The 55901-nt window shown below is 62.7% G+C and carries 56 protein-coding genes, 1 other RNA gene and 2 pseudogenes (1 of these 59 running past the window's edge); 40 read left to right on the top strand and 19 right to left on the bottom strand.

What is annotated here, in order from left to right; all coding sequences use genetic code 11:
• Window positions 1–990, top strand: the 3' portion of a protein-coding gene (locus NKJ32_RS13205) for a glucose/quinate/shikimate family membrane-bound PQQ-dependent dehydrogenase (RefSeq protein WP_352456533.1). The gene continues 1323 nt to the left of window position 1, outside the view; the window shows 990 of its 2313 coding nt (coding positions 1324–2313); the start codon falls outside the window, past its left edge; its stop codon occupies window positions 988–990.
• Between the two features lie 10 nt (window positions 991–1000).
• Here the strand turns inward: NKJ32_RS13205 and NKJ32_RS13200 are convergent, their stop codons facing one another.
• Together NKJ32_RS13200 and NKJ32_RS13195 are read right to left on the bottom strand one after the other, a co-directional pair.
• Window positions 1001–1432, bottom strand: coding sequence for a hypothetical protein (locus NKJ32_RS13200; RefSeq protein WP_352575128.1), 432 nt, complete (start codon window positions 1430–1432; stop codon window positions 1001–1003).
• Window positions 1433–1441: 9 nt separating this feature from the next.
• Complete coding sequence (locus tag NKJ32_RS13195; protein WP_352755779.1) at window positions 1442–1591, bottom strand: hypothetical protein; 150 nt, start codon at window positions 1589–1591, stop codon at window positions 1442–1444.
• A 253-nt stretch (window positions 1592–1844) separates the two neighbouring features.
• Between NKJ32_RS13195 and NKJ32_RS13190 the strand changes: the two genes are divergently transcribed.
• Window positions 1845–2744: a dienelactone hydrolase family protein gene (locus NKJ32_RS13190; protein ID WP_352755782.1), complete on the top strand. Its 900-nt coding sequence runs from the start codon at window positions 1845–1847 to the stop codon at window positions 2742–2744.
• Here NKJ32_RS13190 and NKJ32_RS13185 read toward each other — a convergent pair whose 3' ends face one another.
• Window positions 2745–3653, bottom strand: a complete 909-nt coding sequence (locus NKJ32_RS13185; RefSeq protein WP_352589540.1) for an EamA family transporter — start codon at window positions 3651–3653, stop codon at window positions 2745–2747.
• Window positions 3654–3743: 90 nt separating this feature from the next.
• Between NKJ32_RS13185 and NKJ32_RS13180 the strand changes: the two genes are divergently transcribed.
• A complete protein-coding gene (locus NKJ32_RS13180; protein WP_352589729.1) occupies window positions 3744–4223 on the top strand; it encodes an Lrp/AsnC family transcriptional regulator in 480 nt (159 codons plus the stop codon).
• A 72-nt stretch (window positions 4224–4295) separates the two neighbouring features.
• Here NKJ32_RS13180 and NKJ32_RS13175 read toward each other — a convergent pair whose 3' ends face one another.
• Window positions 4296–4493 (bottom strand): hypothetical protein, encoded by a 198-nt coding sequence (locus NKJ32_RS13175; RefSeq protein WP_023676715.1) that lies wholly within the window; start codon window positions 4491–4493, stop codon window positions 4296–4298.
• 147 nt (window positions 4494–4640) lie between these two features.
• Entirely contained in the window at window positions 4641–5126 is a 486-nt protein-coding gene (locus NKJ32_RS13170; RefSeq protein WP_352589543.1) for a thioesterase family protein, read from the bottom strand.
• Between the two features lie 119 nt (window positions 5127–5245).
• On the opposite strand from NKJ32_RS13170, the gene NKJ32_RS13165 reads away from it, so the two are divergent.
• Entirely contained in the window at window positions 5246–6661 is a 1416-nt protein-coding gene (locus NKJ32_RS13165; RefSeq protein ID WP_352589546.1) for an FAD-binding oxidoreductase, read from the top strand.
• A gap of 94 nt (window positions 6662–6755) precedes the next feature.
• Window positions 6756–10865, top strand: a complete 4110-nt coding sequence (locus NKJ32_RS13160; RefSeq protein WP_352827766.1) for an AsmA family protein — start codon at window positions 6756–6758, stop codon at window positions 10863–10865.
• 11 nt (window positions 10866–10876) lie between these two features.
• On the opposite strand, the gene NKJ32_RS13155 is transcribed toward NKJ32_RS13160, so the two are convergent.
• Window positions 10877–11278: a MarR family winged helix-turn-helix transcriptional regulator gene (locus NKJ32_RS13155; protein ID WP_352755786.1), complete on the bottom strand. Its 402-nt coding sequence runs from the start codon at window positions 11276–11278 to the stop codon at window positions 10877–10879.
• A 25-nt stretch (window positions 11279–11303) separates the two neighbouring features.
• Here NKJ32_RS13155 and NKJ32_RS35500 point away from each other — a divergent pair, with 25 nt between their 5' ends.
• The gene (locus NKJ32_RS35500; RefSeq protein WP_502902688.1) at window positions 11304–11792 is read left to right on the top strand and encodes a hypothetical protein; all 489 of its coding nucleotides are present in this window, start codon (window positions 11304–11306) and stop codon (window positions 11790–11792) included.
• On the opposite strand, the gene NKJ32_RS13145 is transcribed toward NKJ32_RS35500, so the two are convergent.
• The 4 genes from NKJ32_RS13145 to NKJ32_RS13130 form a co-directional block, all read right to left on the bottom strand.
• Entirely contained in the window at window positions 11756–11977 is a 222-nt protein-coding gene (locus NKJ32_RS13145) for a ribbon-helix-helix domain-containing protein (protein WP_023676709.1), read from the bottom strand. The two genes, NKJ32_RS35500 and NKJ32_RS13145, sit on opposite strands and share 37 nt — an antisense overlap.
• Before the next feature lie 20 nt (window positions 11978–11997).
• On the bottom strand, window positions 11998–12201 hold the full coding sequence (locus NKJ32_RS13140) for a DUF4169 family protein (protein ID WP_352570449.1): 204 nt from the start codon (window positions 12199–12201) through the stop codon (window positions 11998–12000).
• A gap of 18 nt (window positions 12202–12219) precedes the next feature.
• Window positions 12220–12756, bottom strand: coding sequence for an SspB family protein (locus tag NKJ32_RS13135; RefSeq protein WP_023676707.1), 537 nt, complete (start codon window positions 12754–12756; stop codon window positions 12220–12222).
• Window positions 12757–12890: 134 nt separating this feature from the next.
• Entirely contained in the window at window positions 12891–13580 is a 690-nt protein-coding gene (locus NKJ32_RS13130) for a TetR/AcrR family transcriptional regulator (RefSeq protein WP_023676706.1), read from the bottom strand.
• Window positions 13581–13748: 168 nt separating this feature from the next.
• On the opposite strand from NKJ32_RS13130, the gene NKJ32_RS13125 reads away from it, so the two are divergent.
• Both NKJ32_RS13125 and NKJ32_RS13120 read left to right on the top strand, forming a co-directional pair.
• Entirely contained in the window at window positions 13749–14954 is a 1206-nt protein-coding gene (locus NKJ32_RS13125; RefSeq protein ID WP_352755787.1) for a multidrug effflux MFS transporter, read from the top strand.
• A gap of 101 nt (window positions 14955–15055) precedes the next feature.
• Window positions 15056–15925, top strand: a pseudogene (locus tag NKJ32_RS13120) (LysR family transcriptional regulator); the annotation flags it as partial.
• Between the two features lie 18 nt (window positions 15926–15943).
• On the opposite strand, the pseudogene NKJ32_RS13115 reads toward NKJ32_RS13120, so the two are convergent.
• The 3 genes and pseudogenes from NKJ32_RS13115 to ssrA all read right to left on the bottom strand — a co-directional run bounded on the left by NKJ32_RS13115 (window position 15944) and on the right by ssrA (window position 17860).
• Window positions 15944–16682 (bottom strand): annotated as a pseudogene (locus tag NKJ32_RS13115) (SDR family oxidoreductase).
• 172 nt (window positions 16683–16854) lie between these two features.
• Window positions 16855–17211 carry an AAA family ATPase gene (locus NKJ32_RS13110; RefSeq protein WP_502896707.1) on the bottom strand — a complete coding sequence of 119 codons (357 nt, stop codon included), beginning with the start codon at window positions 17209–17211 and terminating at the stop codon, window positions 16855–16857.
• Window positions 17212–17504: 293 nt separating this feature from the next.
• Window positions 17505–17860: a transfer-messenger RNA gene (gene ssrA, locus NKJ32_RS13105) on the bottom strand.
• A gap of 162 nt (window positions 17861–18022) precedes the next feature.
• On the opposite strand from ssrA, the gene NKJ32_RS13100 reads away from it, so the two are divergent.
• From NKJ32_RS13100 to NKJ32_RS13075, 6 genes are all read left to right on the top strand, one after another.
• The gene (locus NKJ32_RS13100) at window positions 18023–18334 is read left to right on the top strand and encodes a DUF2853 family protein (RefSeq protein WP_023676702.1); all 312 of its coding nucleotides are present in this window, start codon (window positions 18023–18025) and stop codon (window positions 18332–18334) included.
• Between the two features lie 113 nt (window positions 18335–18447).
• Window positions 18448–19242, top strand: coding sequence for a thymidylate synthase (locus NKJ32_RS13095; protein WP_023676701.1), 795 nt, complete (start codon window positions 18448–18450; stop codon window positions 19240–19242).
• 286 nt (window positions 19243–19528) lie between these two features.
• Window positions 19529–20320, top strand: a complete 792-nt coding sequence (gene modA / locus NKJ32_RS13090) for a molybdate ABC transporter substrate-binding protein (RefSeq protein ID WP_352699296.1) — start codon at window positions 19529–19531, stop codon at window positions 20318–20320.
• Window positions 20321–20335: 15 nt separating this feature from the next.
• On the top strand, window positions 20336–21040 hold the full coding sequence (gene modB / locus NKJ32_RS13085) for a molybdate ABC transporter permease subunit (protein ID WP_023676699.1): 705 nt from the start codon (window positions 20336–20338) through the stop codon (window positions 21038–21040).
• The gene (gene modC / locus NKJ32_RS13080; protein WP_352755790.1) at window positions 21037–22149 is read left to right on the top strand and encodes a molybdenum ABC transporter ATP-binding protein; all 1113 of its coding nucleotides are present in this window, start codon (window positions 21037–21039) and stop codon (window positions 22147–22149) included. Before modB ends, modC begins: the two co-directional genes overlap by 4 nt.
• Before the next feature lie 81 nt (window positions 22150–22230).
• Complete coding sequence (locus NKJ32_RS13075) at window positions 22231–22572, top strand: winged helix-turn-helix domain-containing protein (RefSeq protein ID WP_023676697.1); 342 nt, start codon at window positions 22231–22233, stop codon at window positions 22570–22572.
• 33 nt (window positions 22573–22605) lie between these two features.
• Here NKJ32_RS13075 and cobF read toward each other — a convergent pair whose 3' ends face one another.
• Window positions 22606–23379, bottom strand: a complete 774-nt coding sequence (gene cobF / locus NKJ32_RS13070; RefSeq protein ID WP_352680226.1) for a precorrin-6A synthase (deacetylating) — start codon at window positions 23377–23379, stop codon at window positions 22606–22608.
• 141 nt (window positions 23380–23520) lie between these two features.
• Here cobF and NKJ32_RS13065 point away from each other — a divergent pair, with 141 nt between their 5' ends.
• From NKJ32_RS13065 to NKJ32_RS13045, 5 genes are all read left to right on the top strand, one after another.
• Window positions 23521–24531, top strand: coding sequence for a DUF4424 domain-containing protein (locus tag NKJ32_RS13065; RefSeq protein WP_352699301.1), 1011 nt, complete (start codon window positions 23521–23523; stop codon window positions 24529–24531).
• Window positions 24531–25049, top strand: a complete 519-nt coding sequence (locus NKJ32_RS13060) for a dihydrofolate reductase (RefSeq protein WP_023676694.1) — start codon at window positions 24531–24533, stop codon at window positions 25047–25049. Before NKJ32_RS13065 ends, NKJ32_RS13060 begins: the two co-directional genes overlap by 1 nt.
• A gap of 162 nt (window positions 25050–25211) precedes the next feature.
• Window positions 25212–26306 (top strand): FtsH protease activity modulator HflK, encoded by a 1095-nt coding sequence (hflK, locus tag NKJ32_RS13055; RefSeq protein ID WP_023676693.1) that lies wholly within the window; start codon window positions 25212–25214, stop codon window positions 26304–26306.
• Window positions 26306–27268, top strand: a complete 963-nt coding sequence (gene hflC / locus NKJ32_RS13050) for a protease modulator HflC (RefSeq protein ID WP_352699303.1) — start codon at window positions 26306–26308, stop codon at window positions 27266–27268. Before hflK ends, hflC begins: the two co-directional genes overlap by 1 nt.
• 146 nt (window positions 27269–27414) lie before the next feature.
• The gene (locus tag NKJ32_RS13045) at window positions 27415–28932 is read left to right on the top strand and encodes a DegQ family serine endoprotease (RefSeq protein ID WP_352575150.1); all 1518 of its coding nucleotides are present in this window, start codon (window positions 27415–27417) and stop codon (window positions 28930–28932) included.
• Window positions 28933–28979: 47 nt separating this feature from the next.
• Here NKJ32_RS13045 and NKJ32_RS13040 read toward each other — a convergent pair whose 3' ends face one another.
• A complete protein-coding gene (locus tag NKJ32_RS13040) occupies window positions 28980–29552 on the bottom strand; it encodes a GNAT family N-acetyltransferase (RefSeq protein ID WP_023676690.1) in 573 nt (190 codons plus the stop codon).
• Window positions 29549–30436, bottom strand: a complete 888-nt coding sequence (gene serB, locus NKJ32_RS13035) for a phosphoserine phosphatase SerB (protein ID WP_023676799.1) — start codon at window positions 30434–30436, stop codon at window positions 29549–29551. The genes NKJ32_RS13040 and serB overlap by 4 nt, the downstream gene beginning before the upstream one ends.
• Between serB and miaA the strand changes: the two genes are divergently transcribed.
• The 3 genes from miaA to NKJ32_RS13020 all read left to right on the top strand — a co-directional run bounded on the left by miaA (window position 30426) and on the right by NKJ32_RS13020 (window position 32812).
• Window positions 30426–31394 carry a tRNA (adenosine(37)-N6)-dimethylallyltransferase MiaA gene (miaA, locus tag NKJ32_RS13030; protein ID WP_352456562.1) on the top strand — a complete coding sequence of 323 codons (969 nt, stop codon included), beginning with the start codon at window positions 30426–30428 and terminating at the stop codon, window positions 31392–31394. The two genes, serB and miaA, sit on opposite strands and share 11 nt — an antisense overlap.
• A gap of 104 nt (window positions 31395–31498) precedes the next feature.
• A complete protein-coding gene (locus NKJ32_RS13025; protein ID WP_023676688.1) occupies window positions 31499–32293 on the top strand; it encodes a GGDEF domain-containing protein in 795 nt (264 codons plus the stop codon).
• Window positions 32294–32425: 132 nt separating this feature from the next.
• A complete protein-coding gene (locus tag NKJ32_RS13020) occupies window positions 32426–32812 on the top strand; it encodes an ester cyclase (RefSeq protein WP_352570437.1) in 387 nt (128 codons plus the stop codon).
• Between the two features lie 36 nt (window positions 32813–32848).
• On the opposite strand, the gene NKJ32_RS13015 is transcribed toward NKJ32_RS13020, so the two are convergent.
• Window positions 32849–34675, bottom strand: a complete 1827-nt coding sequence (locus tag NKJ32_RS13015) for an ATP-binding protein (protein ID WP_352570436.1) — start codon at window positions 34673–34675, stop codon at window positions 32849–32851.
• A 150-nt stretch (window positions 34676–34825) separates the two neighbouring features.
• Here NKJ32_RS13015 and NKJ32_RS13010 point away from each other — a divergent pair, with 150 nt between their 5' ends.
• The 7 genes from NKJ32_RS13010 (at window position 34826) to NKJ32_RS12980 (ending at window position 41020) form a co-directional block, all read left to right on the top strand.
• Window positions 34826–35392, top strand: coding sequence for a helix-turn-helix domain-containing protein (locus NKJ32_RS13010; protein WP_352570435.1), 567 nt, complete (start codon window positions 34826–34828; stop codon window positions 35390–35392).
• A 1-nt stretch (window position 35393) separates the two neighbouring features.
• The gene (locus NKJ32_RS13005) at window positions 35394–35705 is read left to right on the top strand and encodes a hypothetical protein (protein ID WP_352570433.1); all 312 of its coding nucleotides are present in this window, start codon (window positions 35394–35396) and stop codon (window positions 35703–35705) included.
• Between the two features lie 21 nt (window positions 35706–35726).
• Window positions 35727–36254, top strand: a complete 528-nt coding sequence (locus NKJ32_RS13000) for a GNAT family N-acetyltransferase (protein ID WP_352570432.1) — start codon at window positions 35727–35729, stop codon at window positions 36252–36254.
• Window positions 36255–36469: 215 nt separating this feature from the next.
• On the top strand, window positions 36470–37630 hold the full coding sequence (locus NKJ32_RS12995) for a PcfJ domain-containing protein (RefSeq protein WP_352570431.1): 1161 nt from the start codon (window positions 36470–36472) through the stop codon (window positions 37628–37630).
• A 352-nt stretch (window positions 37631–37982) separates the two neighbouring features.
• Entirely contained in the window at window positions 37983–39734 is a 1752-nt protein-coding gene (locus tag NKJ32_RS12990) for an acetolactate synthase 3 large subunit (RefSeq protein WP_352570430.1), read from the top strand.
• 66 nt (window positions 39735–39800) lie between these two features.
• Window positions 39801–40373, top strand: coding sequence for an acetolactate synthase small subunit (gene ilvN, locus NKJ32_RS12985; RefSeq protein ID WP_023676680.1), 573 nt, complete (start codon window positions 39801–39803; stop codon window positions 40371–40373).
• A 5-nt stretch (window positions 40374–40378) separates the two neighbouring features.
• Entirely contained in the window at window positions 40379–41020 is a 642-nt protein-coding gene (locus NKJ32_RS12980; protein WP_352570429.1) for an SEL1-like repeat protein, read from the top strand.
• A gap of 38 nt (window positions 41021–41058) precedes the next feature.
• On the opposite strand, the gene NKJ32_RS12975 is transcribed toward NKJ32_RS12980, so the two are convergent.
• Complete coding sequence (locus NKJ32_RS12975; protein ID WP_352570428.1) at window positions 41059–41463, bottom strand: metalloregulator ArsR/SmtB family transcription factor; 405 nt, start codon at window positions 41461–41463, stop codon at window positions 41059–41061.
• A gap of 186 nt (window positions 41464–41649) precedes the next feature.
• Here NKJ32_RS12975 and NKJ32_RS12970 point away from each other — a divergent pair, with 186 nt between their 5' ends.
• The 8 genes from NKJ32_RS12970 (at window position 41650) to NKJ32_RS12935 (ending at window position 50850) form a co-directional block, all read left to right on the top strand.
• Window positions 41650–42630 (top strand): acyl-CoA desaturase, encoded by a 981-nt coding sequence (locus NKJ32_RS12970; protein ID WP_352570427.1) that lies wholly within the window; start codon window positions 41650–41652, stop codon window positions 42628–42630.
• 106 nt (window positions 42631–42736) lie between these two features.
• Window positions 42737–43333, top strand: a complete 597-nt coding sequence (locus NKJ32_RS12965) for a LysE family translocator (RefSeq protein ID WP_352570425.1) — start codon at window positions 42737–42739, stop codon at window positions 43331–43333.
• A gap of 169 nt (window positions 43334–43502) precedes the next feature.
• The gene (locus NKJ32_RS12960) at window positions 43503–44750 is read left to right on the top strand and encodes an efflux RND transporter periplasmic adaptor subunit (protein WP_352570424.1); all 1248 of its coding nucleotides are present in this window, start codon (window positions 43503–43505) and stop codon (window positions 44748–44750) included.
• A complete protein-coding gene (locus tag NKJ32_RS12955) occupies window positions 44747–47905 on the top strand; it encodes an efflux RND transporter permease subunit (protein ID WP_352570422.1) in 3159 nt (1052 codons plus the stop codon). The genes NKJ32_RS12960 and NKJ32_RS12955 overlap by 4 nt, the downstream gene beginning before the upstream one ends.
• Before the next feature lie 56 nt (window positions 47906–47961).
• Window positions 47962–48567, top strand: coding sequence for a nitrile hydratase subunit alpha (nthA, locus tag NKJ32_RS12950; protein ID WP_352827754.1), 606 nt, complete (start codon window positions 47962–47964; stop codon window positions 48565–48567).
• The gene (nthB, locus tag NKJ32_RS12945; protein WP_023676675.1) at window positions 48564–49223 is read left to right on the top strand and encodes a nitrile hydratase subunit beta; all 660 of its coding nucleotides are present in this window, start codon (window positions 48564–48566) and stop codon (window positions 49221–49223) included. Before nthA ends, nthB begins: the two co-directional genes overlap by 4 nt.
• A gap of 19 nt (window positions 49224–49242) precedes the next feature.
• The gene (locus NKJ32_RS12940; protein WP_156937343.1) at window positions 49243–49575 is read left to right on the top strand and encodes a nitrile hydratase accessory protein; all 333 of its coding nucleotides are present in this window, start codon (window positions 49243–49245) and stop codon (window positions 49573–49575) included.
• 147 nt (window positions 49576–49722) lie between these two features.
• A complete protein-coding gene (locus tag NKJ32_RS12935; protein ID WP_023676673.1) occupies window positions 49723–50850 on the top strand; it encodes an ATP-dependent DNA helicase in 1128 nt (375 codons plus the stop codon).
• Window positions 50851–50869: 19 nt separating this feature from the next.
• Here the strand turns inward: NKJ32_RS12935 and NKJ32_RS12930 are convergent, their stop codons facing one another.
• Complete coding sequence (locus NKJ32_RS12930; RefSeq protein ID WP_023676672.1) at window positions 50870–51274, bottom strand: SpoIIAA family protein; 405 nt, start codon at window positions 51272–51274, stop codon at window positions 50870–50872.
• A 115-nt stretch (window positions 51275–51389) separates the two neighbouring features.
• Here NKJ32_RS12930 and NKJ32_RS12925 point away from each other — a divergent pair, with 115 nt between their 5' ends.
• The 3 genes from NKJ32_RS12925 to NKJ32_RS12915 form a co-directional block, all read left to right on the top strand.
• Entirely contained in the window at window positions 51390–52130 is a 741-nt protein-coding gene (locus NKJ32_RS12925) for a pyridoxine 5'-phosphate synthase (protein ID WP_352620197.1), read from the top strand.
• Window positions 52131–52226: 96 nt separating this feature from the next.
• The gene (locus NKJ32_RS12920) at window positions 52227–54140 is read left to right on the top strand and encodes a potassium transporter Kup (RefSeq protein ID WP_352827751.1); all 1914 of its coding nucleotides are present in this window, start codon (window positions 52227–52229) and stop codon (window positions 54138–54140) included.
• A gap of 158 nt (window positions 54141–54298) precedes the next feature.
• Window positions 54299–55901, top strand: a 1603-nt coding sequence (locus tag NKJ32_RS12915) for a potassium transporter Kup (RefSeq protein WP_352827748.1), incomplete at its 3' end; no start/stop codon positions are given.

Raw genomic sequence — 55901 nt, 5'->3', positions numbered from 1 at the left:
GTGCGGCAGACCGTGCACCACGATCTCTGGGACATGGACGTGCCGGCGCAGCCGACGCTGGTCGACATCACCACGGAAAGTGGCGTGGTGCCGGCGCTGGTCGGGCCGACCAAGCAGGGCGACCTCTATGTGCTCGACCGGCGCAGCGGCGAGCCGATCGTTCCGGTCAAGGAAGTGCCGGCGCCGGGCGGCGCGATCGAAGGCGACCATACCTCGCCGACGCAGCCGGTCTCGGACCTGAGCTTCAGTCCGAAACCGCTGACCGGCGCGGACATGTGGGGCATTACCATGTTCGACCAGTTGGCCTGCCGGATCGAGCTTCGGAAGTTGCGCTATGAGGGCCGCTATACGCCGCCGTCGCTGCAGGGCTCGCTGATCTACCCCGGCAATTTCGGCACCTTCAACTGGGGCGGCGTGGCAGTCGATCCGGTCCGGCAGGTGATGTTCGGCATGCCGACATACCTGGCGTTCATCTCCAAGCTGGTGCCGCGCGCCGACGTGCCGCCGCCCGGCGACACCAAGGGCAGCGAACAGGGCCTGAACCGCAATGACGGTGCGCCTTACGCAGTCATATTGAAGCCGTTCCTGTCGCCGCTCGGCATTCCCTGCCAGGCGCCGCCCTGGGGCTATGTGGCGGGTGCCGACCTTCGGACCGGAAAGATCGTCTACAAGCATCGCAACGGCACCGTCTACGACATGACGCCATTGCCGCTGCCATTCAAGGTCGGCGTGCCCGGCATTGGCGGGCCGATGATCACTGCCGGCGGCGTCGCCTTCCTCGGTGCGGCGGTCGATGACTATGTGCGCGCTTATGACCTGACAACCGGCAAACAGCTCTGGCAGGCGCGGCTGCCGGCGGGCGGGCAGTCGACACCGATGACCTACACGGTAGCCGACGGGCGCCAGTTGGTCGTCATCGTTGCCGGCGGCCACGGCTCGGTCGGTACCAAGCCGGGCGACTATGTGATGGCCTATACGCTGCCGAAATAGAGAAGTTCCTTCAGAGCCCGAGATGCCCTTTCAGGTCGGGTACCGATGCAAGTACCTCACTGGTCAGCTGCGGGCCGGCGGCTGTCTCGGCCTGCTGGACCAGCATCGTGCCGGCCTGGCTGATCTGTGCGAGCGTGAGGCCTGATGCCTTGAGTATGGCGACGCCGTTGATCAGCGCGCCGGTCTTTTCGCCGAGAGCGCCACCGAGCGCGCCCTCCAGCGAGGACAGCAGGCCACCACCGGAAGCTGCGCCGGGAGCCATGACATCATATTGCTTGGCCAAGGCGTCGGCTCCCGGGATCTTGCCGAAGAAGCTGGACAGAGTCGTGCCTTCCGCTTCGTGTTCGAGCACCGAGAAAATCGTGCCGGCGATCTTTTCCGTCAAAGCCTGGTTGAGACCGGATTTCTGGGAGACGGTGTTGATGATGTCCTGAACGTCCATGACCTTTCCTCAGGCTTTGGTGTTTGCGGCCGGGTGCCGGTTGGCGCGGATCTTGATCAACGATCGTTTGAATGCGGTGAAGGCAGTGAACCACAGCGCCAGCAAAGCCATAGCGGCGAGGGCGAACCCACTTGCCAGAAGCGGGGAGGGAAAGGTCATGGGCGTAATTCCTTCGTCGTCAATCAGGCATTCTTTCCTCGCCAAATGGCGCGAGCGAGGCCTAGCCTGGTAAGTTTGTTTTATATGGTGGTGCGTGCATTTAGCATTGCCACAAAGGACCAAAATTTAACGACAGTGGGGCGCGCGGCATCACGGCCCTCGTGCAGGGACTTATGGCAGCCTCACTCAGCCGTGACTGGACCAGACAAGCTTCGGCTCTATGTTGCCGCGGGGGGCCGACGAGGAGCGCGCCATGACAACACCTGCCGGACCCACTGCCGCCGAGCCTGTCATTACCCAGGCGATGATCGATGCCTATGACGAATACACGCATCTGACGCTCGACCGGCGGCGCTTCATGGAGCAATTGACCAGGCTTGCCGGATCGGGTGCGGCAGCTGCCGCGATCGCGCCGCTGCTGGCGGCGAACTCGGCCCAGGCGGCAATCGTCGCGGAAGACGATCCGCGTGTGAAAGGCGAGGACATCAGCTATCCCGGCAGCGGCGGCGAGATGAAGGGCTATCTGGTCAGGCCGGCGGACCAGACCGGCAAGCTTGGCACCGTCATCGTGGTGCACGAGAACAGGGGTCTCAACCCGCATATTCGTGATGTGGCGCGGCGCGCGGCGCTGGAAGGGTTCGTGACGCTTGCGCCGGACTTCATGACACCGCTCGGCGGCACGCCGGACGATGAAAACAGGGCACGTGACCTGTTTTCCCAGCTCGATCCAGCACAGGTCGCCGCCAATGCCGTGGCAACCGTCGCCTATCTCAAAGGCTACAAGGACGGCAACGGCAAGGTCGGCGCCGTCGGCTTCTGCTGGGGCGGCGGCACGGTGAACATGCTGGCCGTCAACGCGCCGGACCTCGCCGCCGCCGTCGCCTATTACGGCATGCAGCCAAAGGCCGAGGACGTGCCGAAGATCAAGGCCGCGCTCATGCTGCATTATGCCGGGCTCGACACCCGCACCAATGCCGGCATCGATGCCTTCAAGAAGGCACTCGACGCGGCTCATGTCGAATACTCGGTCTATGTCTATGAAGGCGCCAACCATGCCTTCAACAACGACACGTCGGCGGCCCGCTACGACAAGAAGGCGGCTGACCTCGCCTGGGGCCGGACGATCGCTTTCCTCAAGGAGAAGCTGGCCTGATCAGGTGGGCGCCGGCGCCGGTTTGTGAAGGGCGACGCCGGCCACCACCAGCGCGATGCCGATGCAGTCGGTGAGGCTCGGCACCTGCCGCAGCACAATGACGCCGATCAACGTCGCGGTGACCGGCAGCAAAGACAGCATCAGCGCGAAGCTGGAGCGCGGCAGCCGCGACATGGCAAGCTGGTCGCAAATATAGGGAATGACCGACGAGCAGATGCCGACGCCGACCGCCGCAAGCAGCAGCGGCGGCGCCGAGAAAGCCGGCAGAGCATCGGCGAAACCGATCGGCAGAACGACGAGAAGGGCGACCGCCATGGCGGCACCCAGCCCGGCGATGCCATCGCCGGCGCCGCCGCGCGCAACGCGGTGGCCGAGCACGATGTAGCCAACGAACAGCGTGCCGTTGAGGAAGGCCCAGAACAGGCCGACGGGATCGCTCGACCATTTGACGTCGATCAGCAACAGGGTGCCGGCGACAGCGATTGCGAGGGCGGCGAGATTGCGCGGGCTTCTGAGGCCAACAAGCGCAACGCCGATGGTGCCGACGAATTCGATCGCCGCCACCAGCGAGATCGGCAGCCGGTCGAGCGCCAGGTAAAACGAGCAATTCATCACCCCAAGGCAGGCGCCGAAAGCCACAAGCAACAACCGCGTCGAGCGATCGGCGCGGGCGAAGACCGCCCATGGCCGGGTCAATGGGGCAAAGACGAGTGCCGCGGTGGCGATGCGCAGCCAAGCCATGCCCAGCACGCCGACATGCGGGAACAGCAGCACCGCCAAGGCCGGTCCGAGATAGTGGAACACGGCGCTGACGCCGAACCAGAGATGCGGCGGGACCGCGTTTGCCAAGGTAAAGGCGGGGCCGGCGAGTGCCGGACTTGCTGCGGGGGCTTGCGTCCGATCTTGCATGGGATCAGTATCGCAGGCGATTTTTGCCATTGATATGGATGATGGCCGGGCATTGCGGCCATTTCCTTTCCGAAAGCAAGAAGTATTCCGCTGAAACGCCTTCGAAATGAAAATAGCGATCTGGATCCGGCGGACCTGAAAATCCTGCGCCTGCTGGAAAAGGACGCGCGCACCAGCACCGCCGAACTGGCGCGGTCGGTCGGCCTGTCGGCGCCGAGCGTTGCCGAGCGCATCAAGCGGCTGCAGGAAAGCGGTGTGATCGAGGCCTATACGGTGCGTATCAATCCGGCCGCGCTCGGCATGAAGCTGTCGGCATGGCTGCGCATCAGGCCGGTGCCGGGGCAGCTCGCCGTCGTGGCCGAAATCATCCGCGACCTGCCGGAAATCGCCCAATGCGACCGGGTCACCGGTGAAGACTGTTTCATCGCGCTGGCGCATGTCGCCTCGGTGGCCGAGCTCGAGCGGGTGATCGACCGGATCATTCCGTTCGCGATGACCAATACGGCGATCATCCAGTCGTCGCCGGTGACAGCGCGCTCGCCGCTGGGGGCGGTGAAGCGCCAGCCTTGACGCTTGGGATCGTTCGTCAGCACATCATCAGAAATGCAAACCGGACGGCCGGTCTGTTTCTTCCCCCACCGTTCAGGCGTGGCCGCGTTTCATCCGCGCCTGCTTCAGGATGGCGCGCCAGCGGATCATGGCGAAGGGGATCGGCTCGTTGTTGTTGGCGATGTGGAAGATCTCGTTATTGAGGTTCTTCAGCGAGCGCCAGAAATCATAGTCGGTGATGCGTGGATCAGCCGCCAGCCTGTCCGCCTCGACCTTGATATCGGTTTTCATGCACGTTCCCCGAACCGCTGCTGCTCCGCCGCCCGTATCGCAATTCGATGCGGACGGTTTTCCAACGCCGCGCTGAGTCGTTCAACGTCTCAATTCGGCTTGTTCACGTTAAAACCTCGGTAAGGTTAACGGCGGTTTGACCGTGGTTCAAGCCGGCTTACGACGAATACCGATCGAGCGGCCGGCGCGCTCCGGCATCGGCAGGGCGGCATGGGCGGCGCGCATCGCTTCCACCCTGGCCAGGACGTCGGCGGGGAAGGGCGCTACCTTCGGGCCAGCCATGTCGACGTGCAGCGACAGCGTTTCGGACGTGGCGGCAAGCCAGCCGTCGAGATGCCGGATTTCCTGATAGGCCCTCAGCCGCTTCTCGTCATGGTCGAGGAGTTGGAACGAGACCGTGACCTTGTGGTCGAGATGCAACTCCTGGACGTAGCAGACATGGACTTCCGCCGTGTAGATGGTCAGCCGCCGTTCCCTTACATAGTCCGGCCCCATCCCCATCATCTCGAAGGCTTCGTCGGAGCACCGGTCGAACAGCACGTTGTAATAGGCCATGTTGAGATGGCCATTGTAGTCGATCCAGGCCTCCTCGATGTCCATGGCGCGAGAGACGAAAGGGGCGGGGATGGGCATCGGAAACTTCCTTCTCGTCATGCCGGGATGAGCATGGACTGGACAGAGCGTGGTTGGTGAGACTACGCATCCGTAGATGCAGAACAAGGGTGGACGCTGGTCCATCCGCGGAGGAATCGATGGCTCTAAGCGACCTCAATCCGGTCGAGCGCAACGAAGAAGGGATCGCCGCCGTACTCGGCATCCTCAAGCAGCGGCTCGGCGAGCGATTCCAGACCGGCCAGGCGATCCGCGCCCAGCACGCGCACACTACGACCTATATCCCGACGCAGGCGCCGGACGGCGTCGCCTTTGCCGAGACGACGGAGGAGGTGCAGGAGATCGTGCGCGCATGCGCGGCGCATCGCGTGCCGGTGATCGCCTTCGGCGTCGGCTCTTCGCTGGAAGGCCACACCAATGCGCCGGGCGGCGGCATCTCACTCGATACGTCACGCATGAACCGCATCATTGCGGTCAATCCGCAGGACCTCGACTGCACCGTCGAGCCCGGCGTGACGCGCGAGGATCTCAACCGGCACCTGCGCGACACCGGCCTGTTCTTTCCGATCGACCCGGGCGCCAATGCCTCGCTCGGCGGCATGGCGGCGACACGAGCGTCGGGCACCAACGCGGTGCGCTACGGCACGATGCGCGAAAACGTCCTGTCATTGATGGCGGTGATGGCCGACGGCGAGGCAGTGACGACCGGCAAGCGCGCCAAGAAAAGCTCGGCCGGCTATGATCTGACGCGGCTGCTGATCGGTTCGGAGGGCACGCTTGGCATCATCACCCAGCTGACTTTGAAGCTGCAGGGCATTCCGCAGGCGATTTCAGGCGGCGTTTGTCCGTTCCCCAGCCTCGAGGCGGCGTGCAACGCGGTGATCGCGACCATCCAGATGGGCATTCCGGTGGCGCGCATAGAATTGGTCAACGCGCTGCAGATGCGGGCGATGAAGACCTATTCGAAGCTCGACTATCCGGAGAGCCCCTGCCTGTTCGTCGAGTTCCACGGCAGCGATGCCAGCGTCGCCGAACAGGCCGAGACCTTCGGCATGATCGCCGAGGAAAATGGCGGCGGTCCGTTCCTGTGGACCAGCGTCGCCGAAGAGCGGACGAAATTGTGGAAGGCCCGGCACGATGCCTACTGGTCGTCGCTGACGCTGCGGCCGGGCGCCAAGGGCCTCTCGACCGATGTCTGCGTGCCGATCTCGCGCTTTGCCGAATGCGTCACCGAGACCGAAGCGGATATCGCCGAGATGGGCCTGATCGCGCCGATCGTCGGCCATGCCGGCGACGGCAATTTCCATGTGCTGGTGCTGATGGACGTGGACGACCCGAAGGAGATCGCATTGGCGGAAAAATTCGTGGCGCGGCTCAATATGCGCGCCATCGCCATGGACGGCACCTGCACTGGCGAGCACGGCATAGGGCAAGGCAAGATCGGCTTCCTGCGGCATGAGCTCGGCCATGGCGTCGACATCATGCGCACGATCAAGCAGGCGCTCGATCCGCTGAACATCATGAACCCGGGCAAGATATTGCCGGGAAAGGACTGACATCAGGCCGCTGCCGCGCCCCGATTTGCCTCTTTATCGACACGCTGATGCGGGTAGAGTGCCACTGACTTTACTATCAACTGTCTAGGAGTTCATGCTCGCACGCCTGTTCGTGATCTTCGGTGGGCTTCTTGTGCTGGTGCTGTGTGCGGCGCTGGTGGTGCCGTACTTTGTCGACTGGACAGGTTACCGTGCCGATTTCGAGCGCGAGGCGAGTGCCGTCCTGGGTCGCAAGGTGACCGTGCGAGGCGATGCAACGGCAAGGCTGTTGCCGTTCCCCTCGGTGACCTTTTCCAACGTCGCCGTTGCCGGTGGCCCCAACGGCCAGCCGGCGATGACCGTCGAAACCTTTTCGATGGATGCAGAACTCGCGCCATTCCTGCGCGGCGAGGTGCTGATCTTCGACATGCGGCTGGTGCGGCCGAAGGCGAGCATCGACATCGCCGCCGACGGCACGGTCGACTGGACGATACGGCCGTCTTCGCCCTTCGATCCCGGCCAGATCTCCATCGAGAAGCTGACGGTGACGGAAGGACAGATCGCGCTCAGCCACGCCGCCGGCGGGCGCAGCCATCTTATTTCCGAGATCAACTCGACGATCTCGGCCAAGTCGCTGGCCGGCCCCTGGCGGCTGGACGGCTCGCTGTTGCTGGACGGGTTGCGGACCACGATCGCCGCTTCCACCGGCAAGACCGAACCGGACGGGCAAATGCGGCTCAGGCTCAAGGCCGATCCGGATGACTATCCGCTGGTCATCGAGACCGACGGCAATGTGGGCCTCGTCGAGGGCGCCGCGGTCTATTCGGGCCAGTTCAAGATATCGGGCGCAGACCGAACTGCGGCGCAGCTGCGCGGCACCGGCGGCGAGGCACTGAAAGTCAGCGCCGGCAAACCGGACCCGGGCTTCAGGCTGAACGGCAAGTTTTCGCTCGACCATCAGAAGCTCGGCGTCGACGAATTTCGCTTCGAGACCGGACCGCTCGACAATCCCTACACCGCCGACGGCAAGGCTGCGGTCGACCTTGGGCTGAAGCCGCATTTCTCGATCGAGGCCAATGGCGCGCAGGTGCAGTTCGACGAGGCCGTGGGGGCGGCGGCCGGTGCCGGATTGACGCTGTCCGAGCGGGTGGCGGCGCTGGAGCAGGCGCTGCTCGATCTGCCGAAGCCGACCATACCGGGCACGGTCGAGGTGAAACTGCCGGCCGTGGTGGCAGGCGATACCACCGTTCGCGACGTGCACCTGTCCGCCGAACCGGCCGAGGGCGGCTGGGCGGTAAAATCGCTGGCCGCCACGCTGCCCGGCCGCGCTAAGCTGGAAGCCAATGGCTTGGTCAGCGTCGAGGACCATTTCGGTTTCACCGGATCGCTGCTTCTGGCGGTGGCGCAGCCCTCCGGCTTTGCCGCATGGCTGTCTAAGGACGTCGACGAGGCGATCCGCCGTTTGCCGGCTGCCGGCTTCAAGGCCAAGGTCGACTTGAGCGAAAAACACCAGGCCTTCAGCGATCTCGAACTCATCCTCGGCAAGGCGAAGTTCTCCGGCCGCATCGATTCCAGCCAGCCCGACGACACAAGGCCATCGGTGCTGATGCAACTGGAAGGTGGCGAACTCGACGTCGATGGGCTCGCCGCCTTCGCCTCGATCTTCGTCAGCGACAAGGGTGCCAACCGCTTTTCCGACCGCGACCTCGATTTCCAGATCAAGGCCGGGCCGGTCAGCGCCGGTGGGTTGACCGCCGATAGCGTCGACACCGCGCTGAGATTGCGCGACGGGTTGCTTGAGATCGACCGGCTGTCGGTTGGCGGGCTTGCCGGCGCCTCGATCAGCGCTACCGGCCGGATCAAGGATTTCCCGGCGAGCCCGACCGGTAAGCTCGACGCCTCGTTGGTCGCCGTCGACCTCAAGCCGCTGATCGACGTCGCCGTCCGGCATTATCCGGATAATGCGGTGCTGAAGGGGCTGGCGGAGCGTGCTGGTGCCTATCCCGAGCTGTTCCAGGATGCGCGTATCGACGCGGTCACGAGTGCCGCAGACAATGGCGACGGTACGACCGGACTGGCAATGAGCGCACAGGGCAAGGCCGGTGGCTCGGCCTTTTCGGCGTCGTTGTCCGGCAAAGGGGCGCTCGACCGGCCTCTCGAAGCGCCGGTGACGCTGACCTTCAACGCAAGGAACGCCGACGCCACCGCGCTGCTGGCGCTTTACGGTCTGCCGGCGCTGCCACTCGGCATGCTCGGCGAGGCGACCACCGACGTCTCGGCCAAAGGCACGCTTGGCGGCGGCCTGGCGACACGCTTCAGCCTGGCCGGCAACGACTTCAAAGCTGGTTTCGACGGGACAATTGCCGACACGCCTCAAGGCGCGGCCGCCAAGGGCAAGGTCAGCCTTGAAACGGCCGACATCGAGCCATGGCTGATGACGACCGGCGTCGGCCTGCCCGGCATGGGCACCGGCATGTCGACGTCGCTTGCGGCCGATGCCGATTACGGCAATGGTCTCCTGGTGCTGAGCGGCCTCAGCGGCGCCGTCAACGAAGCGGCGGTTTCCGGTGACGTAAATATCGACATCAAAGAGGGGCTGCCGCATCTTGCCGGCGCGCTGTCGCTGGACGAGCTGGACCTCGATCCGATGGCGGTGATGCTGTTCGGTGACCAGGCCTTCCTTGTCAATGACAGGACCTGGCCGACGGCACCGTTCAGCCAGAAATCCAGTCTGCCATTTACCGCCGATCTCGATCTGACGGCGGCGTCGCTTGCCGCCGGCCCGCTTGCCACCGCCTATGACACTGCGCTGTCGCTGCAGCTCGACCAGGAGGGCATCCGCGTTTCCGACCTCAAGGCAAAGTTCCTCGGCGGCGCGTTGAGTGGCCTGTTCGAGCTCAAGAACAATGACGGCACCGGGCTTTTCTCCGGTCAGATGAAACTCGCCGGCGCCGATCTGGCAGCCGTGCTGCCGGAGGCCGGCATCAGCGGAAGCGGCGAGTTCTCGACGGCGCTTTCGACCAGCGGCAAATCGGTCGACGCGATGGTTGCGGCGCTGTCCGGTTCCGGCACGGCAACGCTCAAGGGCATGACTATTGCCGGCTTCAATCCCGATGCCTTTGGCGCATTCATCGCCAAGGCCGACGCGATAGGGCGCGATATCGACGCGTCGAAGACCGCCGGCTTTGTGCCGCAGATCGCCGCGTCGGGCAGTTTTCCGGCGCAGGACACCGATATTGCCTTCACCATCGCGGGCGGCACGCTGAGGACGCCACCGGTCAAATTCGAAAGCCCGGGCGCGACGCTGTCCGCCGACATCACCGCCGATCTGAATACCAGCACCGTCGATGCCAAGGGCGAGATCGCTTACCGGCCCGGCGACGAGGCGCTGGTCGGCTCCGAACCGATTTTGAATTTCAGCGTCGACGGGCCGTTTGGCGCCACCAAACGGCAGTTCGACAGCGAGCCGCTGGCACAGTTCCTGACCCAGCGTGCGCTGGAAAAGGAGCAGCAGCGGGTCGAAGCCATGCAAGCCGCACTGCTCGAGAAACAAAGGCTGCGGCGTGAGGTGCGCTACTACGCTGCGCTGCAAACCGAGCGTGAAAGAGCGGCGGAGGAACTGCGCAGACAACAGGAAGCAGCGCGGCTGAAGGCCGAGGCCGACGCCAAGGCAAAGGCCGAAGCCGAGGCTCAGGCCCAAGCCGAAGCCGAGGCGAGGGCGCAGGCTGAAGCCAAGGCGAAGGCTGAAGCGGACGCCAAGGCACAGGCGGATGCGGAGGCGAGGGCGCAGGCTGAGGCCAAAGCGAAGGCTGAAGCGGACGCCAAGGCAAAGGCCGAAGCTGAGGCGCAGGCCCAAGCCGAAGCGGAGGCCAGGGCGCAGGCTGAAGCCAAGGCGAAGGCGGATGCAGCGGCGAAGGCCGAAGCCGAGGCCAGGGCGAAAGCCGAGGCGGCTGCAAAGGCCGAAGCCAAAGCCAAGGCGGCGCAACAGGCTGCCGAGGAAGCAGCGCAGGCCGAAGAACAGCAACGCCAGAGGGCGGAAGAGGCGTTGCGGATCGCCTCGGAAGAGAAGGCAAGGCTCGACGCCGAACGCAAGGCCGCGGCGGAGCGAGCGGAACGGGCGCCACCGGCCGCAAATAACGTGCCACCGCCAGTGCAGCCCCCGCCAAAGCTCAAGTTCGATCCCTCGTCGATCGACGATCTGCTAAAATCGCTGAATGGCGGGTGACGGCGCATCCCTTATGTGTCGCGTCCAGCAAGCAAGCGCTTCAGCATCGGCTCGATCCGCCCGAGTTCGTCGAGATGAGCGGCTGACAGGTTGGCGAGACTGTCGTCGGCGCGCTCGGTCAGCCGCAGCAGCACGCGGCGGTGGTCCTCCTCGTCGTGGTCCCTCGCGACGAGCCCGGCTTCGCAAAGACGGTTGACCAATTCCACTGCGCTGTGATGGCGGATGCGCAGGCGCTCCGCGAGGTCGCCAATGGTCACCGGCCCTCCGCCGGGGAACCCTTTGATTGCAAGCAGGGCCTGATGCTGGCGTGGTGTCAGGCCGGCTTCCTGCGCCTGGATCTGGCTGAATTCGAGAAAGCAGCGGATCAGGTAACGAAATTCGGACAGCCTCTGGTAGTCGGCCGGCCCGATCATTGCGCCGCGCTTTTGTGGCTTCGAAGTGTCTGCCATCGATTCCTTTCCGACAAAGCCGCAAACGGGCCTTGAACATTTATATCGCGTTACGATACAGAGCGCACCAACATGGCTCGTGCCCGCCATCTTCGGTGGCACGGCCGGCGACCCATGCGCAAGTCGGCACGCCGCCAGAAAGCAAGGTTTGCAAATGAAGTCCGATCACGCCAACCCCGGCCATCTGCGCGATTTTACCACCGATGCCCGGGTGCTGCTCATTGCCGGCATAGCAGTGGTGGTTGCGACGGCGGGGTTGTTTGCCGGCATTGCCCTTTTGAAGCTGATCCGGCTTGCCACGAACATCGCCTATTTTGGCCAGTTCACGCTCGCCGACCTGAAACTGCAGGATACGCCGCTTGGCAGGCCGAAGAACGCGACCGCTCGGCTTTGCTGGGCTTCCGTATCCGGCGCAGGAAACAGGATAGCGTTGCCTGAAGGCTACAACTTGCCGCGCTTGGCCCAATCCAGCACATAGAGCCGGAGCGCCGAGGAGAGATTGGCATCCCGCGGGCGGCTCTCGTCGATTTCGGCGACAAGCGCGGCGAGCGTCAGTTTTCGCACGGCCGCGATGGCGCCCAGTTCGTCGTAAAAAGGCTTTTCGAGCGAATAGCTGGTGCGGTGGCCGCGAATGGTGACCGAGCGCTTTTCCACCGGGCTCACGAGACGATCCTACTCACACTTCAAGCATCGGATTTGTCCGAATCGCCCGAATTTTCGCGGCGATGGCCGGCGACGAATTTATCGGCCTTGTCGGCGATCAGGCGGTCGCGATCCCGGCTGGGTTTGGAACGGCCATGCAGCGCCCGGTTCTGTTCGCCCAGGCGCTCCTTCTCGGCTCGCGCCTTCTGCTTGCGTGCCTGACGGAGATTGACGATCTCGGCCATGTCACGCCGCCCGTCGGGTCACTTCTTGCGGAAGGCGTCAAGCGACACCACGTCGGCGCCCTTGGCGCCGGCGTCGGCCGCGGCAGGCTTCTTTTCCGCCTCGGCGGTTTTCTTCTTCGTCTCGGGCTTTTTCTCGGCGACGATGGCCAGCGGTTCGGGAGCAGGCTTGGCCTTTGTCTCCTGTTCCGCCGGGGTATCGGTCTTGACGTCGAATTCGAGCTCGAAGTTGACGGACGGGTCGTAAAAGCCACGTACGGCCGAGAACGGGATTTCCAGTTTCTCCGGCACGTCGGAAAACGACAGCCCAACCTCAAAGCCGGTGTCGCTCACCTTCAGGTCCCAATACTGGAACTGGATGACGATGGTCATCTGTTCGGGATAGCGCTCGCGCAGCCGCGACGACACGCGCACGCCCGGCGCGCCGGTGAGAAAGGTGATGAAGAAATGATGGTTGCCCGGGAGACCGGTGCGCGCGACCTCGGCCAGGACCTTGCGCATGACGCCGCGCAACGCCTCCTGGGCCAGAATGTCGTAGCGGATGTGGTCGTCGGCCATGTGGCTGTCGGGTTCCGTTGAATCGTCCTGATAGCTGTAATCAAGCTTGAGCGCGGCGTAAACCGGATATAGATCGCCGGCGTGCGGAAGCGAAGCCCATTGGCGACGATTTGATCGTCAAACGGCTTTGATCGTCAAGCGCTGGCGAGCGCGCCCTGTTTGCTTGCCCGGGCCATAGGCTGCCGCTTGCCGAAGGCGCGCAGGAAGGTGCGCACGCCATTTGTCGCCGACTGCACCACCTCGTCCTCGGTCGGTGTGCCGCCGAGCATGAACGTCGTCTGCAACTCGGCATTGGCAAGCGCCATGAACTGGCGCGCTGCGACATCGGGATCGTCGATATCAAGGAAGCCGGCATGAGCGAGGCGGGCGAAGCGGGCGGCGATCGCCGGCCATGTCCTGCCCGGTCCCTCTTCGCGCCATTCGGCGAACAACTCGGGATAGCGCCCGCCCTCGGTCTGGATCAGCTTGCGCAGGAATTTGCCGTCGCGGTTGCAGATGCAGTTGTGGTTCATCCGCACAGCAAAGGCGATGAGGTCGGCCTCGAGATCCTTCGGCTGATCGGGAAAAGTGGAAATCGTGGCAAAGATGCCGGCATTGCAACGTTCGGTGAGGTCGCGGACGATGGCAACGAAGAGTTTTTCCTTGTCGCCGTGATGATTGTAGATGGTCTGGCGGGAGACGCCGGCCTCGGCGGCAATCATGTCGATATTGGCACCGGCAAAGCTTTCGCGGCAGAAGACCGAGGCGGCGGTATCGACAATCGACATGCGCTTGGCCTCGTGGCCTCGCGGCGGGAAAATGTCAGGAGAGACGTTGGCCTTCATGCAAAACTATATAGAGGTGGTTGACGAATTAGACAAGCCTGTCTAAATTTGTGGACTTGCACGAAGGGGGTTTCGTTCCGCAGAAGAGTCGGAACTCCACGGGATGGAACGTCCTAGGGTTACACGCCGGTCCTCGGCGGCAACCAGAATTCGAAAGAGCCTGCTATCATGAACGCCAAATTCCTCCGCATTGCGGTCGTGCTCGGCCTATTGTCCGCGATCGGCCCGTTTGCCATCGACATGTATCTTCCGGCCCTGCCTTCAATCGGTGAGGATCTGCATGCCGGCACTGCCGCGGTGCAGATGAGCCTGCTGATCTTCTTTCTTTCCATGGGCTTCGGCCAGATCGTCGTCGGACCGATCTCCGACATGGTCGGCCGCAAGCTGCCACTCTACGGCGGCCTGGCGCTGTTCATGGTCGGCGGCGTAGGCTCGGCGCTGGCTCCCTCGATCGAATGGCTGATCGCCTTCCGCTTCCTGCAAGGGCTCGGCGCCAGCGCCGGCATGGCCGTGCCGCGCGCGATCGTGCGCGATCTGCATACCGGCACCGAGGCCGCCAAGCTGATGTCGCTGCTGATGCTTGTGTTTTCGGTGTCGCCGATCCTGGCACCGCTGACCGGTAGCCAGATCATCGAGAATTTCGGCTGGCGCGCCGTGTTCTGGACGGTGACGGGCGCGGCCGTGCTCGCCACCATCCTGCTGTCGACCTCGCTCAAGGAGACACGGCCGGTCGAAGAGCGCGCCGGGTCGTCCTTCGGGACGGCACTTTCCGGCTACCGCTTCCTGATGGGCGACCGCAACTTCCTTGGCCTGACGGCCATCGCCGGCTTCGGCATTGCGAGCTTCTTCGTCTATCTGTCGAGCTCGTCCTTCATCCTGATCGACCATTACGGGCTGTCGCCTTCAGTCTACAGCGTGTTCTTCTCGATCAATGCGGTTGCCTTCATCGGCATGTCGCAGCTGACCGGGTTGCTGTCGGAGCGGTTCGGGCTGCAGCGCGTGGTGCGCGTCGCGGTGACCGGCTATGCGACGACGATGGTGGTGCTGTTCGCGGTGATGGCATCGGGTGTCGACCGGCTCGACGTGATGGCGGCGCTGCTGTTCATCGGCTACGGCTTTCTCGGCCTGGTCATCCCGACGACGTCGGTGTTGGCCATGGAAGAGCATGGCGAGATCGCCGGTACCGCGTCGGCGCTGATGGGCACGCTGCACTTCGCCATCGGCGCGGTCGCCATGGGCGTCGCCGGCGTGTTTTTCGACGGCACGCCGCTGCCGATGGTGGCGGGCATCACGCTCTGCGCGGCGATCTCCTTCACACTGGCCAAAATAACGCTCGGCCGCAGCCGGGACGTCGCGGAAGCGCCGGCGGAGTAAACTTCGCCTATCGAGACAAAAAGGCCGGGCGATGTTCCCGGCCTTTTCACGTTTGCGGTCCCGGTTCAAAGCAGCCTATGCCTATATGACGGGTTCAGGACATGCAGCTTCGACATCTCAAGACCTTCGTGGCGGTCGCCACCACCTTGAACATCACACGCGCCTCCGAGCGGGTTCATCTTGCCCAATCGAGCGTGACCGAACAGATCCAGGCGCTGGAAAGCGATCTGGGCACGTCGCTGTTCGACAGATCACGGCGTGGCTTGAAGCTGACGGCGGCGGGACAACGCCTGCTGGACTACGCAAACGATCTCCTCGACCTCGCGGACGAAGCCCGTTCCGCAGTCGCCGACGCGAGCGGCACGGTTGCCGGTCGCCTGACTGTCGGCGGCCTGGAGACGCTTTGCTCGACACGCTTGCCAGCTCTGCTGGCGGAATTCCATCGGCGCCATCCCGATGTGAAACTGAACCTCAGGGCGGACGATAGCAGTGGGTTGCGTGCCGGCGTGACAAGCGGGGCGCTGGACGTATCTTTCCATTTCGGAGCCGTCCCGGCGGCGGCGCCGGACCTGCGAAGCGAGCAAGTGGCAGTAGAAGAGCTCGTCACCATAATGCCGGCAAATCACCGGTTGGCCGGATATTCTGCCATAACGCCCGACGATCTGGCTGACGAGGCCTTCCTCGTGACCCAGCCCGGTTGCGTCTATAGGCGGATGTTCGACGAAACGTTTGCCGCAACGTTGCCTGACCGTCCAAAACTCGTCGGCGAGTTCGCCAGCATGGGTGCGATACGGGGCCTTGTCGCAGCCGGTCTTGGATGCGCGCTGGTTCCGCGTCTCGTGGCTTCCGCGGCTGACGCCAATGTTGTCGTGTTGCCTTGGGTCGCAAGCAGCCCGGTGACGCCGGTCATCATGGTATGGCGCCACCGGCGCATTCAAGCGCCGGTCATGCGGCTGTTCCTCGCAATGGTTCGCGAGGTCTGGCCGTCACTAGACCAGCCGCTGGCCACCATCGACATGAAGCACGGTTCCGGTGATGAAGCCGTTGTGCATGAGGGACGTGATGGCCTGGGCAATGTCGGTTGCCTGGCCGATCCGGCCGACGAGCAGACGCTTTGCCATGGCCTCCAGCGCAGCCACCTTTCCGCTGCCGACGACGGCATTCCAAATCGGCGTGTCGACCCAGCCCGGCGAGACGACGTTGACGCGGATCGGCGCCAGTTCGACGGCAAGCGTAGGCGAGTGAGCCAAGTGCCCCATTAACGGCTGCCACCACCGAGCCTTTCGCCGCCGGACGATAGGCGGCGATGCCCGAGGTCAGCGTGATCGATCCCCCGGGCGTCAGACGAGGCGCGCCATGCTTGGCAAGAAGAAGCGGCCCGACGACTTTGGAATCCATCACTTTCCGCGCCACCGAGATATCCATCTCGGGAAGCAACACATAGACGCCGGTAACGTCGGCGGCGGTCGAGACGATGTGGTCGAGCGTGCCGGCATCCTGGAACAGGCGCTGGACCTCGTCCTCGCTAGTGACGTCGGCTGCGATCGTCCTCAGCCTTTCCGGGTGAGGCACGCGCTGCCGTGCGGCCGACAACCGGTCCTCGGAGCGGCCGACGATCGTAACCTCGGCGCCGGCGGCAAGCTGCTGTTCGGCAAGCGACAGCCCCATACCGGAACTGCCGCCAACGATCAGGATGCGTTCGTGTTTTGGTGTGGTTTCCTGGTTCATCTTATCTCCATCAGATAGCTCGCCGGGGCCTGACTGATATGCGGCGAGAAACTGAGGCCTTGTCCCGCAAGGCATTAGAGAAGGGAAACGGGAAGATACGAATGCTGCCATCGGAGGTTCCGATGATGGGAGGCCCTTGGGCTTTCGCAAAACCGTCGCTTGCGGCGCTTCGCTACGACGCTGTCTCGGAGAGGACGAACCGCAGCTGCGTTTCGACGGGCGCCAAGGGCAGCGGCACCAGCTCGTAGCCTAGTTCCGTGTAAACGGCGACGAGTGCGTGAAAGGTGCGTTCAGCCTCGTCCATCGTTTGCTTGCGTTCGTTGTCCTGCCGAAAGATTTCCGGCCATGGCGGCGCGACGAAGACGCGCCTGGCATAGCGGAAGCGTCGGGCGGCATTCGTGGCGTGATCGGGAACCGGCACCCCGGTCAGGCGCAGATAGCCAAGAGTGTCCGGCACGCCGCGATCGAAGAAGACCAGGCCGGATTGCTCGCCCGCGATCCGGTAGGAGCGCAACTCCCAAGACAGCATCAACTCGGCGAACAGAGCCGCCAGGGCAGGGCCTTGCCGCCTATCGCCAATTCGTCGTGATGATGCTGCGCCCGGCTTCGCCCGAGGTGCGAGGCCTGCCACCTTAAGAGTCGATCAACGTTGTCTTGCCTGAGCCCGGACCGCCGGTCAGCACGAAAAACCGATTGGAATCGTTTCGCATTTCTGATCCATGGATTGGATGGGGAAGTATGAAGACAGGGGTTTTTTGGACCCGTCAGGGCACATGAAAGCCCGGCCGGCGGGGCCTGCTTCTGCATATGTCGAGAGGGAGAAATGGAGGTTTCTGTTGCCAGGTACCTCCGAACCCCGCCTAGAAGTGCGAACCACTAGGGCTTGAATTGAAGCTATCGCACCGCTTACGCGGCGAGACGTGCTTCCGCATAGTTGTCGTTGGCAACTATAAGTTTAGCCCGATAACGGTGGTACAATGCCGGGCAAAAGTACGATCTTTACACCTTCGTCGATCCTATTTCGCCCCCAGCAAAAGCCGCTCCTGAGCAGCGGTTTTTGGTGGAGGCGCCGGGTACCGCCCCCGGGTCCGAACGGCTTATTTCATCGCCTGTTTATCGCCATAGTCGGTCGAGCCGACGAGGCGAATATAGGGACTGACGGTGGAAAATGAAAGGCCGGAATGCCACTTTCGTCCGTGTCAAAGTGGATCATCAAGGGGTTGACTTGCAGCCGGTCTCAACCGAAGCTTTGTGGCGGTGAGGAGACCTAGCGCATACTTGCGGCAGCGCGCCACGATCCTCACTGACCGGATCCCGTGGCGCCGACGAGGGGAAATTCGATGGCCGATTATCTCGCAGACGTAAAGAAATATGATGCGGCGGCGGATGCCGACGCGGTCGCCAAGATCGTCAAGCATCTGGGCATCGCGCTCAGGAACCGCGATTCCTCGCTGGTGTCCTGCACCGACCCGGAGGAACTGAAGCGCGTCAGGAACAGCTGGGTCGCCGGCAAGCTCGGCGTCACCGACGGTGCCAAGGCGGATGCGGCTATCGAAAAGACCTGCAAGGCTATGGCGGCCGACAACAGCAAGAGCCGGGTGACATTCTATTACCTCGTCGCCAAGGATCTGGGCATGCTCGGCTCGCTCTGAGCAACCTCGCCGCCGGTGCTGGTGAGGCTTCTGCTGGAATCGTCTCGCTTTGCTGTGTTCGGCCGACGGTCATTCGGCTATGATGGCTGACAACCCGAATCGGACCGGAGCCGATGCGCCAGTATCTCGACCTTCTGAAGCATGTGCTGGAAAACGGCGCCGATCGCGGCGACCGCACCGGCACCGGAACGCGCTCGGTATTCGGCTACCAGATGCGCTTCGACCTGGCCCGCGGCTTTCCGGTCACCACCACCAAGAAGCTGCACCTGAAGTCGATTATCCACGAGCTTTTGTGGTTCCTGGCCGGCGACACCAACATCAAATATCTCAACGATCACGGCGTCTCGATCTGGGATGAGTGGGCCGACGAGAACGGCGATCTCGGCCCGGTCTATGGCAAACAATGGCGGTCGTGGCCGGACGGCCATGGCGGCGCCATCGACCAGATTGCGAATCTTCTGAAGGAGATACGCAAAAATCCTAATTCGCGGCGGCTGATCGTTTCGGCGTGGAACCCGGCCGAGGTGGAGGCCATGGCCTTGCCGCCCTGCCACTGCCTGTTCCAGTTCTATGTTTCGGAAGGCAAGCTTTCCTGCCAGCTCTACCAGCGTTCGGGCGATATCTTTCTCGGTGTGCCGTTCAACATCGCTTCCTATGCGTTGCTGACGCTGATGGTGGCGCAGGTGACCGGATTGAAACCCGGCGATTTCATCCACACGCTCGGCGACGCGCATCTTTACTCGAACCATTTCGAGCAGGCGCGCGAACAATTGCGGCGCACGCCCAAGGCGTTGCCGACGCTGTGGATCAATCCCGAGGTGAAGGATCTCTTTGCCTTCCGCTTCGAGGATTTCCGGCTCGAGAACTATTTCGCCGACGCGACGATCAAGGCGCCGATCGCGGTCTAGCACCATAGCTGACCGTGCATGTCGACATTGCCTACTGCGGCTGCGCCTTCGGGCGTTGTCAGCATCCATCTTGATTGGCCGACGTCGACTTGACGCGCAATCCCTGGTCGCTGATTTTCATGTGAATATTTCCTTCGGCCTCGGTACCGCTGTATCCAACGAAGATTATCGCAGGCCGGGAAAACCTCAGCTCAGAATGCCGTCGGCGGTAAAGAGCCTTTCCTTGTTATGTTCACATGGATATATCGATGGACGGCTTCGGGCGTTCTGAGACGAGGAGAGTTTCATGCTGGCGCGCAAAGGTTCGACGACGATTGCCATCGCGGGTCTCGCCGCCATGCTGATGGCCGCGGTGCCGGCGGCCCATGCCGATGACAAGGTGGTCGTGTTTGCCGCGGCGAGCCTGAAGGATGGGCTCGATGCCGTCAACAAGGCCTGCGAGGCCGATGTCGGCGAGGCGGCGACCATTTCCTACGCGGCGAGCTCGGCGCTGGCCAGGCAGATTGAAAGCGGCGCGCCGGCAGACCTGTTCATCTCGGCCGATCTCGACTGGATGAAATATCTTGCCGACAGGAAGCTGACCAAGCCCGGCACCGAAGTGAAATTGCTCGGTAACCAGATCGTGCTGGTTGCGCCGCGGGATTCCAAGGTTGAAACCAGGATCGAAACGGGTTTCGATCTTGCCGGGCTGGTCGGTAACGGCAAACTTGCCATGGGCGATGTCAAGGCAGTGCCAGCCGGCAAATACGGCAAGGCGGCGCTCGAATCGCTCGGTGTCTGGTCTTCGGTCGAAGGCAAGGTGGCGCAGGCCGAGAATGTCCGCGCCGCTCTAAAACTGGTATCGACCGGCGAGGCAGCACTCGGCATCGTCTACGCCACGGATGCGCATGCGGAGCCTGGCGTGAAGGTGGTCGGCACTTTCCCCGCGGGTACCCATCGGCCGATCATCTATCCAGTCGCCCAGCTTGCGGATTCGAAGAGCAGGGATACCCCGGCATTCCTGAAATGCCTGCAATCCGCCAAGGCTGGCGAACTCTTCAAGGCGCAAGGTTTTACAATCCTCGCGCCGAGCAACTGACGTACGGCACCGCACATGAACTGGCTGCTGGATCTCGCTCCCGACGAATGGAATGCGGTCCGGCTGTCGATCAAGGTGGCGACCGTGGCGATGATTGCCAGCCTGCCGCCGGGCATTCTGATCGCTCTTGTGCTTGCCCGCGGCCAGTTCTGGGGCAAGACGCTGCTCAATGGTCTGGTGCATCTGCCGCTGATCCTGCCGCCGGTGGTGACCGGCTATTTGCTGCTTTTGACTTTCGGCAAACGTGGTCCGGCCGGCGCTTTCCTGGCCGAACATTTCGGCATCGTTTTTTCCTTCCGCTGGACTGGCGCCGCGCTCGCCTGCGGCGTGATGGGCTTTCCGCTGATGGTGCGGGCCATCCGGCTGTCTATCGAGGCCGTCGACCGCAAAATCGAGGCGGCCGCCGGCACGCTCGGCGCCAATCCGCTATGGGTATTCGGCACGATCACGCTGCCGCTTATCCTGCCCGGCCTGATCGCCGGTGCGATCCTCTCCTTCGCCAAGGCGATGGGCGAATTCGGCGCGACGATCACCTTTGTCTCCAACATTCCGAACGAGACGCAGACGCTACCGTCGGCGATCTACACTTTCACGCAGGTTCCCGGCGGCGACGCCGGCGCGCTCAGGCTGACGCTGATCTCGATCGTCATCTCGATGGCGGCACTTGTTGCCTCGGAAGTGCTGGCGCGGCGCGTCGGCCGGCGGATGGACATCGAATGACGGTTCAGGTCGACATCAGCCACCGGCTTGGCGATTTCACCGTCAATGCCCGCTTCGAAAGCGCCGGGCGGCTGACTGCGCTGTTCGGGCCTTCCGGCTCCGGAAAGACGACGCTGATCAATTTGATTGCCGGGCTGATCCGCCCCGACAAAGGTCGTATCGCGGCAGAGGGCCGCGTGCTGGTCGATAGCGATGCCGGTCTGTTCGTGCCGAAGCACAAACGGCGGATCGGTATGGTGTTCCAGGATGCGCGGCTGTTTCCGCATATGAGCGTGGCGAGCAATCTGCGCTATGGCCGCTGGTTCACGCCGGCTGCTGAGCGTTACGCGGATATCGATGGCGTGGTCGAACTGCTCGGGATCGGCCATTTGCTCGACCGGCGGCCGGCAAAACTCTCCGGTGGCGAGAAGCAGCGTGTGGCAATCGGCAGGGCGCTGCTTGCCAGTCCGAAATTGCTGCTGATGGACGAGCCGCTGGCTTCGCTCGACGAGGGGCGCAAGGCCGAGATCTTGCCTTATATCGAGCGGCTGCGCGACGAGACGAAAATCCCGATCGTCTATGTCAGCCACTCGATCGCCGAAGTGGCGCGGCTGGCGAGCGACGTCGTGGTGCTGATGCAAGGAAAGGTCGCCGCTTCCGGTCCGACCGGAGCGATCATGCAGCGTCTGGATCTATTGCCGGCCGAAGAGCGCGGCGAGGGCGGTGCCGTGCTGGATACCGCGGTTCTGCGCCACGACGAAGCCTTTGGCATGACGGTGCTAGGCTCATTGGCGGGCGATATCCGGGTGCCGCTTCTGGCAACGCCAGCCGGTGCGCCGGTGCGCGTCCGCATCCGTGCCCGCGACGTGATGATCGCCACCGAGCAGCCGGTTGGCCTCAGCGCGCTCAACATATTGCCGGGCACGATCGTGGCGATAGAGCCGGGCGAAGGGCCTACGGTCGAGATTGGCCTCGACTGCAATGGCGCAACCGTGCTTGCCCGCATCACCGAACAGTCGCGGCAGACACTGGGGCTTCGGCTTGGTCGACAGGTCTTCGCCGTGGTCAAGACGGTGAGCTTCGACCGGGCGAATACCGGCGCCGGCCTGCCCGCCGAGGCGGATGAGTGAACGGCCGATGATTCGCTATATCGTTTTGGAATAGCGGTATCGCTGCAGAACTTGTAGAATAGCGTGACCGCGGAGGAGCAAATGCCGTCGCTGAGTTTGCGGATAAATCTCGATCCAGATGGCCGCATCGGACCGGGCAAGATCGAGCTTCTGGAACAGATCGCCGCCTTCGGCTCGATTTCGGCCGCGGCACGCGGCATGGAGATGTCCTACAAGCACGCCTGGGATCTGGTCGAAGACATGAACCGCGTGTTCGGCAAGCCGCTGGTTGCGGCACAGACGGGCGGCAAAAAAGGCGGTGGCGCCCAGTTGACGTCGGTCGGGCTTGCTGTGGTCAGCCGCTTCCGCGCGATCGAGCGGGCTGCGTCTTCAGCAGCGGCGGCGCATATGGAGGCGCTGCAGGCCGAGATCGACGCAGCGTGACGCCGGCGGAATTCATGCCGCGTGTGATCCCTGTTACTTCTTAGGCTCGCCCGGCTTGCGCAGCAGATAGGTGTCCATGATCCAGCCTTTTTTCCGGCGGGCCTGCTCACGGGTGCTCACGATCTTGTCGCCGACGTCGCCAATCCGGCCCGAGATGACGATCTCGTCGGGCGTCCCGAGATAGGCGCCCCAGTGGACGGTGACGTCGTTGTCGTCCAGCGTGTTGAAGGCGCATTTGCCGTCCAGCATGACGATGGTGCTGCCGGCGTTTTCGGGCAGACCTTCCTCGGCGAGCCGGCGGCCGGTGGTGATCAAAATGGCGTCGCCGATCCGGTTCAATGCCATTTTATGGCTGGCTGCGAGTGCCTGGATGGCGGTGATGCCAGGGATGACCTCCAGCTCGAACGCTACATTGCCTCTGAGGCGCACGCGCTCGAGGATGCGCAGCGCACTGTCGTAGAGCGACGGATCGCCCCAGATCAGGAAGGCGCCGCAGCCATCTTCAGGGAGTTCGTCGCGGATCAGGCCTTCGTAGATCGCGGCGATCGCCTCGTGCCAGTCGTCGACGGTCGAGCGGTAGGAAGGCGCCGGCTCGGCGCGCACCGGCACCTCGAATTCGACACGGCGCGAGTTCGGATTAATGACGAAGCGGTCGCAGATCTGGCGGCGCAATTCGGCGAGATCGTTCTTCTTGGCGCCCTTGTCGGGAATGAACAGCACGTCGGCCCGATTGAGACCGTTAATGGCCTGGACCGTCATGTGCTCCGGATTGCCGGCGCCGATGCCGATGACGAGAAGCTTGCGCATGGGCGAACTCCTGCCCGATCGGGACCGGCGTGTCTAGACCGACACGACATGCCGGCAGGCGCCGGCGCATTTGCCGAAAGGCTTTGAAACGCCATATTGAACAGCTAGAGTCATATTGGCATTCTCGCCGGGGGAGTTTCCATGTTCCGTTACGTCCTGACCGCAGCCTTGGCGCTCTCGGCTACGCCTGCGCTCGCCAATGATTCGGTCGCCGAACTCGGCACCGGTGGGCTGATCCTTTCGCGCAGCGATGCGGTGGCGATGGAAAGCGAGGATCTCTACATCTCGCCGGAAAAAGTGATGGTCGATTACGTCTTCCGCAACAACACCGACAAGGATGTCGATGCGATCGTCGCCTTTCCGATGCCCGACATCGAAGGCGACCCCGAAGAAATACCGGCGATTCCGGAGGCGCAGAGCGACAATTTCCTCGGCTTCGAAGTGACGATCGACGGGGTGCCGGCAAAGCCGCAACTCGAGCAGAAGGTGTTCGCGCTCGGCATCGACATCGGCGCTGACCTGAAGGCGCAGGGCGTGCCGTTCTATCCGTTCGGCGATGCGGCCAAGGCGGCGCTGGCAAGGCTGCCGCAAGCGGTCGCCGACGACTGGGTCAACCGCGGCATCATCATCGAGGACACTGCCGACGACGGTTCGGGCATGATGACCGTCTATACGCCGTTCTGGCAATTGCGCTCGACCTATTGGTGGCGCTCGACGTTTCCGGCCAACAAGGCGGTCCATGTCTCGCATCGCTACAAGCCGAGCGTCGGCGGCACCTCCTCGGTCAGCTTCTTCTATGACGGCCAGTTCCAGGGTCAGTATGCCGCCTACAAGACACGCTACTGCATGGACGATGCCTTCGAGAATGCCGTGCGCAAGGCAGCCAAGGACGATCCCGACGGCTACCCCAAATATTTCGAGAACCGCATCGCCTATATCCTGACCACGGGCGGCAACTGGGCGTCGGGAAACATCGGCAGTTTCAAGCTGACCGTCGACAAGGGCGATGCGAAGAACCTGGTCTCGTTTTGCGGCGAAAACGTCAGGAAGATCGGACCGACGACGTTCGAGATGAAGGCGCAGAACTTCTACCCCGAGCACGATATCGACATATTGCTGCTGGAGCCATCCGATGGCGGAAACGGCGGCTGATGGACCTCGCGATTTATGTCGCCATCGCCGAGAACGGCGTGATCGGGCGCGAGGGTGGGTTGCCGTGGCGGCTGTCCACCGATCTCAAGCGGTTCAAAGCCGATACGATGGGCAAGCCCATCATCATGGGCCGCAAGACCTATGAAGGCATCGGCCGCCCATTGCCGGGCAGGCTCAACATCGTGGTGACACGAGACAGGGCATGGCGCGCCGAGGGCGTCGAAGTCGCGCACTCGATCGAGGACGCAATCGCGCTGGCGACGGTGCGCGGGCGCTGCATGGCCGGCGCCGACGAGATCTGCGTCATCGGCGGCGGCGAGATCTACGCTCAGGCGCTGCCGTTGGCCGATCGGCTGCACGTGACCCATGTTCTGGCCGCGGTCGACGGCGATGCCCATTTCCCGCCGATCGATCCGGCGCTGTGGCGGATCGTCCGCTCACAGGAGGTGGAGGCTGGCGAAAAGGACAGCCATGCGACACGCTATTCGGTTTACGAGCGGCGCCGCGACGTGCATTGAAGGCGACAAAGGGGTCGCGACAGGTCTAGATGGACCCAAAAGGCGGACAGTGGCGGCAGCCGATCGCGTTGAAAGCGTGCCGCTGCATCCCTATAGAATAATAATATTGGATTTTGCGCCGGTGAGCCGGCGCTTGAGGGAATTCCAAGCGAAAGGACATTCATGCCCTGGAACGACAAGAGCGGCGGCGGCGGCCCGTGGGGCGGCGGCAACAATCAGGGGCCTTGGGGTCAGGGACCAAAAGGACCCAGCGGCCCGCAGGGCTCGCCTCCCGATCTCGAGGATATCATCCGGCGCGGGCAGGACAGGTTGCGGCGCGCGCTGCCGGGCGGCGGTGGCGCGAGCCCTGCCGTGTTCGGGCTGATTGCCGCGGCGCTGGTGGTGCTATGGGCGTTCAAGGCGGTCTACACCGTGCAGCCCGACGAAGTTGCGGTGGAACTCAGGTTCGGCAAGCCGAAGGCGGAGCTGTCGCAGCCTGGCCTGCATTTCCATTGGTGGCCCATCGAAACGGTCGAGACCGCCAACATCGCCGAGCAGCTTGTCAGTATCGGCGGCGGCAGTTCCAGCGGCAATGGCCTGATGCTTTCCGGCGACCAGAACATCGTCAATGTGCAGTTCTCTGTGGCCTATCAGGTCTCCGATCCTAAGGCCTATCTGTTCGACGTGTCCGACCCGGACGGCATGCTGCAGCAGGTCGCCGAAAGCGCGATGCGCGAAGCGGTCGGCCGGCGCCCGGCGCAAGACATTTTCCGCGACGACCGGCAAGGCATCGCGGCGTCGGTGCGTGAGATCATCCAGACGACGCTGGACGGTTACAAGGCCGGCCTCAACGTCAACGCCATTTCGATCGAGGACGCCGCGCCACCGCGCGAGGTGGCAGACGCGTTCGACGAGGTGCAGCGCGCCGAGCAGGACGAGGACAAGTTCGTCGAGCAGGCCAATCAGTATTCCAATCAGAAGCTCGGCCAGGCACGCGGTGCGGCCGCACAGATCCGCGAAGACGCGGCCGCCTACAAAAACCGGGTCGTGCAGGAGGCCGAAGGCGAGGCGCAGCGCTTCATCTCGGTTTATGACGAATATGCCAAGGCGCCGGAGGTGACGCGCAAGCGACTCTACCTGGAAACGATGGAGCGGGTGCTGAAGGATTCGAGCAAGGTCATCGTCGAGCAAGGCAACGGGCAAGGGGTCGTTCCCTACCTGCCGCTGCCGGCATTGCAGCAGAAGGCGCCGGCACCGGCCACCGGAGGAAACCAGTGATGGCCAACCGTCTTCCCGTCATTGCGGTCATCGCCGCGGTCATCCTGTTCCTGCTCTATTCGTCGGTCTTCGTCGTCAATGCGCGCCAGCAGGCGCTGGTGCTCAGGTTCGGCGAAATCGTCGACGTCAAGAACCAGCCGGGCATCTATTTCAAGGCGCCATTCTCCTTCTTCGATGCCGACACCGTCCAGCTGATCGAAAACAGGGTCCTGCGCTTCGACCTCGACAACATCCGCGTCCAGGTTTCGGGCGGCAAGTTCTATGAGGTCGATGCCTTTATCGCCTATCGTATCTCGGATCCGCGCGTGTTCCGCGCCGCGGTGTCCGGCCAGATCGAACTGGCCGAGGCCCGGCTTAGGACGCGTCTCGACGCCGCCTTGCGCCGCGTTTACGGCCTGCGCGACTTCGAAGCGGCGCTCTCGGAAGAGCGCGCGGTGATGATGCGCGAGGTGCGCGATCAGCTGAGGCCCGATGCCACCTCGCTTGGCCTGCAGATCGAGGATGTCCGCATCCGCCGCACCGATCTCACGGTCGAAGTCTCGCAGCAGACCTTCGATCGCATGAAGGCCGAACGTCTCGCCGAAGCCGAGCGGCTGAGGGCACGAGGCAATGAGGCAGCGCAGCGGATCAGGGCTCGCGCCGACCGCGAAGTGGTCGAAATCGTCGCCGAAGCGCAAAAAGAGTCTGAAATCCTGCGCGGTGAAGGTGAAGCCCAGCGCAGTGCCACGTTTGCCGGGGCCTATCAGCGCGATCCGGCCTTCTTCGATTTCTATCGGTCGATGAATGCCTATGGCACGGCGCTGAACAGCGCCGGAACGACGATGGTGCTGTCGCCGAATTCCGAGTTCTTCCGCTTCTTCCGCGACCCGGACAGCAAGGAAACGCCTGTGGCACCGGCGGCACCAGCGCCAGCACCTGCCGCTCCCGCCCCACCGGCAGCGCAGCCAAGCACCGGCCAGTAGGGCCGGTGCAGGGATAGCCGGCGTAACAGAGGATTTATTCTCTGGCGGTAGCCATAGCCGCAAACGTGCCTTATTTCTTGCCAACATGACGCGGACCGGCATTTTTGCCGAAGCGGTTTTTTTTCAGAACACCCGGAGGCCTTTCGATGACATCCACCACCCTTCTGCGTGCAGCGAGGCGGACGTTCATCGCCGGGGCCGCTGCGCTTCTGGTCGGCGCCGTTGCCGTTCCGTCGTTCGTGGCGCCGACGATGGCAGCCGACGGGCCGCCCTCGGTTGCCGATCTCGCCGCCGGCCTGCTTGGCGCCGTGGTCAACATCTCGACGTCGCAGACTGTTAAAGGCACTGAGGGGCCGGGCGCAGTGCCGATGCCGCAGCTGCCGGAGGGCTCGCCCTTCCAGGACTTCTTCGACGATTTCTTCAAGAACCGTGGCGGCGACAAGGGCGGCGGCGGGCAAAAGGTGCAGTCGCTGGGCTCCGGCTTCGTGGTCGACGCCGAGCAGGGCATCGTGGTGACCAACAACCACGTCATTGCCGATGCCGACGACATCGAGGTGAATTTCTCCGATGGGGTGACGCTCAAGGCGACGCTGGTCGGCACCGACACCAAGACCGATGTCGCGGTGCTGAAGGTCGATCCGAAAGGGCACAAGCTGACGGCGGTGAAGTTCGGCGATTCCAACACGATGCGTGTCGGCGACTGGGTGATGGCGATCGGCAATCCGTTCGGTCTCGGCGGCACGGTGACGGTCGGCATCGTCTCGGCACGCAATCGCGACATCAATTCCGGCCCGTATGACGACTTCATCCAGACCGATGCCGCGATCAACCGCGGCAATTCCGGCGGACCGCTGTTCAACAGCAGCGGCGAGGTCATCGGCATCAACACGGCAATCATCTCGCCATCGGGCGGCTCGATCGGCATCGGCTTCTCGATCCCGTCGCAGCTTGCCTCGGGCGTCGTCGACCAGCTTCGCCAGTTCGGCGAGACGCGGCGCGGCTGGCTCGGCGTGCGCATCCAGCCGGTGACCGACGACATTGCCGAAAGCCTGGGCATGGCGACCGCCAAGGGCGCGCTGGTCGCCGGCGTCATCAAGGGCGGGCCGGTCGACAACGGCACAATCCAGGCCGGCGACGTCATCATCAAATTCGACGGCAAGGACATCCATGAAATGCGCGACCTGCCGCGCGTCGTGGCGGAGAGCCCGGTCGGCAAGGCGGTCGACGTGATCATCGTGCGCAAAGGGGTCGAGCAGACCGTCAAGGTGACGCTCGGCCGGCTCGAGGACGGCGAAAAGCTTGCCAGCGGCGGTGAAAACGGCAACACCGACCAGGACGATGCCGACAAGGCGCCTGCGGTTTCGACGGCTGCCGTGCTCGGCATGACGATCGGCGAGCTCAATGAGGAGACGCGCACGAAGTTCGGCATTGCCGCCGACGTCTCCGGCGTCGTCGTGACCGACGTCTCCAAGGATTCGGCGGCTGCCGAACGCGGCATCCAGCCGGGCGAAGTGATCACCGAGATCGCGCAGGAATCGGTCGCAACGCCCAAGGACGTCATGGACCGGATCGGCGCGCTGAAGGAGCAGGGGCGCAAGAACGCGCTTTTGATGCTGGCGTCGAAGACCGGCGAGCTGAGGTTTGTGACAATCCGGATGGATTGAGTCCGGAAGAGCCTGCAACACTCTGATCTTGAAACGAAAAAGGGCGGCTAGCGGGCCGCCCTTTTTCTTGCCTGCCAGTCTGTGCGTGGCAGCCTGTAGAAGACATGTCGCCTGAGTGCGGTGTGGCTGTCCGGAACACCGGGATGGTCGAAGTCGGAGGCCGGGTCGGCGATCATGCCCAGGCGCTCCATGACGGCAGTGGACCGGCTGTTATCCTTGACTGCGAAGGACACGATTTCGTCGAGGCCAAGTCTTTCAAAGCCATAGGTCAGCCAGGCTTCGGCTGCTTCGGTGACATAGCCGCGGCCCCAGAATTCGGGTGCCAGCCGCCAGCCGATCTCGATCGTGCCGGGCGGCAGGAATGGCAAATGATCGGTTCGGGTTATGCCGACGAAGCCGATGCATTCACCTGTGGCTGCGATCTCAGCGGCCGCGAAGCCGAAGCCGTCGCGATCGATAGCCGCGCGCAACTCCTCCATCTTGGCGTCCGACTGGGCACGGTCGCGCCGAAACGGAAAGAATTCCATGACGCGCTCGTCGGAATTGATGCGATGGAAGAGCTCGCGGTCACGATCTCCCCAGTTGCGCAGGATCAGGCGCTCGGTGCGGATCGGCGTCATTCGACAAATTCCTCCCGGCGATAACCCTGCAGATAAAGCAAGGCGGTGAGGTCGCCGTGGTCGATGCGGATCTTTGCCTCGGCTGCCACGGCCGGCTTGGCATGCAAGGCGACGCCGATGCCGGCAAGACGGATCATGTCGAGATCGTTGGCGCCGTCGCCGACGGCAATGGCATCGGCAGGCGTCAGGCCGAGGCGGGCGGAAATCTCGATAAGGGCTTCGGCCTTGGCGGCGCGGCCGAGGATCGGTTCGGCGACCAAGCCGGTGAAGCGGCGATCCTGCTCGATCAGGCGGTTGGCGCGATTTTCGTGAAAGCCGAGCAATGCTGCGATGCGGGTGGTGAAGATGTCGAAACCACCGGAGATCAGCGCCGTCCAGGCGCCATTGGCCGCCATTGTCTGGACGAGCGTGCGGCCGCCGGAGGCTAGCGTCAGGCGATTGTCGATGATGCGGTCGATGATTGCGGCATCGAGATCCTTGAGCAGCGCCACACGCTCGCGCAAGGCCGGCTCGAATGCGATCTCGCCGTTCATCGATCGCGCCGTGATGGCGGCGACGCGATCCTTGACGCCGATCTCGTCGGCAAGCTCGTCGATGCATTCCTGGTCGATCATTGTCGAATCCATGTCGGCGATCAGGATCTTCTTGCGCCTGTTCTCAGCCGGCTGGACGGCCACGTCGATCGGTTCGGAAGCAAGCGCGGCCTGCAGGCGCGCCGTTATTTCGGAAGCGTCGGCGGTCTCCGGCAAGTCGAGTTCGCAGGCGATGCCTTCGGCCAGCCAGCGAACAGCGCTTGCGCCGACCGACCGCGAGGCCATATTCGCTAGCGTCGGCGTCAATGCGCGGCCGGCGGGATGGGATAGAAGCGTGGCGATCAGCGGCATCGAAAATTCCAGCGGACAGGCGGGCGAAGGCCGCGTGAAGAACGCGATCCTGATAGCCGGGCCGACCGCCAGCGGCAAGTCGGCGCTCGCACTCGACCTCGCCGAGCGCAATGGCGGTGTCATCGTCAACACCGATTCTATGCAAGGCTATTCGGTGCTCGACGTGCTGACGGCGCGGCCTGGTCCTGCCGAACTCGCCCGCGTCCCCCACTTTCTTTATGGACACGTCGATCCGTCCACCGCCTATTCCACCGGCGCCTGGTTGCGTGATGTCACGAAGCTCATCGACGACGGCACGCTCTCGGAGCGGCCAGTGATTTTCGTCGGCGGTACCGGGCTTTATTTCCGGGCGCTCACGGAAGGTATCTCGGAGATGCCCGACATTCCGAAGTCGATCCGCGATCGCTGGCGCTACGAGCTCCAGGAACAGGGCGCAGTGAGATTGCACCGCATCCTGTTGCGCGAGGATTCTGCGGCCGGCATGATGCTTAAGCCGACGGATGGCCAGCGCATCGTGCGGGCGCTGGAGGTGCTCGACGCGTCGGGGCGTTCCATCCTGGACTGGCAGGCCGCGCGTGGCCGGCCGTTGATCGACAGGAGCAGCGCGCGCTTTTTCGTCATCGAGCCGGAGCGAGCGGCGCTGGTGGAGCGGATCGATGCTCGCTTCGACCGCATGCTGGACAAGGGGGCACTGGACGAGGTGAAACAGCTTTCAGCGCTCGGCCTCGATCCCGACCTGCCGGCGATGAAAGCAATCGGTGTTCGCGAGCTTCAGGCCGCGCTGGCCGGCGCCTTCAGTTTTCCCGAGGCCATCGAGCGCGCGAAAATCGCGACGCGGCAATATGCCAAACGGCAGGCGACCTGGTTCAGGCACCAATTGGGCCCGGAATGGCAGAGATTGCGTCCTGGTGAGGGGATCGACTCGATGCTCTCACTCCCTCATTCGAGCGCAACCTGAAAAGTCGACACCGAGGGGACATTTCGCGTTGAAGTTGTCCAGGTTAACTGTCCGTAAGTTCCCGCATGCCATAAGATCGTTACGAACTTTCCAACGGGGAGCAGATGCGTTTCCACAAGGCGGAATCAGCCTTTTTCGTCTTTATTTTTGTGATCCTGGCCGCCGGCCTGGTGACGCTTTACGCCTATGGGCTCCTGCAAACCCTGGCCGCCGACATTAGCAATACGCCTTCGGAACTCGATGAAATCGTCTATCTCAACAAGCTGCTGTTTGCGACGGGCGTGCTGCTGGCGACTGCGCTGTTCTTCGGCATTTTCTTCATCTACCCGCTGATCCGAAAGCAGGCGACGGAAGAAGGCAAGCTGCGCGCCATGACCGTTTCGCTCAGCGCGCGTTCGGAAACGCTGGAGCATGCGGCGCTCACCGACAGCCTCACCGGCATGCAGAACCGGCGTTATTTCGACGATGCGCTGAAGGAATATCTCGAAGAGTTCCGTCGCATCGAGAAACCAGTAGGGCTGATGATCCTCGACCTCGACCATTTCAAGCAGGTCAACGACAGCCACGGTCACGATGTCGGCGACGAGGTGTTGCGGGCGGTCGCCAACTGTCTCAAGGACATGACACGCTATCACGACGTGGTGGCGCGCCTGGGCGGCGAGGAGTTCGCGGTGGTCACGCCCAATATGGACGCCGAGCTGCTATCCAAATTCGCGGAGCGCATCCGCAAGGCGATCGCCAACATGTCGGTGCTGACGGGCAATGTCCGACTGAAAATCACCACCAGCGTCGGGCTTGCCGTCTGGGATCGCAAGGAAACCGCCGAGGAGTTCTATCGCCGCGCCGATCGCCAGCTCTATGAGGCGAAGAGGCAAGGGCGCAACCGCGTGTGTGCCTGAAATTCCGTCATTGAATTCCTGATGCCGGCCGTCTGGTATCGTTTTCTGCGTTTCCGGTGCACGCAGACCGACGTCACCCAGTCAAGCTGAGATGCTGCCTTTGCGGGGCTTGCCGGAAATAGAGGTGTTGCCGTGACTAAATCCGATCTCTCCGATCTTTACCGAGGCTATATTGCATGCCTGAACAAGCAGGATTGGCCAAATCTGGGGCGGTTTGTTCATGATGAAGTGACCCACAACGGTCGCAAGCTCGGATTGTCCGGCTATCTCGAAATGTTGGTGAGAGACTTCGACGAAATTCCGGACCTTTACTTCGACATTCAGCTATTGGTTGCCGATCCGCCTTATGTAGCGAGCCGGCTAAGCTTCGACTGCGCGCCAAGGGGAACGTTCCTTGGGCTCGATGTAAGCGGGAAGAGAATTTCGTTTGCCGAGAACGTATTTTATGAGTTTCAGAGAGGGAAAATTCGCCAGGTGTGGTCAGTTATAGACAAGACAGCCATCGAAACTCAGCTTTGACATCTGCGAGCGCTGCCTAAAAGTCGCTCGGCTCAATCATTCTGGGGGACGCAGGCCGAAGGTCGCCGGCTTGAGGCCGTAGCGCAAGTCGAAATCGTCGTTCCGCTGGGTGCGTGCGGCCGACGGCTTGCGATAGTCCGAATCGCCGGCCTGCCGGCCCTGATCGACGACTTCCGCGAAAGGCATTGCCTGCTGTGATTTCGGCACGTTGCGCAGCCGTTCGACGATCGCCACGAGGTCGACCTCGTCGCCGGTTTCGGACCGCAAGGCGTCCGCGCGCTTGGCGGTGCCGGGGATCAAATCCTCTGAGAGCTTTTCGAACTTCATCCGCATCGTCGTCGCCACGCCTTCCCCGAAGGCAATGGCCTCGCGCTGGCCCATGGAAGACAGGAACGCCAGCGTCGAAGCCGAGGAGTCGGCGATCGCTGAGCGGATGATCGCCTGGTCCTGCTCGTTGGCGAGCCGCATGGCAAAGAACGTCGAGCACTGCGACAGGATGGTCGGGTCGAGTTCGCCCGGGCGCTGGGTGACGACGCCGAGATAACAGCCATATTTGCGGCCTTCCTTGGCGATGCGCGACAGCGCGTGCCGCGTCGGCGCGAAACCGAGGCGCGGATCGGCCGGCATATAGCGATGCGCTTCCTCGCACAGGAAGAGCAGCCGCAGGCGGCCTTCGCTCCACAACGCCAGGTCGAAGGCCAGCCGCGCCAGCACCGAGCATACGGAATTGACCACCTCGGACGGCATGCCGGCCATTTCGAAGCAGGTCACAGGGCGGCCGTGATGCGGCACGCGGAAGATGTTGCCGATCGTCTCGTGGATGGTGTCCTCGATCAGGCGCGAGTTGAACATGAAACGGTAGCGCGGATCGGATGCCGCCGATTCGATACGTGTCTTCAGTGACCTGAGGGTCGGGCGATCGTTCTTGCTTTCCAGCAGCCCCATGCGCTCGTCGACCAGCTTGATGAGGTCGGCAATGCGATAGGGCACCGGCGCGTCTGCGGTCAGCGCATCGGTGCTGCGCCGTAGATAGTTGCCGGAGTTCGGATTGCGGTAGAGGTTCTTGGCCGCGGGGATGAGATCGCGCAAGGCGTCGACCTCTTCCGGGACCGTCTCGCGGCCGCGAAACAGCACCTCGGCAAATTCCTCGAGCTTGAACATCCAGAAGGGCAGGTCGAGCGTCGTCGAATCGACCCTGACGCAATATTCGGGCAACGACGCGGCGAACTCGTTGTGTGGATCGAGGATGAGCACGCGCAGGTCGGGCCGGGCGGCGATCGATTTGCGCAAGAGCAGCGACACGGCGGTCGATTTGCCAACCCCGGTGGTGCCGACAATGGCGAAATGGCGCGCCAGCGTATCGTCGATGGCGATATTGGCGTCGATGGCCTCGTCCTGCGACAGCGTGCCGATGGTGATCGAATGACGACCGGCGAGATCGTAGACGGCCTGCAGGTCGCGGCTGCGGATACGATGGGCAATGGCGCCGATATGCGGGTAGGTTGTGATGCCACGGTCGAAGATCGGCTTCGCGCCGGGTCCGGCACCGTCGCGCACCTCGCCGATCAATTCGATGCTGACCTCGATCGGATTCTGGCCCTCGCTGCTCCAGGCACGATCCGACTTGGCGATTTCATAGACCAGGCCGACGGTTCGTGATGTACCGAGATTGATCGAGATCATCTTGCCGACGCTCCACAGGCCGGTGACCGTGCCTTCGATATCGTCGGCATAGGCGCTGATGGTGGCGCGCGCGCCGTCGCATTGCACGACATTGCCCAGAATGCGCTTGTCGTTCTGCTCCGCCCTGCGGCGCTCCAGCAAAGTCGGTTCCCCAATGGAGGCTTCGCGTTCAACGAGCATGGACACGCCGATCCCTTTTCCCAAGCGATGAGCCTAGGCGAACGGGGTTAAGGTGGGATGAGGCCGGATGGTTTAGCGGACATTAAGGAGTGTGCGAAAAATGGATGAAACGGCCGTTGCTCCGTAGAAAAATTTCGATATATTGGATTAATGGATGATATAGCGAACGACATCTCCTCGACCATCGGCAGAAGAATACATGCCGAAAGAGTGGCTCGAGGCTGGTCCCTGGCAGAGCTGGCGGAGCGGTCCGATGTTTCGAAAGCCATGCTGAGCACGGTAGAACGCGGCATGACCAGCCCGACGGCGGCACTCCTTGTGCGCATTGCGGCCGCCTTCGGCATGACGCTGTCCACATTGATCGCAAGGGCGGAATTGCAGGGCGGTGGCCTGCTTCGCGAACGTGACCAGCCGCTCTGGCGCGATCCGGCTACGGGTTATGTGCGGCGGCATCTTTCGCCGGTCGCCGACATGCCCCTCGAACTGATCCGGATCCAGTTGCCGGCCGGCGCCAAGGTAAGTTTCCCGGCGGCGTCCTATGCCTTCATTAGGCAACAGATATGGCTGATCTCCGGGCGGCTGGAATTCACCGAGGGGGACATCGTTCACCGGCTCGAACCCGGCGACTGCCTGGCGCTCGGCGCGCCATCCGATTGCGTCTTTCACGCTCCGGGGCCGGACGCCGCCGACTATCTGGTTGCGTTGGCCAGGAGCTGAGGTGAAGGCGCGCCGTCCGAAACGCTCCGACAATGGCGGTCCGCCGCTCGACGACTATAACGGTCCGCCCTGGGGCAAGGGTGAGCCCTATGTGTTTCTTGCCTGGCGGACCGCCCATGCCCAGGCGTGGAAAGCGCCGAGCCGCGAGATCATGCTGATGCGGCTGGACAAGGCCGAGCGGCTGGGCCTGACCTATGAGGAATACACGCTCGAACTGCTGGAACGCGGGCGACATCTGCAAGAGGAAGACGCCGATCGCATCGCGGAAATCCGGCGGGCCAGGAAGCGGAAGCGGACCAGTCATTTCGATTGACGGACGGCGCAGGGGAACCACATGAGTTCGATCGAAATCAGGCCACTCACCAGTACTGACGGAACGCAAAAAATGCTGGCGGATCTGCTGATCGGGACAGTCGCTGCCGGCGGCTCGGTCAGCTTCATGCATCCGCTGGCGCCGGAGATGGCCGCGGCCTTCTGGAACAGGTCGCTTCATGCGGCCGCCAGAGGCGAAAGGGCGGTGCTTGGGGCCTGGAACGGCGAGGCTCTGGTCGGCACCGTCACCTTGCTGCTCGACTGCCCTCCCAACCAGCCGCACCGGGCCGAGATCGCCAAGCTGATGACCCGCCTCGATTATCGCGGCAAGGGCATCGCAACCCGCCTGATGGAGGCGGCGGAAGCCGTTGCCGTGGAGAAAGGCCGCACGCTGTTGGTCCTCGACACGGCAAAAGAGGAGGGGGCTTCCGGCCTCTATGAAAAGCTCGGCTTCACGCTGGCCGGCGAAATACCGGATTATGCGCTGAAGCCGCATGGCGGGCTGACAGGCACCCTCATCTACTGGAAACGCGTCGGCCGGACACGGTGATGGCGACAACGATGCACCTTTGCAACACCGTCAGACCATCGCGGGCATGGAAAGAATAGCTCTTGCGTCAAATTGGCGGCGAGCTTAGAGAAGCCGCCCATTCTGATCCGTCCTGAAAGGAGACCTGTCAATGACCCGGCGATCCAGATCGACACATTCCGTGCCGACGCTGGAATTGCGTGCGGCCGACAGGGTTCCAATCAGGAAGAACGGCCATGGCAAAGTCCATGATCCAGCGCAGGCAGGATGCCGAGCGCGAACGCATTGAAGCATATGCCGTAACGCTGCGGCGGGTTTTTCCCGTCCCGCGTCCCGCTCCGGATTTCGAGCGGGCGCTCGACGAGGCACGTCGGGGGTTTGCCGGCATGGCGATCCGCGACGGCGCGCTGTGGCGTCCAAAGCTGAAGACGCGCGACCCCGCGCGGCTGCGGCTGGCCGCGGCGCGTCATCTCTATGCGCGCTACCCGGTTACAGCCGCGCTCGAGGGGATCTGGCTGGACAGCTCGGGGTTGAATGCCCTCCAGATTGCGCTTCGCAAGGCTTGGTATATCGCAGTGGCGCGTGGTGACTCGTTCTACAAGGCGGGCGCCTGTGCGTGGCTGTCTCGCAAGGAGGTGCATTGCTTCTTGAACTTGCCCGGCGATTTCAGGTTCGACGAGGCGTTTTGGGTGGCGATCGCCCGGTCTTACACGGATGATTCCGGGTTGGCGGCCCGACTTGCCAAGTCGAAAATCGCGCGCACGCCACGTAACGATCTGGCCTTCTGGCGCGAGGTGACACGGTTCTTCTGCGGGCAACCCGCGTCGAAGGAGGAGATCGACGATCTATGCGACTATATCGGCGCCGTGCACCAGCGCGATGCCGCGTACAGCCTGAAGGGTCGCACGCTTGCCTCGCTGCGTCGGCAGATGCTGGAATGGCATCGAGACATTGCCGCGATCGAACGCATCGAGGCAATGCGCCGCCGCGCTGCCGGGCGGGCCACGCGTACTGCCGGGACGCAGTCGCAGGGTCGCGCCTGGGACGGCTCGTGCCTGGACGACTGGGACTGGCAGCCGTCGACCAAGGAGGCAAAGGCGCATGGCGAGCGTTTCTTCGTCCGTCAGTTGAAGACAGCTGAGGATCTGGTCGCCGAGAGCCGGGCGATGCATCATTGCGTCTCGATATACGCGGCCAAATGCATCGCCGGCAATGCCTCGATCTGGGTGCTGCGGCGCTCGGCGCTCGGCAAGATCGAGCGGTTGCTGACGATCGAACTCGACCCGCAAAACCGTGCGGTGCAGGTGCGCGGATTCGGCAATCGTCTCGCCTCGCTCGAGGAGCGCAAGATCATCGAGCGCTGGGCCAAGGCGAGGGGTGTGGTGCTCTGCGCCTGAAACGGAACACCCGCGCGGCGGAAAGGCGGCGCGGGTGCACAATGGGCGGATGTGCCGACGTCAGGCCAAGTGCACATTCGCCGTTGACAGCGGCGTCAAACCAATTCTATTGTCCGCCACCATGAAAAAGGCACTCATTCTCGTAGGAAAGCGCGTGGGCAAGGCGGTGTAACCGCCGGGCGGTGACCTCCCATGCGCAAGACACAGGCTCCCTCGGGGGCCTTTTTTATTGCCCGAAATACGACTAAACGACCAGCAATCGCCAGATGGCGAACAGTACGGGACCAGACCGATGAGCAGTGGACAGAATGAGCGGCGCGAGATGCCAAGAACTGAAATGCCAAGGGGCGAAATGACTGGCGCCGAAATGGTGGTGCAGGCGCTGAAGGACAACGGCGTCAAGCATGTTTTCGGCTATCCGGGCGGCGCGGTTCTGCCAATCTACGATGAAATCTTCCAGCAGGACGAGGTCGAGCACATCCTCGTCCGCCATGAGCAGGGCGCGGGCCATGCGGCGGAAGGCTATGCGCGCTCGACCGGCAAGGCCGGCGTCATGCTGGTGACCTCAGGGCCGGGCGCCACCAATGCGGTGACGCCATTGCAGGACGCGCTGATGGATTCGATCCCGCTGGTCTGCCTGACCGGCCAGGTGCCGACTTCGCTGATCGGCTCGGATGCGTTCCAGGAGTGCGACACGGTCGGCATCACGCGGCCCTGCACCAAGCACAACTGGCTGGTGAAGGACGTCAACGAGCTCGCGGCAACGATCCACGAGGCCTTCCATGTGGCAACCACAGGGCGCCCCGGTCCGGTCGTCGTCGACATTCCGAAGGACGTGCAGTTCGCCAAGGGTATCTATGTCCCGCCGCAGACGGCGCCGCGCACCAGCTACCAACCGAAGGTCCAGGGCGATCTGGAAAAGATCAAGGCGGCGGTCGAGCTGATGGCCGGCGCCAGGAAGCCGATCATCTATTCGGGCGGCGGCGTCATCAATTCCGGCCCGGAGGCGAGCCATCTGCTGCGCGAGCTGGTCGACCTCACCGGCTTTCCCATCACCTCGACGCTGATGGGCCTCGGCGCCTATCCGGCGTCGGGCAAGAACTGGATGGGCATGCTCGGTATGCACGGCACGTATGAAGCGAACATGGCGATGCACGATTGCGACGTCATGCTCTGCATCGGCGCGCGCTTCGACGACCGCATCACCGGGCGGCTCACCGCGTTCTCGCCGAATTCGAAGAAGATCCACATCGACATCGACCCGTCGTCGATCAACAAGAACGTCCACACCGACGTGCCGATCATCGGCGATGTCGGGCGTGTGCTGGAGGATCTGGTGCGGCTGTGGCGGGCAACCGCCAAGGCCGACAAGAAAGCGCTTCACCCGTGGTGGGAGCAGATTGCCAAATGGCGCGCGCGCGATTCGCTCGCCTACAAGATGAACCACGAGGTGATCATGCCGCAATATGCCGTCCAGCGGCTCTATGCGCTGACCAAGGACCTCGACACCTACATCACCACCGAGGTCGGCCAGCATCAGATGTGGGCGGCACAGCACTATCATTTCGAGAAGCCGAACCGCTGGATGACCTCCGGCGGACTGGGCACGATGGGCTACGGCCTGCCGGCCGCGCTCGGCGTGCAGATCGCGCACCCGGATGCGCTGGTCATCGATATCGCCGGCGACGCCTCGGTGCAGATGACGATGCAGGAAATGAGCGCGGCGGTGCAGCACGAGGCGCCGATCAAGATCTTCATCCTCAACAACCAATATATGGGCATGGTGCGGCAGTGGCAGCAGCTGCTGCACGGCAACCGGCTGTCGCACTCCTACACCGAGGCGATGCCGGATTTCGTCAAGCTCGCCGAAGCCTATGGCGGCCACGGCATTCGCTGCGACAAGCCGGACGAGCTCGATGACGCTATCAAGGAGATGATCGGGGTCAAGAAGCCCGTCCTGTTCGACTGCCGCGTGGCGACGCTCGCCAACTGCTTCCCGATGATTCCGTCGGGCAAGGCGCATAACGAGATGCTGTTGCCTGACGAGGCGACCGACGAAGCTGTAGCCAACGCGATCGACGCCAAGGGCAGGGAACTGGTGTAGCCTGGTTCGAGGAAGCTGTGCGGAAACAGCAGATTAGCGCAAAAGTTTGAAATCGAGATCCATGTCATGAACGCACAGTTGCAACCGACCGGCTCCGCCTATTTTATCGCCAAGGAGACGGAAAAACCAGAGAACCACACGCTTTCGGTCCTGGTCGACAACGAGCCGGGCGTGCTTGCGCGGGTCATCGGCCTGTTTTCCGGACGTGGCTACAACATCGAGAGCCTGACGGTCTCGGAAACCGAGCACGAAAAGCACCTGTCGCGCATCACCATCGTGACGCGCGGCACGCCGCACGTGCTGGAGCAGATCAAGCACCAGCTCGAGCGCATCGTGCCGGTGCACCGCGTCGTCGATCTCACCGTGCGGTCGCAGGAATTCGGACAGGAGCGGCCATTGGAGCGGGAACTCGCGCTGGTCAAGGTCGCCGGCACCGGCGAAGCCCGCGTCGAGGCGCTCCGGCTCGCCGATGCATTCCGCGCCAGCGTCATCGATGCCAACACCGAGCATTTCATCTTCGAGATCACCGGCAAGGGCTCCAAGCTCGATCAGTTCATCGCCATCATGAAACCGCTCGGGCTAGTTGAAATCTGCCGTACCGGAGTGGCGGCGATGAACCGCGGCCCGCAAGGGATGTGATCATAATGCTCGCGGCGGCAATTCTAGCAGGCGCCGGCGCAATCGTTCTTGCGGTCACGACGGCGGCGGCCAGCCAGGAGCCGGTATTCGACAAGTCAGTGCTGCCGAAATTGTTTGAAGAAATCGACCGCAGGGGCACACCGAGCTACTATTTCCAACAATGCCCGGCCGATATTTGGCGCAGGGCGTCGGGCGTCGATGACGCGCTCTTTTCCACGCCGGGAATAGATTACCAAGGTTGTGAGAAAGACGTCTTGGCCTGTGCCAAGCGGTGTTTCGACGGACGCAGGGGCGAAGCCTGTTTCGAGACGGCCAGGGTCATCCAGGAGCACTCGCCAGAAGACAAGCAATGGACCGAGGAGATGTTCGCCCAGGCCTGCGCTACTGGCAGTATCGGCGGCTGCACAAATCGCGGCGCGGGAATTCTCTTGGGTCGGCTTGGGCTAAACAAACTGCTTGCCGCCGGTAGTGCCAATGAATCTTGCCCTTATCGCACATTCAAGCTGAGCTGCAATGAGGGCGATGCCTGGGGTTGCACCATGTATGGCAGCGCCCTTCAGCATGGTGAAGGCGTCTCTGTGGACGAAGCCGAGGCGATGGCCGCCTACAAAAAGTCTTGCGAGATCGCTGTGGAATTTGACGCCTGACGATACGCCAAGGCGCTCATGAAAACGATGCAAAGCCGCTAGGGCTTTTCAGATTTGCGCAAGTGCGATCTTTGCGCTGCCTCGCCTCGACCAAGTTCTTTGCTTTCTCTCTTGATAGGGCGCGATACCGGGCAGACATCCTGAACAAATCCATTCAGCGTGTTCACAAGATTGTTCTGGACCAGAGAATAGTGGATGAACTGTCCGTGCCGCTCCTTGGCGATGAGCCCGGCCGTCTCCAGAATGCTCAAATGCTGCGAGATCGACGGCTTCGACATCTCGAAGCGCGCCGCGATCTCGCCCGCCGTTAGGGAAGAGTGCGCAAGATAGGCGAGGATCTTGCGCCGGGGCGCTGAAGATAGCGCTTCAAACACGCGCTGTATCGCGCCATTTGCGTGAGCAGCCGTTTCGGCATCCGCTGCGTGCTCTGCATCTTCGATCACTGTCTGCCACCTTGTGATGCCGAGGCGTTGGCTGCGCCTCGGTCCGCTTTTCTTATTTTCATTTAGACTATTGCCTAAATACCTAATTCGTAGTAGTAGACGATTAGCTTACTGCCTAAGTAACGGAAGACGCGCCAGAAGGCAAGGCTGTGGTCCGGAAATGTTCATGCAGGAGGAGGGGTACCGATGAAAACCATATCCACGGGCAGAATGATTTCCCAACAGGACAGTGACGCCGAAGACGGCAAAGTCGTGTGGGTGCCGGCAAAGTCGATCTGGGTCGGGGCGATGACGATCGCCGCCATTGTGTTGGGACCGATGACATTTAGCTGGAGTGCCTTCGCCTTATTCGTTGCGACAACGGCGGCGACAATCTGCGCCGGACACTCGGTGGGGATGCACCGTCTGCTCATCCACCGTTCGTTCAAGGTTCATATCTGGGTCGAGCATGCGCTGGTCTACCTTGGCGTGCTCGTCGGCATGGCCGGTCCTTTTGGGATGATCTATGCTCACGATATTCGTGACTGGGCTCAGCGCCAGACCGCATGTCACGATCTCCATGCCCATCGTCGGCCATTTTTCACCGATGCCTTCTGGCAGATGCATTGCGCGGTCGCTTTGCGCAATCCACCCACCTTCGTCATCGAACCCTCGATCAGGAATGACCTGTTCTACAAGTTCGTCGAACGCACCTGGATGCTGCAACAACTGCCCTGGGCGATCCTCTTTTTCGCGCTTGGCGGCTGGGATTGGGTGGTATGGGGAATCGCGGTGCGCGTTTCAGTGTCGCTTACCGGGCATTGGTTGGTTGGGCATTTTGCGCACCGAGATAGGGAGCAAGGATGGCGCGTCGACGACGTTGCCGTGCAAGGATACAATTTGCCGCGTTTCGGGCTGGTAACGTTCGGCGAGAGTTTCCACGGCAACCATCACGCGTTTCCCGAGTCTGCACGGCTTGGTCTGGAACACGGACAGATCGATCTCGGCTGGCTATTCATTCAGGTTCTGGCGATCCTGGGTCTGGCGCACAGCGTCAAGATTCCGGAGAATACGCCGAGACGCAAAGGGCTGCGACGCGTGCGCCGTCAGCGCGAAACTGCCCCGGATTCAGATCTATGGTCGGTGCAGCCTACCGCAGATAGATGTTCTCAGCGGATATTGGCCTAAGAAATGAAGGAACGCTTAGGGCGCGTGGACCAACGAATTGCATTTGCACTCAGCACTTCATCGATTTAAGTCAGTATTTCAGTATTATTGATCATTGCGATCCTCCATGACCTTCGATGCATTCCTTGCTCTGCTGGTTTATGCCTTCGTGACCTCGATCACGCCGGGTCCGAACAATTTCATGCTTTTGGCCTCGGGCGTGAATTTCGGCTTGGTCAAAACCGTGCCACACATGCTCGGCATCGGCTTCGGCTTCCTCGTGCTGTTGCTTGCCGTAGGCTTCGGGCTTGGCGCCGTGTTGACGGCCTTTCCGGTCCTGCATACCGGGTTGAAGATCGCCGGCGGCCTCTACTTGCTTTATCTCGCCTGGAAGATCGCCATGTCGCGCTCGCTCGGCGGCGAAGGCGAGGCGAAGGGCCAGCCGATGCGGTTCATCGAGGCTGCGGCTTTCCAGTGGGTCAATCCCAAAGCCTGGGTGATGGCGATTACAGCCATGGCCGTCTATACGAACCCGGAACGCCGGTTTGTGTCGGTGGTGCTGATCGCGGCCGCGTTCGCCGTCGTTATGCTGCCGAGCATTTCGACCTGGGCCGGTTTCGGCATGGCGCTGCGCGGTTTTCTGGCGGATGCGGTGCGGCTCAAATGGTTCAACATCGCCATGGGCGTGATGCTTGCGGCGACGCTGTGGCCGATGCTGCGTTAGCTGCCGTTCTATTGTGCACTGCACATTAAATCTTCGTAATGACGGGTTTTGGCCCTTTTTCGCCTTCGGCATCCTCTATTATCTGGCAAAATCGCGGCAAGAGGCTGCGAGTTGAGCTAGAGTGCGACCAGCGGAAATCGGCGTGTCGCGTTGAGAAGGCCTTTTGTCGATGCGCGGAAAGATCGTATTAGCGGTGATCGCTGCAGCCTGCGTTGCCGCGGCGTGGCTCTATCTTTCGCCCAGCGCAATGAGCGGTCTTCAGCAGATGCTGTCGGCGAATCAGACGGCGACGGCGGACAAGCCCGCTGCAGCAGCAAATGCCGCGCGTACGACTTCGGTGGTTGCCGCCACGGCTACGACGGCCGATTTCCCGGTCCGGCGCTATGCCATCGGCTTTGTGTCCTCTCCTGCCGTGGTCAGCATCAACGCGCGGATATCGAGTCAGATCGTCGCAATCGCGGTCAAGGACGGACAGATGGTGAAGGCCGGCGACCTTCTGTTCTCGCTGGACGATCGCTCGTTGAAGGCACAACTGGCACGCGATCAGGCGACGCTCGCGAAAGACCAGGCGCTGCTTGCCAGCGCCACGGCCGATCTTCAGCGCGCCAAAAATCTCGTCGCCAGGCAGGCCGGAACACAGCAGACCTACGATCAGGCCGTCGCGGCGCAGAAATCCGCCGCGGCCACCGTCGACGCCGACAAGGCAACGATCGATGCAGACCAAATCCAGCTTGGCTTCGCCACGATCAGGGCGCCGATCTCCGGCAGGCTTGGCGCAGTCAACGTCGCCGTCGGCGATCTCGTCACCACCAGCAACGGCAGCAGCACGTCGACTCCACTGGTGACGATCACGCAGGTCGACCCGCTGCAGGTGAACTTCAATCTCCCCGAAAGCGATCTTGCCTTGCTGCACAAGGCGCTGGCAGCGCCGCAGCAAGGTGCGGTGACGCTGACCAAGGACGGCGACCCGAAGCCGATCGGCAAGGGAACGCTGGATTTCGTCGATTCCAGCGTAGACACGGCGTCCGGCACGATCGCAACGCGGGCCAGTGTGCCCAACGCCGATCTTTCGCTATGGCCGGGCCAATACGTCAACGTCGTGCTCGATGCCGGCATCATGCCACAAATGACGTCCGTTCCGACGGTCGCCGTCCAGCCCAGCCAGAAGGGCCCGTTCGTCTATGTGATCAAGCCGGACAACACCGTTGAAATGCGGCCCGTGCAGGTCGCGCTGACAGAAGGCACCAACACCGCAATCAGCCAAGGATTGAAAAGCGGCGAGCGTGTCGTCGTCGAGGGTCAGACCAAACTGAAGAACGGCGCGGCGGTGCGCGAAGGCAAGGCTTCGACCGGCACCGGCGATCAGGCGGCTCCGAAGGTTGCCGAGGCTGACCGGACGGGCGGAACACAGCCATGATTTCCGAATTCTGCATCCGCAGGCCCGTCGCCACGTTGCTCATGTCGTTCGCCCTGGTTCTGGGCGGGCTATTTGCTTACAAATTCCTGCCGGTCGCGGCGCTGCCAAGCGCCGAATTTCCGGTTGTCAACGTCTCGGCCTCGCTGCCCGGGGCTTCGCCGGAAACCATGGCGACCTCGGTGGCAACGCCTCTGATCAAGCAGTTTGCCACTATCGCAGGCATCGATTCGATCTCGACGACCAACTCGCTCGGCTCGACCTCGATCGCCATTCAGTTCGTGCTCAACCGCGACATCGATGCAGCCGCCGCCGACGTACAGGCAGCGATCGCACGCACGCAACGACAATTGCCGCCGGAGATGACCAGCCCGCCGAGCTACCGCAAGGTCAATCCAGCCGATGCGCCGATCCTGCTGATGTCGCTGGTCAGCGACACAATTCCGCTGACTGATCTCGACGCGTTTGCCGAGAATGTGATTTCGCCGTCGCTGTCGACGATCGACGGCGTTGCGCAGGTTTCGATCTATGGCCAGCAAAAATATGCCGTCCGCGTCCAGATCGATCCGACGGCGCTCGCCGCTCGCGGCATCTCGATCGACCAGCTGCAGACGGCCATTGCCTCGGCCAACAGCAACACGCCGCTCGGCGTGCTCAAGAACAACAAACAGCAGCTGACGATCACCGCGAACACGCAGCTGACCAATGCGGCAGGATTCTCCAACATCATCATCGCAACCAAGAACGGCCATCCGGTGCGGCTCGGCGAGGTGACCCGCGTCATCGATTCGGTCGAGACCACGACGACGGCAAGCTGGTATGACGGCACCCGCGCCATCATTATGGCGGTGCAGCGCCAGCCGGATGCCAATACCGTCGACGTCGTCGACCGCGTCAAGGCGATGCTACCTTCCTTCGACGATCAGATGCCGGCAGCGGCGAGCATCCAGTTGCTAAACGACCGCTCGACATCGGTCCGCGAGGCGGTCGATGACGTGCAGTTCACGCTCTTGCTCACCATCGCGCTGGTGGTGATGGTGATCTTCCTGTTCCTGCGCCGGGTAACGGCGACGGTCATCCCGGCCGTGGCGGTGCCGATTTCGCTCATCGCCACGCTGGGCGTGATGTACCTGTTCGGCTTTTCCATCGACAACGTCTCATTGATGGGGCTGACGCTGGCGGTCGGTCTTGTCGTCGACGATGCAATCGTCATGCTCGAAAACATTTTCCGCCATATGGAGGAGGACGGGCTCTCTGCCCTCGAGGCGTCGCTCAAGGGCGCGCGCGAGATCGGCTTCACCATCATCTCGATCTCGATCTCGCTGGTCGCCGTGTTCATTCCGGTGCTTTTGATGGGCGGCGTGATCGGGCGCATCTTCAACGAATTCGCGGTGGTGGTGACGGTCGCCATCCTGGCGTCGATGTTCGTCTCGCTGACGCTGACGCCGATGCTGTGCTCGCGGCTGTTGTCATTATCGAAAGCCGAGCAGAAAGCAGCGCACGGTGAAGGCCATAGACAAAACGTCTTCATGCAGGGCTATGACAGGCTGCTGACATTCTGCCTGCGCCACAATTTCCTTGTCTTCCTTGTCTTCCTGGTGACCGCCGGGCTGTCGGTGTGGCTGATCCAGATTTCGCCGAAGGGCTTCTTCCCGCAGGAGGATATCGGCCAGGTCTCGGTGACGACCATCGCGCGCCAGGACATTTCGTTTGACGCGATGGTGAAGCTGCAGGGGCAAGTGGCGGATGTCTTCACCCATTCGCCCTACGTCGCGCATGTCGGCTGGTCGGCGGGCAGTGGAAACAATGCGCTCAACCAGGGCCAGCTGTTTGTGCAGCTGAAAGACAAGGACCAGCGACCGAACATCGACAAGGTGCTTACGGACCTGCGGCGCCAGCTGGCCAATGTGCCCGGCATCGAAACCTACATGCAGCCGGTGCAGAACCTGCGGCTCGGCGCGCGTTCTTCGGCGAGTGCCTACCAGCTTGCCGTTCAGGGCCTCGATACCGGCCTGACGAACGTCTGGGCGCAGAGGCTGACGGACGCGATGGCTGCCGATCATGCCGCCTTCACCGACGTCACCAATGACCTGCAGAACAACGCGCTACAGGCGACGCTGGTGATCGACCGCGACAAGGCGGCGAACCTCGGCGTCGATACCGACACGCTGCGCTCCAGCCTCTATGGCGGTTTCGGCACCCAGCAGGTGTCGACCATCTTCGGTTCGGCCGACAGCTACGACGTGATCATGGAGCTCGATCCGAAGATCGAGTGGTCGCCCGAGCGGATGCTGGCCATCAAGGTGAGAACGGCGAGCGGCAGCCTGGTGCCGCTCGGTGCGTTCGCCCGCGTCGATCGGACCGCCGGTGCTTTGACCGTCAACCAGCTCGGCCAGCTTCCGGCAGTGACCATCTCCTACAATCTGCCGCAAGGCGTGGCCCTCGGCGACAGCGTGAGCCACATCAACGCGCTGAAGGACAAGATCGGCATGCCGCCGACGATCTCGACCGCCTTCTCGGGCACGGCCAAGACGTTCCAGGATTCGCTTTCCAACCAGGGGCTGCTGATCGGCGGCGCGATTCTGACCATCTATATCGTTCTCGGCATGCTCTATGAGAGCTTCATCCACCCGCTCACTATCCTGACCGGGCTTCCATCGGCGGTGCTCGGCGCGCTGGTGGCACTGCGGCTGGCGGGGATGGATCTTTCGGTGATCGCGGTGATCGGCATCCTGATGCTGATCGGCATCGTCAAGAAGAACGGCATCATGATGATCGACGTGGCGCTGGAACTCAGGCGCGAGGGGATGTCGCCTGTCGAATCCATCCACAAGGCCTGCCTGATGCGCTTCCGGCCGATCATGATGACCACGCTTGCCGCGCTGATGGGCACCATCCCGATCGCGCTCGGCACCGGCGCCAGCGCGGAATTGCGCCAGCCTCTCGGCGTGGCGGTGGTCGGCGGTCTTGTCGCCTCGCAGGCACTGACGCTGTTCGTCACGCCCGTCATTTACGTCTACATGGAGCATTTTTCCGGCTGGCTGGTCAGGCTGTGGGCACGGCGCCGGGGCGAGCCGAGCCCGGTCGAAGCGGTCGACCAGCCGTCACTGTTCGACGAGGAGGAAGAACCGGTGCCGCAGAAGGCGGCAGCCGAATAGCGCTGGCCCAAGCCGTGGTGCTTGCGGCCGGGGGTCCGCGATCGTAATTTGACGCCATGCCGCACAATCACGACCACGACAACGAGCTTGATCCTTTTGCGGCGCGGGTGCGCGCGCTGGAGACGATTCTCACCCGCAAAGGCCTGATCGATCCGGCGGCGATCGATGTTATCGTCGACACCTATGAGACCAAGATCGGGCCGCGCAACGGCGCAAAGGTGGTGGCGAAGGCCTGGGTTGATCCCGGGTTTGCCGCATGGCTGAAGCGTGATGCGACGGCGGCCATCGAATCGCTCGGCTACACCGGCCGGCAAGGCGAGCACATGCAGGCGGTGTTCAATACGGCCGACACGCACAACCTCGTCGTCTGCACGCTGTGCTCCTGCTATCCGTGGTCGGTTCTCGGCCTGCCGCCGGTCTGGTACAAGGCGCCGCCCTACCGTTCGCGCGCAGTGATCGATCCGCGCGGCGTGCTCGAGGAATTCGGGCTAATCTTGCCGGCGACGACAACAATCCGGGTGTGGGATTCGACCGCCGAGCTGCGCTATCTGGTGGTGCCTATGCAGCCAAGGGGCACCGAGGGCTGGGATGAGGCACGGCTCGCCGATCTGGTGACGCGCGATGCCATGATCGGCACGGCGTTGGTGCGGGAACCGGCATGAACGGGCCGCAGGATCTCGGCGGTCAGATGGGTTTCGGGCCGGTCGCGCCCGAACCGGACGAACCCTATTTCCATGCCGATTGGGAAAGGCGGGCGCTGGGCGTGACGTTGTGCGCCGGCGCCATGGGCGCCTGGACCATCGACGAGAGTCGGCACGCGCGGGAATCGCTGCATCCAGCGGATTATTATGCCTCCAGCTACTACCAGATATGGATCAAGGCGCTGGAGGTGCTGCTCAAACGCCATGGTTTCGTCAGCGACCGCGACCTGGCTACGGGCGACGCAGTCGACCCGGCAGCGACCCCCAAACGGGTGCTGAAGGCTAAGGACGTTCCGGCGGTGCTGGCCAAGGGCGGGCACTGCGACCGGCCTGTCGCCGTGCCTGCGCGGTTCAAGGCGGGCGACCCCGTGCGAACCAGGAACTTTCATCCGACCGGCCACACCAGACTGCCGCGCTATGCACGCGGCAAGCGAGGCGTCGTCGAGGCTGTGCGCGACGGCTTTGTCTTTCCCGACACCAATGCGCACGGCCAGGGCGAAAACCCGCAATGGGTCTATACGGTGTCCTTCACCGGCGGCGAAATCTGGGGCGAGGGCGCCGATCCGACACTTGTCGTGTCGATCGATGCCTGGGAGAGCTACCTTGAGCCGGCGTGAGACGGGCTCAGTCGCCGCCATGCTGCCCGCCGGTGTCGAGGCGCCTGTGTTTGCCGAGCCGTGGCAAGCAGAGGCCTTTGCCATGACGGTAGCACTGCACGACAACGGGCTGTTTTCGTGGAGCGAATGGGCGGATGCTTTGTCGGCAGAGGTGAAGCGGCCGGGCGCCGCGCGCGACGGTCACGATTACTACGAGCACTGGCTGGCAGCGCTGGAAAAGCTGCTTTTGGCCAAGGGCGTTGCCGGAAAGCGCGACGTCGATGCGCTCGCCGCTGCCTGGGAACGCGCCGCGCACGCAACGCCGCATGGCAAGCCGATCCAGCTGGAGAACGATCCACAGCGGGCCGGGTAAGCTGCGGTCGCCTGGCCTTGTTCTCTTTACGTTCCTGTTCGTCACTGATAGCCTGACCCTGTCGCAGCGGCGTGATTGCCGGCGATGAAAATTGATGGTGACGGCAGTCACCTTGTCTTTCCCTCGCGAATCCGGTCTGTCGCGCTGATGGAATTCTCTCCTCAACAGGACGAGGCGCTGAAGGCGGTGGCCGGCTGGCTGAAAGCCGGCAAGCCGCAGCTGTTCCGGCTGTTCGGCTATGCCGGCACCGGCAAGACGACGCTGGCGCGCTATTTCGCCGAGCATGTCGACGGCCAGGTGCAGTTCGCCGCGTTTACGGGCAAGGCGGCGCAGGTGCTGCGTTCCAAGGGCGCGGTCAATGCCCGCACCATCCATTCGCTGATCTACCGGCCGAAAGGCGAGGAATCGGTAGCGGACGAGGTGACCGGCAAGACCTCGATGTCGCCGACCTTTTCGCTTAATCGGCAAAGCCCGATCTCTCGGGCCAAGCTGGTCGTCATCGACGAATGCTCAATGGTCGACGAGCAGCTTGGCCGCGATCTGATGACCTTCGGCACCCCTATCCTGGTGCTCGGCGATCCCGGCCAGTTGCCGCCGATCTCCGGCGGCGGCTTCTTCACCGACCACGAGCCGGACATTCTGCTCACAGAAATCCACCGCCAGGCGCGCGACAACCCGATCATCAGGCTGGCGCTCGACGTGCGCGAGGGCCGCGAATTCATGCGCGGCGACTATGGCGCGGCGCAGGTGATCGGCAAGGAAGACGTCACCCAGGAATTGGTGCTGAAAGCGGACCAGGTGCTGGTCGGCACCAACCGCACGCGCCGCCGTTATAACCAGCGGCTGCGCGAGCTGAAGGGGTTCAACGCCGATTATCCGCAAGCCGGCGACAAGCTGGTCTGTCTGCGCAACGATCCGGCCAAGGGACTGCTCAACGGCTCGCTGTGGAAGGTGATGACCTCGTCGCGCGAGACGGTCAAGCCCGGCATCAATCTGCTGGTTTCGCCGGAGGAAGATGACCCGGATCGCGGCGTCGCCAAGATCAAGCTGCTCAAAGCCGCATTCGAGGATCCCGACGCCGACATTCCCTGGCAGCAGAAGAAGCGCTTCGACGATTTCGATTACGGTTACGCGCTGACCGTGCACAAGGCGCAAGGGTCGCAATGGAATGAGATCGTGCTTTTCGACGAAAGCTGGGCATTCAAGGAAACTCGCCAGCGTTGGCTCTACACCGCGATCACGCGCGCGGCCGAACGGCTGACGATCGTCCGATAGGGCTGTCAGGTCCGTCGTATCAGCGCTGGGCGATCGGTCTGGCGTCAAGCCATTCCCAGGCGGCGGCTTCGTCCTTGGCCTCGAAATGCCGGAGTTCGATAGGCAAAGAGGCAGGCAAAAAGGCTCTTGCCTCCGGTATCCAGTTCGGCTCACCGATCGCCGCGCAGCTGCCGATATGCTCCACGGCATGAGCTATGCCCTGTTCGATCGTCTCGTCCGATACGTCGGCCCAGTCGACACCCTCATGGTCGATCAGGCGCACCAGCACGTCGATCTTCGGATGCAGCGCATAGGCCGCCTCCAGCAATCCGAACAGGTTTTCGGCGTCAGCCGCTGCGACATGGCCGACGACATCGATGGCGAAAAGATCTTCGCGATCGGTGTCGATGCGGCGAACCGCCGGCACGGCCTCGAGAAAATTCAACAGGGAACTCCTTGCGCTCGATTTTCTTCACACACCTTGGAACACCTGAAACCCTCTGTCTGTTCCCGTTAAAGGCGGTATAGATGCGCGCCAAGATCAGCCTGGAGCCGTGCAAATGCCTGCAAAGCTTTCCGTCAACCTCAATGCGATCGCCATGCTGCGCAACCGGCGCGACCTGCCGTGGCCAAGCGTGACCGGGCTCGGACGCATTGCCCTTGCCGCCGGCGCGCATGGGCTCACGGTGCACCCGCGACCCGACGAGCGGCACACCAGGCATTCCGATCTGCCGCAGATCAGGGCGCTGATCGACGACGAGTTCCCGAATGCGGAATTCAACATCGAGGGCTATCCGACCGAGGAGTTCCTGGCGCTTGTGGAAAAGCATCAGCCCGAGCAGGTGACGCTGGTGCCCGACGACCCGGCGCAGGCGACTTCCGACCATGGCTGGAACTTCGCCGCCGAGGCTGCGTTCCTGACACCGGTCGTCAAGCGCCTGAAGAAGGGAGGCTTTCGCGTGTCGCTGTTTTCGGATCCGGATCCCGCTGGCGTGAACGCCGCTCGCGACACCGGCGCCGATCGGATCGAACTCTATACGGGTCCATATGGCAGCTATCATTCCGATTCGGCAAAAGCGGCGAAGGAATTGGAGAAATTGGGAAAGACGGCGGATGCCGCATTGGCCGCAGGGCTCCAGGTCAATGCCGGGCACGACCTTGTGGTGAGCAATTTGCCGGCGCTGGCCAGGCGCATCCCGGCATTGGCCGAAGTGTCGATCGGACATGGGTTGACAGCCGATGCGTTGGAGTATGGCATGGCCGCAACGGTCAGGCGGTTTCTGAAGGCTTGTGGCTGGTAGAGAAAGGCGAGCCGATAGGCCATGCGTTCCCGGCACGGCAGCGCGTCCTTTCCATCCCGCAGCATAGAGCGCCGCACGTCTATGGGAGTGTCGTCCATGGCCCTTGCCCACGCTGGTAGCGAGGCAGAACCCATCGAACAATCCAGCCACTCCAAGGCCGAGCAGCACAGCACCAGAGTTTTGATGCTGGGCGCGTTGGGCGTGGTTTACGGCGATATCGGCACGAGCCCAATCTACGCGTTTCGGGAAGCGCTGCACGCATCGTCGGGACCGGTAGCGCGCAACGACGTCCTTGGCGTGCTGTCGCTTATCGTCTGGGCGCTGACGATCATCGTCACGATAAAGTACGTCGCTTTCGTGCTCAGAGCCGACAACAAGGGTGAGGGCGGCACGCTGTCGCTGATGGCGCTTGCGCGCAACGCTTATCCAAAGGGAGCCCGGTTCATTCTGGGGATCGGACTTTGCGGCGCGGCGCTGTTTTTCGGCGACGCCATCATAACGCCGGCCATCTCCGTGCTTTCGGCGGTCGAGGGCCTGGAAGTGGTGACCCCGACGCTGGAAACTTATGTTGTTCCGATCACGCTGATCATCCTGGCAATGCTTTTTGCCGTGCAACGCTTTGGCACCGGCAGGGTGGCGGCCGTGTTCGGACCGGTGACGGCAGCGTGGTTCCTGACGATCGGCGCCGCCGGGGTCTACCATCTGCTGGACGACCCGTCGGTCCTGCTGGCGATCAATCCCTATTACGCCGTCGCTTATCTGGCCAATACGCCTACCGGTGCGTTCGTCACGGTCGGGGCGGTGTTCCTGGCGGTCACCGGGGCCGAAGCCCTCTATGTCGATCTCGGCCATTTCGGGCGCAGGCCGATCGTGCTGGCGTGGTTCTCCGTGGTGTTCCCTTGTCTGCTCCTCAACTATTTCGGACAAGGCGCGTTCGTTCTGGCCAACGGTGGCAAACCCACCAATCCATTCTTCCAGATGCTGCCGGATTGGGCGCTAATGCCCATGGTTGGGCTGGCCACGGCAGCGACGGTGATCGCCAGCCAGGCGGTGATCTCCGGCGCTTTCTCGCTGACGCGGCAGGCGGTGCAGCTCAATCTGCTGCCACGTATCGAGGTGCAGCATACTTCCGAGATGCAATCCGGCCAGATCTACATGCCGCGGGTCAATCTGGTGGTCGCGCTGGGCGTGATGCTGCTGGTGGTCGGCTTTGGCAGTTCGAGTTCGCTGGCTTCCGCCTATGGCATTTCGGTGACTGGCGAAATGCTGATGACAACCATCCTGTTGTTCGTGGTGATGCGGTTCCGGTGGAAATGGCAGCTTGCACTGGCAGCCGCGCTCACACTGCTGTTTGGCACGATCGATACCGGATTTTTCCTTGCAAACGTCGTCAAGATCCTCGAAGGCGGGTGGGTGTCGATCACGGTCGCTTGCGGCATGGGGCTGATCATGTCCACCTGGATCCGCGGCACCCGCTATTTGTTCGACAAGACGCGCCGGAACGAGATCCCGCTCGATTTCCTTGCCGGCAATCTGCTGAAGAAGAAACCGCATCTGGTGTCGGGCACCGCGGTGTTCCTGACCAGCGACCCGCTGAGCGCGCCGACCGCGCTGATGCACAGCCTGAAGCACTACAAGGTGCTGCACGAGCAGAACGTCATCCTTTCGGTGGTGACGGCACCGCAGCCGGTTGTGCCCGACAGCGAGCGCGTCAAGATGGAAATGGTCAACGAGCTGTTCATGCGGGTGACGCTGACCTTCGGCTATATGGAGCAGCCCAATATCCCGCGTGCGCTGGCGATCTGCCGCAAGCAGGGCTGGAAGTTCGACATCATGACGACGTCCTTCTTCCTGTCGCGGCGCTCACTCAAGGCGTCGCCCAATTCCGGCATGCCGGTCTGGCAGGACAAGCTGTTCATCGGGCTGGCGCGCTCGGCGGCCGATGCAACGGAATATTTCCAGATCCCGACCGGACGGGTGGTCGAGATCGGGACGCAGGTGGCTATTTAAAAACGTGTCCGTTGCGACATTCCAGGTGGTCTGCCGATCGGACTGAGTCTGCCAAGTCGTGGAGGACTCGCAATATCGGGACGGAGCCATTACGTGACGGCACTTGATATTGCAGCGCAGCAAGCGTAGAGCACCGCCCGCTTACCGGAGTGTCGTCCATGGCCCTTACCAATGCTGGTAACGAGGCAGAACCTGTCGAACAATCCAGCCATTCTGAGGTCGAGCAGCACAGCACCAAGGTGCTGATGCTGGGCGCGCTCGGCGTGGTTTACGGCGATATCGGTACCAGCCCGATCTATGCATTTCGCGAGGCGTTGCATGCATCGGCCGGTGGCAACGTCGCCAACCGTGGCGACATCCTCGGCGTGTTGTCGCTGATCATCTGGTCGCTGACGATCACCGTCACCATCAAATACATCATGTTCGTGCTCCGCGCCGACAATCGAGGCGAGGGCGGGGTGCTGTCGCTGATGGCGCTGGCGCGCAACAGTTTCCCGACGCGCTCGGCGGTGATCCTCGGCATCGGCATCGTCGGCGCGGCGCTTTTTTTCGGCGACGCAGTCATTACGCCGGCGATCTCGGTGCTATCGGCGGTCGAAGGTATGAATGTCGTCACGCCGACATTCCAGCCCTATGTGGTGCCGCTGACACTGGCCATCCTGGCGATCCTGTTTGCGGTACAGCGATTCGGCACCGGCGGCGTAGGTTTGGTGTTCGGGCCAGTCACGGCTCTGTGGTTCCTGGCCATCGGCCTTTCCGGCATTAACCACATCATCGCCGATCCGGAAATCCTGCTGGCGATCAGCCCGCATTACATCGTGTCGTTCCTGGTCAACTCGCCCGATGTCGCCTTCGTCACGGTTGGTGCGGTCTTCCTCGCCGTCACCGGCGCCGAGGCGCTCTATGCCGACCTCGGCCATTTCGGCCGCAAGCCGATCGTACTCGCCTGGCTGGCAATCGTGTTCCCTTGTCTGTTGCTCAACTATGTCGGGCAAGGCGCCTTCGTGCTGGCAAATGGCGGCGTTGTCGGTCATCCATTCTTCGAGATGAACCAGGGCTGGACGCTTATTCCGATGGTCGTGCTGGCGACGGCGGCGACCGTCATCGCCAGCCAGGCGGTGATCTCCGGCGCTTTTTCGCTGACCAGACAGGCGGTGCAGCTCAATATGCTGCCGCGTTTCGTTATCCAGCATACGTCGGAAAAACAGTCGGGCCAGATCTATCTGCCGCGCATCAACCTGATGCTGGCGCTGGTGGTGATGTTGCTGGTGGTCGGCTTCGGCGAATCCAGCCGCCTGGCCTCGGCCTACGGTATTTCGGTGACCGGCAACATGCTAGTGACGAATGTGCTGCTTTTTGTTGTGATGACGCGCATCTGGAAATGGCCGCTCGGCGTCGCGATCGCCTTGATGGCCGTGTTCGCCTTCGTCGATACCGGCTTCTTTGCCGCCAACATAGTCAAGGTGTTTGAAGGTGGCTGGGCATCGCTTGCCATCGCCGCAGTTATCGTGATGACTATGTGGACCTGGATCCGCGGCAGCCGCTATTTGTTCGACAAGACGCGCCGGAACGAGATCCCGCTGGATTTCCTTGCCGGCAATCTGCTGAAGAAGAAACCGCATCTGGTGTCGGGCACCGCGGTGTTCCTGACCAGCGACCCGCTGAGCGCGCCGACGGCGCTGATGCACAGCCTGAAGCACTACAAGGTGCTGCACGAGCAGAACGTCATCCTTTCGGTGGTGACGGCACCGCAGCCGGTTG

The organism is Mesorhizobium sp. M0159 (assembly GCF_040322295.1).
Lineage (GTDB): Bacteria > Pseudomonadota > Alphaproteobacteria > Rhizobiales > Rhizobiaceae > Mesorhizobium.
This window is presented reverse-complemented; position numbering and strand designations above follow the sequence as displayed.

Bases quoted from the DNA above. Each gene is read 5' to 3' on its own strand.
- NKJ32_RS13200 (WP_352575128.1), bottom strand. From the start codon at position 1,432: ATGGACGTTCAGGACATCATCAACACCGTCTCCCAGAAATCCGGTCTC.
- NKJ32_RS13195 (WP_352755779.1), bottom strand. From the start codon at position 1,591: ATGACCTTTCCCTCCCCGCTTCTGGCAAGTGGGTTCGCCCTCGCCGCT.
- NKJ32_RS13190 (WP_352755782.1), top strand. From the start codon at position 1,845: ATGACAACACCTGCCGGACCCACTGCCGCCGAGCCTGTCATTACCCAG.
- NKJ32_RS13185 (WP_352589540.1), bottom strand. From the start codon at position 3,653: ATGCAAGATCGGACGCAAGCCCCCGCAGCAAGTCCGGCACTCGCCGGC.
- NKJ32_RS13175 (WP_023676715.1), bottom strand. From the start codon at position 4,493: ATGAAAACCGATATCAAGGTCGAGGCGGACAGGCTGGCGGCTGATCCA.
- NKJ32_RS13170 (WP_352589543.1), bottom strand. From the start codon at position 5,126: ATGCCCATCCCCGCCCCTTTCGTCTCTCGCGCCATGGACATCGAGGAG.
- NKJ32_RS13165 (WP_352589546.1), top strand. From the start codon at position 5,246: ATGGCTCTAAGCGACCTCAATCCGGTCGAGCGCAACGAAGAAGGGATC.
- NKJ32_RS13160 (WP_352827766.1), top strand. From the start codon at position 6,756: ATGCTCGCACGCCTGTTCGTGATCTTCGGTGGGCTTCTTGTGCTGGTG.
- NKJ32_RS13155 (WP_352755786.1), bottom strand. From the start codon at position 11,278: ATGATCGGGCCGGCCGACTACCAGAGGCTGTCCGAATTTCGTTACCTG.
- NKJ32_RS13140 (WP_352570449.1), bottom strand. From the start codon at position 12,201: ATGGCCGAGATCGTCAATCTCCGTCAGGCACGCAAGCAGAAGGCGCGA.
- NKJ32_RS13135 (WP_023676707.1), bottom strand. From the start codon at position 12,756: ATGGCCGACGACCACATCCGCTACGACATTCTGGCCCAGGAGGCGTTG.
- NKJ32_RS13130 (WP_023676706.1), bottom strand. From the start codon at position 13,580: ATGAAGGCCAACGTCTCTCCTGACATTTTCCCGCCGCGAGGCCACGAG.
- NKJ32_RS13125 (WP_352755787.1), top strand. From the start codon at position 13,749: ATGAACGCCAAATTCCTCCGCATTGCGGTCGTGCTCGGCCTATTGTCC.
- NKJ32_RS13110 (WP_502896707.1), bottom strand. From the start codon at position 17,211: ATGCTGTCTTGGGAGTTGCGCTCCTACCGGATCGCGGGCGAGCAATCC.
- NKJ32_RS13100 (WP_023676702.1), top strand. From the start codon at position 18,023: ATGGCCGATTATCTCGCAGACGTAAAGAAATATGATGCGGCGGCGGAT.
- NKJ32_RS13095 (WP_023676701.1), top strand. From the start codon at position 18,448: ATGCGCCAGTATCTCGACCTTCTGAAGCATGTGCTGGAAAACGGCGCC.
- modA (WP_352699296.1), top strand. From the start codon at position 19,529: ATGCTGGCGCGCAAAGGTTCGACGACGATTGCCATCGCGGGTCTCGCC.
- modB (WP_023676699.1), top strand. From the start codon at position 20,336: ATGAACTGGCTGCTGGATCTCGCTCCCGACGAATGGAATGCGGTCCGG.
- modC (WP_352755790.1), top strand. From the start codon at position 21,037: ATGACGGTTCAGGTCGACATCAGCCACCGGCTTGGCGATTTCACCGTC.
- NKJ32_RS13075 (WP_023676697.1), top strand. From the start codon at position 22,231: ATGCCGTCGCTGAGTTTGCGGATAAATCTCGATCCAGATGGCCGCATC.
- cobF (WP_352680226.1), bottom strand. From the start codon at position 23,379: ATGCGCAAGCTTCTCGTCATCGGCATCGGCGCCGGCAATCCGGAGCAC.
- NKJ32_RS13065 (WP_352699301.1), top strand. From the start codon at position 23,521: ATGTTCCGTTACGTCCTGACCGCAGCCTTGGCGCTCTCGGCTACGCCT.
- NKJ32_RS13060 (WP_023676694.1), top strand. From the start codon at position 24,531: ATGGACCTCGCGATTTATGTCGCCATCGCCGAGAACGGCGTGATCGGG.
- hflK (WP_023676693.1), top strand. From the start codon at position 25,212: ATGCCCTGGAACGACAAGAGCGGCGGCGGCGGCCCGTGGGGCGGCGGC.
- hflC (WP_352699303.1), top strand. From the start codon at position 26,306: ATGGCCAACCGTCTTCCCGTCATTGCGGTCATCGCCGCGGTCATCCTG.
- NKJ32_RS13045 (WP_352575150.1), top strand. From the start codon at position 27,415: ATGACATCCACCACCCTTCTGCGTGCAGCGAGGCGGACGTTCATCGCC.
- NKJ32_RS13040 (WP_023676690.1), bottom strand. From the start codon at position 29,552: ATGACGCCGATCCGCACCGAGCGCCTGATCCTGCGCAACTGGGGAGAT.
- serB (WP_023676799.1), bottom strand. From the start codon at position 30,436: ATGCCGCTGATCGCCACGCTTCTATCCCATCCCGCCGGCCGCGCATTG.
- NKJ32_RS13025 (WP_023676688.1), top strand. From the start codon at position 31,499: ATGCGTTTCCACAAGGCGGAATCAGCCTTTTTCGTCTTTATTTTTGTG.
- NKJ32_RS13015 (WP_352570436.1), bottom strand. From the start codon at position 34,675: ATGCTCGTTGAACGCGAAGCCTCCATTGGGGAACCGACTTTGCTGGAG.
- NKJ32_RS13010 (WP_352570435.1), top strand. From the start codon at position 34,826: ATGGATGATATAGCGAACGACATCTCCTCGACCATCGGCAGAAGAATA.
- NKJ32_RS13000 (WP_352570432.1), top strand. From the start codon at position 35,727: ATGAGTTCGATCGAAATCAGGCCACTCACCAGTACTGACGGAACGCAA.
- NKJ32_RS12995 (WP_352570431.1), top strand. From the start codon at position 36,470: ATGGCAAAGTCCATGATCCAGCGCAGGCAGGATGCCGAGCGCGAACGC.
- NKJ32_RS12990 (WP_352570430.1), top strand. From the start codon at position 37,983: ATGACTGGCGCCGAAATGGTGGTGCAGGCGCTGAAGGACAACGGCGTC.
- ilvN (WP_023676680.1), top strand. From the start codon at position 39,801: ATGAACGCACAGTTGCAACCGACCGGCTCCGCCTATTTTATCGCCAAG.
- NKJ32_RS12980 (WP_352570429.1), top strand. From the start codon at position 40,379: ATGCTCGCGGCGGCAATTCTAGCAGGCGCCGGCGCAATCGTTCTTGCG.
- NKJ32_RS12970 (WP_352570427.1), top strand. From the start codon at position 41,650: ATGAAAACCATATCCACGGGCAGAATGATTTCCCAACAGGACAGTGAC.
- NKJ32_RS12965 (WP_352570425.1), top strand. From the start codon at position 42,737: ATGACCTTCGATGCATTCCTTGCTCTGCTGGTTTATGCCTTCGTGACC.
- NKJ32_RS12960 (WP_352570424.1), top strand. From the start codon at position 43,503: ATGCGCGGAAAGATCGTATTAGCGGTGATCGCTGCAGCCTGCGTTGCC.
- NKJ32_RS12955 (WP_352570422.1), top strand. From the start codon at position 44,747: ATGATTTCCGAATTCTGCATCCGCAGGCCCGTCGCCACGTTGCTCATG.
- nthA (WP_352827754.1), top strand. From the start codon at position 47,962: ATGCCGCACAATCACGACCACGACAACGAGCTTGATCCTTTTGCGGCG.
- nthB (WP_023676675.1), top strand. From the start codon at position 48,564: ATGAACGGGCCGCAGGATCTCGGCGGTCAGATGGGTTTCGGGCCGGTC.
- NKJ32_RS12940 (WP_156937343.1), top strand. From the start codon at position 49,243: ATGCTGCCCGCCGGTGTCGAGGCGCCTGTGTTTGCCGAGCCGTGGCAA.
- NKJ32_RS12935 (WP_023676673.1), top strand. From the start codon at position 49,723: ATGGAATTCTCTCCTCAACAGGACGAGGCGCTGAAGGCGGTGGCCGGC.
- NKJ32_RS12925 (WP_352620197.1), top strand. From the start codon at position 51,390: ATGCCTGCAAAGCTTTCCGTCAACCTCAATGCGATCGCCATGCTGCGC.
- NKJ32_RS12920 (WP_352827751.1), top strand. From the start codon at position 52,227: ATGGCCCTTGCCCACGCTGGTAGCGAGGCAGAACCCATCGAACAATCC.